Origin of the sequence: Shewanella sp. SM20 (assembly GCF_025654545.1) — a bacterium.
Lineage (GTDB): Bacteria > Pseudomonadota > Gammaproteobacteria > Enterobacterales > Shewanellaceae > Shewanella > Shewanella oncorhynchi.
Window position 1 is genome coordinate 1 of record NZ_JAKKRK010000030.1, and the last position, 57671, is coordinate 57671.

Sequence of the window (57671 nt, forward strand, 5' to 3'; positions counted from 1 at the left end):
AATCTGAGCCATGATCAAACTCTTCAATTAAAGTTTTGTTGCTTCCGTCTTGCGACTTCAGCGGCTCAATGAATTCTGATTTTTTGTTTCTAACTAAAGAAACAAACTGTACATATTACTATGAACACTCATTGTTACATTGATTTAAATTTTTGACTGCCAACCCGAAGGTTAAGCAGTTTCGATTAACTCAACACCTGTGAGTGTCCACACAGATTTCTTGTTTTATCTTGTTAAAGAGCAACTCAACCTCGTAAGAGAACTTGAGTACCACACTGAGCGCCGAACGCTTCCAGTTGGCTAGGGCTGCGTATTCTACGCATTTCCCGTTTCGCGTCAAGGAGTTTTTTTCAACTTCTTGCTACGATTGAATTAAGTGCTTAAAAGCTACTCAATTTAACTTAACTCGTCAGCTGGCTTTCGCTGTCTGCCGTGTCAGTGGATGCGCATTATAGGGAGCAGGAGATTTTGTGCAACCCCTATTTTAAGGAAATTTGCAGTTAATTCTAATTATCTAATCTAGCCACACCATACCCACCACTTACCCCCAAAGTTATCCACACCCTGCTCGTTTTAGACTCAGTTTCAACTTAAAATGAGATTTGATGAGCCTCTATTACTACGAATAAAGCATGGAGATTCCGTTAATTCTCGAGGCCAGAGGTGGGCTCTTGATGCTACTTGTTCTGATAAATGGGCGAACGACAGATTAAAGAAACTCTTTGCCGACTTAATCAGAAATACAGGTCGTATTGCACAAAGCTGAGATTGGCCACTTGTTAGTTATGAGCTTATCTATTAAAGCTAAGTTGATTTGTCAAAGACGTCATGCATATTAAGAGTGGCATGTTTGCTTACCTATATTTAGTGACAGATAATTTAGTGGCAATAATTTAGAAGCAATAATTTAGAAGCAAAAAAATACCCGCCAATGACGGGTATTTTCTTATTCAGCTATGGCGTTAAACGCTGAGCTTATTCTTCAACAGGCGAGACCACGAACAGTAAATCGCCTTGAGACACTTGCTGACCATTGCTGTTCAGGATGCGCTCGATACGATACTTCTTATCTTCAGGGTACAGAATCGCACTCTGACGGTTAAAGCCGGCTAAGGTCACTTGCGAGAACATCTTCATCGCTTCTGTTAGTGCTAGTGTTTGATCGACCGTGACTATGTCACCTTCTTTCACGAAGTCCGCTTCACCCGGTGCAGAAGAGGTATAGAAGATACCTGCGCCTTGGGCTAACACTTTCAGTTCGTTACTTTCGCCAACACGCAGTGACTCAGTGTCTACTTCCACAGTTTCAGCGGCAGCTTCCATTTCTGCGATCAACGCAGGAATATCGAGCTCAGCCATTAAGCGTGGCAGATAGTTAGTGTCGTAAACACCTTCGTTGAAGGTACCATCTTTCAAGATCAGCTTGAGTAACGGAATGTTAGTCGCGATGCCTTTCAGCACTACACTGTCTAAGTATTCGTACAGTTTGGCAATCACATCTTCACGGTTTTCACCGCGCATGATGATTTGCGCAATCAAGCTATCGTAGTATGGCGATACTTCTTTACCTGGCGCAGCAATCGAAATGATTTCCACATCTGGATGATCTGGGAACACACACTCAGTGATCTTGCCAGGATTTGGGATCAGCTGCAGTATGCCATGGCTATCGAGCGCCGCTTTCTCAGCCGTCACACGTACTTCCATCGCATAACCAATTTCTTTCGGTTCTAACGCTGCAATTGAACGGCCAGCGGCAATATCAAACTGCGCACTAACGATATCAATACCTGAAGTCGCTTCCGTGACGGGATGCTCAACCTGCAGACGCGTGTTCATTTCCATGAAGTAGACTTCGTTTGCATCTAAGTTATAGATGAACTCAACGGTACCTGCGCCCATGTAATCGGTCGCGTCGCCTAAGGCACGGGTATAAGCCAGCACTTGTCGCTTCAGCTCATCCGGCAGCATAGTTGAGCCAGATTCTTCGACCACTTTTTGGTTGTTACGTTGAACCGAACAGTCACGCAAACCTAATACTTTCGCGTTGCCGAACTTATCACGCAGCAACTGCACTTCGATGTGACGTAGTGATGTCACATACTTCTCTAAGTACAAGTCACCATTACCGAAGGCGGCGGCCGCTTCAGTTGCGGTTTTTTGGAATAAACCAATCATGTCTTCAGGACGTTTTACAACCTGAATACCTTTACCGCCACCACCTTGTACCGCTTTAAGCAGTACTGGATAGCCGATTTCGCTCGCCACGTTTACGGCTTGTTCAGCATTGGTCAGAATACCGTGCGAACCAGGAACAACAGGTACGTTTTGCGCTTGCGATGTCTTAATTGCGTTCGACTTGTTACCCATAGTCGTCATTGAATGCACGCTAGGACCGACGAAGTTAACACCGTTATTCACACACAATGCAGCAAACTGCGGGCTTTCTGAGAGGAAACCAATACCAGGATGCAATGCATCAACCTGTTCATATTCGGCCACTTTCAGCACTGAGTATGCGTTCAAGTAACTTTCGTCCGAGGTGTTACCACCGAGACAAACTAACTTGTCGGTTTCTTTGAGCATGTCCGCTGGCACTGATGTCATATCAGGATCAGACGCCACTAATACCACATTGATATTATTGTCGTGAGCCTTACGAATAAGTTTTACAGCAGTACAACCACGGGCGTGAACCAATACTTTGTTAATTGGCTTCATTAACTTACGTGGATCGTTCTGCACGATCACTTCTTCTTCAACAGTAGCTTCAACCACTAAGGTCGACAGTGCATTGATGATCACGTCGTTAATTTTTGCCGAAGGCATTGGCATCAGAGGATCGATACCTGCTAACTGAGAGTCTAAATTGTCGCTGAATGGGTTATGGACTAAGCCCGCCATTGCGCCAGGTACTTTTGACAAGTAGTTAGACAGCGTTGCCGTTGATGGTAAGTAAGCTGGCACCACCATTTGACCTGCGAATGGCATGTTGGTACCAGACAGATAGTAAGTTTGCACCAATGGGTGAGTCACAAAACTCGCCTGCGCACCACCGGTACAGTCACCAAAACCAAACATCAGTACTGGCAATTCGTTATCACGAATAAAGCGCGTGATACGATCGTTCACCACAGCCATAGAGAATAGCGCCGCGGCGCCTTCTTTAGTCTGCATACCACCTGAACTGATAAAGCACACAACGGGTAATTTACGCTTAGCACACTCGATCAATAGTGCAGAGAATTTCTCAGCACTGGCCATATCGAATGCACCCGCTTGGAATGCGGTGTTAGACACAGCCACACCCACACGCACTTTTTGACCTTTTTCTTTAAAGTCAGCAATACCTGTGATCAAACCACATGGGCGAATGCCTTTATCTAATGCGTCTTCAATCGATAAACGGAAGCCTGGGAAGTTGAGCAAGTTAGCCGACATTTTGTCGCCGTTGATCTCTTCGAAATGGGTAAAGAACTGCTTCACCACATTTTCCCAAGTCATGTTGCCTTTACGTTTTTCGTCACGCAGCACTTTTTGGATCAATAGATCCTGATAACCCATGGTCAAGCGGTTCCAGAAGTCCTTACGACGACCGATACGCACAGGGTTGATCGCGCCAGTATACTTGCTGGTATCGCTTTCGCTATCGAAATACTCAGGCAGTAAACGCTCGAAGAAGTAAGTCAGTACCACGAATAGACTGTCGTTAAGTTGTGGGAAACCCACACTCTTCCACTGCTCTACTCGCACCAGCAAATCGGCGCGGTTCGATTGACCCATAAAATACTTGAGCCACTTATAGAACTTAGCTTTGTCGTTCGAGGTATCTTGCGTCGACAATGCATGGTCAATTGACTTGTGCAACAGGTTGTTCACTGAGTTACGTGACAAACTCTTCGACATCATGGCTTCTTTCGCGATTGACGCTAAGCTGCCCACAACGTTGTCATACAAGGCATTGAAGATCAGAATGTTATGGCATTGCCAAATAAAGTCTTCACGCAGTTCTTCATTTACCACCACGTCCAGCACAGTCAGCTGATTCAGCTCAGGCCATTTAGCTTGAGTCACAGACTTTGGCAAACTTTCTAAGTGCTGAATCAGCCCTTTAAAGTTGTTAGCCGCATTGCTCTTCCAGCGATGATACAAAGACCAGCTGATGTTAAATAACAGCGCCTTACGTGCTTTTTTATAGTTCTCTTTTGGCTCACCCAAAATCAAACGTGTCAGCATGTTACGCTCGGTAGAGACTTCGTCACGTTTAGCGACAAAGTTAGTCCACAATTTATTCAAATCTTCGTCATAAACTAGCTTGTCAGGGTTAGACAACCAAGCTTGGAACACACGGTCTTGTTCCTGTTGAATACGTGCCAACAGATCACCTTCTGGCACGCTAGCACGTGACAGACGACCATATTGCTCTTGAGAAATAGAATGGATACGGCTACGTAGCGTTAAATAACGCAAATAGCGATAGGCGCTACCGAACAAGTTATGGTGACTGGTCGGGCTCGTTGCCACAGCTAATTCTGCGTTCAGTTCCAAAGCCATCAAGTTTTTAGATGGATTAAGGAAACGAGTTAAACTGCGATCATAATGCTCACGTAAATCTTTAGATTCACGCACAAAATTCATCGCTGCACGCTCAACTGCTTCTACGCTGCTAATAATAGCGCGGCGCAGATTGTGCTGACGCTCGTCACGATCGCTCGGTGAAAAGTCGATGATACCGTCGATACAACCTGAGGTATAAAGCTCTTCTGGTGATACACCCACAGATTTCGCACATTCTTGCCAAGATAAGTTGTACTTACGGGCAATACTTTGCAGACCTTGTGGCTGGATCGTGTTGAAAATACCGTCACGCAACGACAACAGAATGTTCGCCGCCGCTAATGGAATTGCGCCACCAGAATAACCAGCACCAATTACGATACCGACTGTCGGTACGTCAACGTTGGCACTTTCTGCGATGGCTTTAGAAATTGAATGCGCTTGGTTTTGGCTGTTAGCAATTTCGCCAGCATCCGCCCCTGGGGTATCAATTAAATAGATAATAGGCATAGACAATTCGGCGAAATGACGAATTGCTTTACAAGCGGCGTAATGATGCTCAGGCATCCAAGCACCGTTAGCTGTAGTGCGTTCTTGGGCAATAAAGCCAATACGACGAGTGCGTGAACCAAAGTTCAGCTCGACCTCAGCACTGTAAAAAGAGCCCAAGTGAGTTTCCGTAATCAAACGACCTTTAAGATCGGCAATAATACGTTTTGCACCAGGACGACCTTTATCTTGGGTCGGCTGGATCACTTTAGCAACGTAACCGTCGACATCTAAAGATGCCAAGTCTTTTAAGTTTGCTTGAATAGCATCCTCATTTAAAAGACCTTTAATTTCTTCCGATAAACTCTGTTTACTGTGCTTAGGAAACAGAGAAAAATCTTTTGCCAAATGCTCGGCCTGTAAAAAAAGCGGATCGGGCGTTTGGGCTTGAGTCATGTGTTTGGGCTGATTATTGCTGGTCATCAAAAGATCCTCTGCTTAGCCTCTGAAAATTTTTAGCCAATAAATATAACTTTGTTATCCCGTCAAATGCCATTAAACTGCATAGGACGCTTTGTTCCAAATATGAGACAGTGGGAATAACATGCCAGATTTAAACGGTATGATGCTATTTGCAGCCGTAGTTAGAGCGAAGGGATTCTCCCAAGCTGCACGTGAAACCGGCCACCCAAAATCCACCATAAGTCGCAAAATCGCGCAGCTAGAAGAACAACTTGGCGTGCGATTACTACAGCGCGACACCCGTAATTTGAGTTTGACCCAAATCGGGGCACTCTTTTATCAACACTGTGATTCGATTCGCAATGAGGTAGAAGCGGCCAAGGCAGTTATCGAGAATACTCACGATGATGTGTCAGGATCATTACGCATTGCAATCCCAGTGTCATTTAGCCAAGAACTTATCGCTAACCTCTGTAGCGGATTTATGCGTTTATATCCCAATGTTGAATTGGATGTCCAGTTTACCGACAACGATATTGGTTTAGTCGGTGAAGGATATGACATAGCCATCAAATATGGCCCACTTCAATCGTCGGACTTAGTCGCAAGATTACTGTTTGAACGCCAGCCAATTTTAGTGGCAAGCCCTGCATACTTAAAACTCAAAGGCACACCCGCGACCCCAAAGGAACTCAGCCTGCACAGTGGGATTTTATTGGGGACTTCTCGCTCAGCACCAATTTGGCCATTGGGTAAAGGTTCGCGTAAAACCATGGCGAACTTTCAGCGTAAAGTGAGGGTCAACAGCCCGATAATGGTGAAGCAATTAGCCATAGATGATTTTGGCATCGCCATGTTATCCAATTCAGCCTGTAAGACCGAACTTGCTAATGGACAGCTAGTACCAATTTTACAGGAGTGGCCGATTGAACCTTTTAAGGTTTATGGGGTTTATTCGAGCCGACGCCAACTGGCCACCAACATCAGTGTTTTCTTAGACTTCTTTGTAAAACGCTTCAGCAGCCAAGAAAGCCTGCAATCCCTAATGGGTTAACGTTTCCCGTCGCATCAAGGAAGCCTGCTTCAAGAAAGCCCAATAAAAAAGCCTAGATCTGAGTCTAGGCTTTCAGTATCACGATTGATGTCAGCTAAGTAGGCCGCTTCATACGCAATTCTCGCAAGGTTTAGATACGCTATGCTTACGCGACCTAGCATGGGCTAAGGAATAACGCGTTCCCGTTTTAAGATTTCCTTAGTAATGGCTTGACGCAATGGTAAACCTGCGGCGTCGGGAATATCCATATTCATCGCAAAAAACCATACATTATCATCGAGTTCAACCCAACCGACCCACCAGCCAATGCTTGGTTCTGCTCTGACTGCATAACCGGTTTTCGCACGGATAATATAGTCAGAATTCGCTTCAGTCAGCATGGCTTGCTTAACAATACGTAAACTGCGCTCAGAAGCGTGTATCTTGTTGTGATAAAGCTTACGTAGGAAATCGATTTGCTCCGTAGCCGAAATTCGTATGCCACCATCTAACCAAAAGCTATCCAAATTTCCCGAAATATCCTCATTACCATAATCAAACGAGGCGATCATCTTCGACATACGCGCCTCACCAATTTGGCGAGCAAACTCTTGGTAGACAGGCACAACCGAATACTTCATTGCAGTAATAAGGTTATGATCACGATTCCAAGTTGCGATATCTCGACTTTTACCATCCCACTTAAAGACTTGATGTTCATCCTTTACCACGCCAAGCTCTAGCGCGATCAAACTGTTAGGAATTTTAAACGTCGATGCAGGTAAAAAACCTTGATTGGCACGTTTAAGATTATTAGTGAATCCCTGTTGCTTGTTTTCATTCCATAACACCACTACGCCTTTAGTTTGGTGCTGAGTAAAACTGGCATCCCAACTGCGGGTTTCTTGCCACTCCTTAGCTGTAGTAGATGCAAAAGTCGGCGCCACTAAGCTTGACGACACTAAAATAGACGACATCACCAGCACAGCCGATATGGTGAACAAACGCATAAAGTCTCCTTGTAGAAAAACAACCAATCCAATGAACTAAAAAAGTGATTAAGGCTATCACTTAGTGTTTTGGCATGCCCTAGCAAACTGCTGACCAATTGTGGCAAAAAAGAGGCAAACTAGACCCTATTGCACTGTTGCAGATGGATTAATGCCAGCGCCACATGATTTGTGATAGAAGATATTGGCATAAGATGACAAAGATCACTGAGCTTAACTTTATTACCCTCAGCTTGTAGTGCATACTTTTTGGCATAAGAGCCTATCCGCACGAAAAAAATAATCATTATTTCCAATGAATAACGTCTAATCACTACAGGGAAGCCAAACATGTTAAAGCCAGTGTTAACACTCATCCTCACCACCAGCTTAATGACTACAGCCAGTGCCGTGCAGTTATTTGGTGATGTTGAAGTTTCCCGCCTACCAACAGCCGAAAAAACCATAGGCGACGTAGTCACTCGCTATCAAGCACTTGACGATGGTCTGGCTCAGCTGAGCTCAAAGAAAAACGAAGTTGACGCCACCCAATTAGCGGCGCGCCAAGGACACAGATTGTGGCAACAAGCTGTCCGCGATGTGCAGTCAGGGCATTTTGACGACCGACCTTTATACTGGGCTCGCCTTGCCATGCTTAATAGTCTAAAAACCACCAGCGCCAACTTTAAAATGGCCGATTGGCAACAAGACATATTAATGAGTGCGGTTGAAAAGGCCTCACGGGGTTTTAGCGATATTCAATATGGTGATGATGTCCAAATCAAAATCTTCCTCACGGGTTTCGATCCTTTTTTCCTCGACAAAGATATCACCCAGAGTAATCCTTCAGGTCTAGTCGCCCTCGCCTTGGATGGTTTTCGCTTTGAAATTAATGGTAAAACGGCGCAAATAGAAACCGCTATGGTGCCAGTGCGTTTTGCAGATTTTGATCAAGGACTTATCGAGTCGCTATTTAGCCCGATTTATCGCGATCCCAAAACCCAATTTGTGTTCACCGTTAGCATGGGCCGAACTGATTTTGATATTGAACGTTTCCCAGGGCGAAATCGCAGTGCAGCAGCGCCCGATAACCAAAACGTACTCACTGGCGGCACTAAAACCGCACCGGTTGCCCCAAAGCTTAATGGTAAAGATTTTATCGGCCCCGAATTTGTGGAATTTTCACTGCCTGTTTCGGCTATGCAAGTCAAAGATGGTCAATGGAAAGTCAATGATAACCATACTGTCACTACCCTTGCCCGCGGTGAATTTAGTGCGACGTCATTAAACGAACTGCAAAACGAAACCTCAATCGAAGGCTCCGGCGGTGGTTATCTTTCTAATGAAATTTCTTACCGCGCCATAGTCTTACAGCAAAAGTTTAATAGCCATGCCAAGGTCGGCCACATTCACACACCAAGAGTCAAAGGCTATGACGCCGATACTGAGCAAGCCATAGTCGAGCAAGTACGCACTATGGTGATGCAGGCGGCAGCGAGTTTATAGCCAAGTCACACTGGCTGAAACTGGCCGAAACTAGCATTGTCAGATAGCGTTCGCTATGATGCGAACGCTTCTGATGTGAACGCTTAGGCAGGCTTAATCACCGATACGTTTTAAGCACTCAATTTTATCTTTAACCGACGAGATCCAACGCTAACCCTATGCTGAAACCCGCTGACTTACTCAATGCCTTACGCCGTCGCAGCAGTGAAGCACTTGCCCCGCTGACAAAATCGACGTACGCAGCCTTGGGCCAAAGCCAAGATAAGTCGCAGGTGATAACGAGTCCACCAGCACCAAATCCGGCTCAGGCGCATATTTTCACCGGTTCATCACGTCCACTCTCAACACTACAAATTCAAGTACTAGAGCGAATTGAAGCCTGTTATCAAGAGGCCGAGATATCGCTTAAGCGCACTTTTCCACGCCCAGTCACTCAATTTAGTCTAAGGGGTAAGAGCGCGGGTACGGCTCATCTGCAACAGAATCGCTTGCGATTCAATCCTGTATTGCTACGCGAAAACAGCGAGGCATTTCTGACTGAGGTCGTCCCCCACGAAATTTGTCATTTGCTGTGTTTTCAGCTTTTTGGCAAAACCAAGCCCCACGGTAAAGAATGGCAATCTTTGATGTTAACGGTATTTAAGATCAATCCGAGTACCACACATAGCTTTAATACCACTTCAGTTACGAGTCGCGATGTTGAGTATCGCTGCGCCTGTGGACCGATTCGACTGAGTATTCGCCGCCATAACAAGGTGTTGCGTGGTGAAAGTCGTTATATTTGTAAACGCTGTAAGACCCATTTAACTGCGATCTAGCGACTTTCAGCAAACAAAACTCCCACCTAAGTACGACTCAATTTGCATAAACAGCGATATTTCCCTTACCATCACGCCATAAAAGACGAGCCAAAGGCTCGCGTAGTGTTTGTTATTTTGGGATAAATTTTGAACATAGCTTCTTTAACCGTTAATTCACGGCGACTTTTGTTGTGCCTAATCACTTGGGCGGCGACCTTATCTGTGCCCGCAAGTGCCTCAGTGTCACATCCCAGCAGTTTCAGCCAAGCGAAAACCAAGTCACAGGCGCTCTACGCAGGCAGTCGCCAAGGTACTCTGCCCGCAGTCAGCTTTTACTGTGGCTGTGAAATTCAGATCAAAGGCAAATCGTGGAAACCCGATCTCGCCAGCTGTGGTTATCAAGTCCGTAAACAGGAAACACGCGCCAACCGTATCGAGTGGGAACACATAGTCCCCGCCTGGGAATTTGGCCATCAACTCCAATGCTGGCAAAAGGGCGGCCGTAAAAACTGTGCCGATAACAGTAATGAATTTAATAAGATGGAATCGGACATGCATAATTTGGTACCCGCAATTGGTGAGGTCAATGGCGATCGCAGCAACTTCCGATTTAGCCAATGGAACGGTAAGGCCGACCAATATGGCCAATGTGCTATGGTAGTCGACTTTAAGAATCGTCAAGCACAACCTCCCGCGAATACCCGCGGTAAGATAGCCAGAACCTACCTCTATATGCAGCAGACCTATGGTCTTAAAATCGCCTCAAGCCAATTAAAATTGTTTAAGGCATGGGATAAAACCTATCCAGTTGATACTATTGAGTGCAAACGTGATAACGCCATAGCGCAAACCCAAGGTAACCATAACCCCTTTGTGCAGAATGCCTGTAATGCGCCACCACAGCGTCAACAATTAGCCGAATAAGGTCGACAATGAGAGTCCCAAGAATTTATCAACCTCAGCCATTAGCCATCAATCAACAGTTGAACTTAGACGAAGATGGCGCGGCCCATATCGGCAAGGTGCTACGCATGGGCAACGGCGAACATATCAGTCTATTTAATGGCGATGGCCATGATTATCTTGCTGAAATTGTCGATGCAGGTAAGAAGCATGTCACAGTAAAGCTGCTCTCCTGTGAGGCCAATTTATCTGAGTCACCACTCAACTTGCACTTAGGCCAAGTGATTTCCCGTGGCGATAGAATGGAGTTCACCATTCAAAAATCGGTCGAGCTTGGCGTAAATACGATTACGCCGCTGTTTTCAGATCGCTGCGGTGTGAAACTCAACGGTGAACGCCTAGAGAAAAAAATTCAGCAATGGCAGAAGATCGTCGTGAGCGCCTGTGAGCAATCGGGACGCAGCCAAGTGCCCGTGGTTCGCCCAGCGATGGACTTACACGATTGGTGCAGTGAGCCGACCTCAGCGCTTAAACTCAATTTGCATCCACGTGCCGCACACGGTATCAATGGCTTAGATTTGGCGCATACCCGCGTGCGACTATTAATTGGCCCAGAAGGCGGTTTGTCGGCGGAAGAAATCGCCATGACAGAAACCTATCAGTTTACCGATGTGTTGCTTGGCCCCAGAGTGCTACGCACCGAAACCGCCTCGCTCACCGCCATTACGGCACTGCAACTCAGATTTGGTGATTTAGGCTAGACCGTCCACAGCCGTACACAGCGGTGGTATAGCCCCCCATTATCCAATAAATGCTTTTTTGCCTGCAAACGGCGACAAATAAGGAACAGATTAATGATAAAACTCGGCATAGTGATGGACCCCATCAGTGAGATCAACATTAAGAAAGACTCCAGTTTTGCCATGTTAATGGCCGCGCAGGAAAGAGGTTATCAGCTGTTTTATATGGAAATGGCCGATCTTGCCATGGTCAACGGTGTGGCGATGGCCAATATGCGTCCGTTAACTGTTTTCAATGATGCGAGCAAATGGTTTGAACTCGGCGAAGCTACAGACACGCCGATGAGCGAACTCGACGTGATCTTAATGCGTAAGGACCCGCCATTCGATACTGAGTTTATCTACGCAACTTACATGCTTGAACGCGCCGAAGAACAAGGCGTGTTGATCGTTAACAAGCCGCAAAGCTTACGTGATGCTAACGAGAAACTGTTTACCGCATGGTTTAGCGAATTCACGCCAGAAACGATCGTGACCCGTGATGCCAAACGTATCCGCGCTTTCCACCAAGCGAAGGGCGATATTATTCTTAAGCCACTTGATGGTATGGGCGGCACCTCGATTTTCCGCGTGAAGCAGGACGACCCAAACCTTGGGGTCATCATAGAAACCTTGACCAGCTATGGCCAACAATATGCCATGGCGCAAGCCTTTATCCCTGAGATAACCAAAGGTGATAAACGCATTTTAGTGGTCGATGGTGAGCCTGTACCCTACGCCTTGGCGCGTATCCCAATGAAAGGCGAAACCCGTGGTAACTTAGCGGCAGGCGGAAGCGGTGTAGCTCAACCTTTATCCGACAGCGATTGGGCAATTGCCCGCGCCATTGGTCCAGAACTTAAAAAACGTGGACTGATTTTTGTCGGCCTCGATGTCATTGGTGACAAGCTGACTGAGATCAACGTAACCAGTCCAACTTGTATCCGTGAGATCCAAGCAGCATTTGATGTCGACATCACCGGCATGTTAATGGATGCTATTGAAGCACGCATTAACACCAAAGCATAAAAATTTACCAACGAGTTTGTTGATTTAAGGCGCTTTGACATCACAAGCGCCTAGCCACTTTCTAGGGATGTGATATGAGTTTCACCAAAGCGCCATTCTTGTTACTCGGCATAGGTTTATTACTATCGACTCCGACTTGGGCCAACATAGAAACAGGTCCAACGAAAGCACCGTCGCGTCCCAAAAATATTGTCATCATGATAGGTGATGGTATGGGACCGTCTTACACTAGCGCTTACCGTTACTACAAAGATAATCCTGACACAGAGGAAGTCGAACAAACCGTATTCGACCGTTTACTTGTAGGTATGGCGAGCACTTATCCCGCCAGTGTCAGTGGTTATGTTACCGACTCAGCCGCGGCAGCAACAGCGCTCGCCACTGGCGTTAAATCTTACAATGGGGCGATTTCGGTCGATACCCAAAAGCAACCGCTGCCGACCATACTCGAAAAAGCCAAATCCCTTGGCCTTAGCACAGGTGTGGCTGTCACATCCCAGATAAACCACGCCACGCCTGCAGCCTTTTTAGCCCACAACGAGAGCCGTAAAAACTACGACGCTTTAGCACTCAGCTATCTAGAAACCAACGCCGATGTATTCTTAGGCGGTGGTCAAAAATACTTTACCCCTGAACTATTAGCACAATTTAAAGCCAAGGGTTATCAACATATTACTCGTTTTGAAGATCTCGCCAGCATCACCCAACCTAAAGTGCTGGGACTGTTTGCCGAAGTCCAATTACCTTGGGCAATTGATGAAAAAGATGCGAAAAAACTCAGCACTTTAACCCAAAAAGCGCTCAGTTTACTGTCGCAGAATGACCAAGGTTTTGTACTGTTAGTCGAAGGAAGCCTCATCGACTGGGCGGGTCACAATAACGACATAGCTACAGCCATGGGTGAAATGGATGAATTCTCCAATGCCATTGAAGTGGTTGAGCAATTCGTGCGTGAACATCCTGATACCCTGATGGTGATCACCGCCGACCATAACACCGGCGGCCTATCGATTGGCGTCGATGGAAAGTACAACTGGAACCCTGAAATCCTACGCAACATTTCAGCCAGTACCGACACATTAGCCTTGGCCGCCATCAGCGGTGAACAATGGCAGGCCGATCTCGCCCGCGGTTTAGGTTTTGAGCTCAACGAAGAAGAAATCGCAAAATTAACGGTCGCCAGAATGCAGGGATTAGAAACCATCGCGGTTGCAATTCGCCATGTTATTGATAAGCGAACTGATACAGGTTGGACAACCGACGGTCACACAGGCACAGACGTACAAGTGTTTGCCGCAGGTCCCGCATCTGAGCTGTTTAACGGCCATCAAGACAATACTGATATCGCCAATAAGATTTTCAGCTTATTGCCAAAACCGAAGAAACCTAAGAGCTAAGCGTTAATCGATTCCTTTCATTAAAGGCAATCACATAAGGCAACCGCATAATGCAGTTGCCTTTTTTATTGGGTCTTTTATTAGGTCTTAGCGCAGTGATTCGATGCAAACTGGCTCGGGCGTGAATAACGGGTATAATGCCCACACTTAAGTTTATAGGTGCCTGTAACTGTGTTAACTAATCCATCGCAAGTCATTATTCGTAATCAAGACAGCCTAAGCCAACATAAGGTGTTAGTGCTCAATCATGAAGCCGATCTACTGCCAAAAGCCCTGCTCGATGTCGCGGCCTCGGTCGATGCCCTCGCCTTGGATTATCACCATTATTTACACTTAGCGCCGCACGCGAATTCAAAACTGCGTTGCTACTTCGGCCACGAACTGCCACATCAAGACCCAATTAAACCAGAAAAGTACGATACGGTTATCGTTTATTTCCCCAAAGCTAAACCCCTCGCACCCTATCTGTTTAACCTCGCCGCCAGCCATCTTGTGCCTAACGGCCAGCTATTAGTCGTTGGGGAAAACAAAGGCGGGATTAAGTCTTTAGTTAAACTCTTGCCTGAGTATTTTGCGACGGGAATGAAGCTCGATAACGCCCGCCACTGCCTGCTGTTTGGTAGCCATTTAGAGGGCAGCGCCCCGGCAATGAAACTTAGCGACTGGGTCAGTCAGTATCAACTCACAACGCCGCAAGGCGAGATCAGTATCTGTAATTTAGTCGGGGTATTTAGCGAAAAACGGTTAGATCTCGGCACTGAATTATTATTATCACACCTACCAACACTCTCGGGCAGAGTGCTCGATTTTGGTTGCGGCGCAGGCGTGATCACCGCCGCTCTACTAAAAGCACAACCGAGTCTATCCCTAGAATGTGTTGATATTAATGCCATGGCGTTAGCTTCTTGTGAACTCACCCTGGCGGCCAATGGCATGACAGCAAAAGTGTATCCATCCGATGGGCTCGCGCAAACCACAGGAAAATTTAACGGCATTATCTCTAATCCGCCGTTTCATGATGGCCTCGCCAGCACCACCAGCATAGCGCAGAACTTTGTCACCGATAGTGCTAAGCAATTACAACATAATGGTATTTGGCAAATAGTCGCCAATCGCCACCTGCCCTATTCCGATATTATCGCCGCCGAATTTGGCCAATTGAAAGTGGTTGCCGATAACAACAAGTACAAGTTGTATTACTTCCAGCACAAATAGATGTTTGATTAATAACGCGCAGATGCTTTCGCTGAAGCGCGTTATTGGCAACCCAGCCACTCACTCTTATCCCAATCCCTGTTTGTTTTCAGATAAAACCTCACTTTCATCGTGTTACAAAATTCAATATTGTGATCTGCCGCATGCCAGCGATTCTGACAATCTCTCACTTATAGTCACTCAACAGCCGTTCCTAACATAGGGATTCGATTTAAAACATCAAAATAATGGTTAAACCTAAAATCAATATAAGTTGTGGTTTATTCAGTAATTTTTGTTATAAAACCAGAGATAACACTGATTATAAGACTCAATTTTTTATAAAAAACTATTTTAAAATTCACTCATAGACCATTAACAACAAAATGACAACATTTGCTGATTTTGCAGCCAAAAAGGCTTCTTTACCCTAAGTTTCTACTGTTATACTCAAAACAGCTTCTTAACAAGAATAAAACGCAATTACTAGGAATGCCCCTATGCTGGACCCTGAACTCATAGAGCTAAACAGCGATAAGACAAAAGCTGAATTGCGCCTGATCCCTAATGTCCATGGTCCAGTCACCCATGAAGACATAATGCGCCTGTTGTCTTTACCTGAATTCGCCGCCCTGTTTCCGCTAGAGCCAGCCATTACTAAAACCGTCGCTAAAATCAACTCTCTTTGTAATCAAGACGATGGAAAATTTGAGCTCTATACTACTTTGGCCGAACGTCGAGATGGCAGCATAGCTATCGAGATTAGTCCCGATAAAATGCAAGCCAGTCTTAAACTTACCGCAGCATGGGGTGGTAAACAGATAGATTTGCCAGAGATCCTCACTCATCTCAAAAAAAACAACGTCTGCATGGGGCTAAGTAAACTCAAAATTCAAGCTCTACTAAAACAACTCAGTACACTCAAGCCTGGGGAAGTCTGCCAAAGTGAAATAGCCCAAGGCAAAGCCCCTGTTAATGGACTCAATGCGGTATTAGAACGCAAAGTATTCCTTGCGCGGGAGCGCTTGCTTCAGCCACAAGAGCGCGAAGATGGCAGTGTCGATATGCGTAATTTAGGCGCAATGATCGTTGTTAAAGCCAATGATCTCTTGATGGTTAAACATTTAGCCACCGAAGGCACTCCGGGCTACAACATCAAGGGCGAAGTCCTTAAACAAAAACCAGGGAAGGATGCAGTGCTTCAAGCGGGTACAGGCACAGCTTTTCATCCCAAAGATCCCAATAAGCTGATCGCCACAGTGCCGGGGCAACCCGTCGAAACCCGTACAGGTATGAATGTCGATGATGTACTGCAACTTAAAGACGTCGACATCAGCACAGGCCATGTTACCTTCAAGGGCAGTATTTTAATCACAGGTGATGTCCACGAGGGCATGATAGTTAAAAGCTCAGGCGATATTACCGTGATGGGGTTTGTAGACTCCGCCACCCTTGAAGCGGAAGGCGATGTCACTGTGAGTAAAGGCATCATTGGCCGCCAGATTAAAGCCAATGAATACTCTACCAATATCTATTCTCAAGGGCAGATCAGCGCCCAATTTGTGCAATATTCTCAATTAGTTGCCAAAGGAAATATCTTAGTCACTAAACAGTTGCTGCACAGTAATACCAAAACCGCCGGCAGTTTAACGGTCAGCGATCCTAGTGGTCGTCGTGGTGATCTGGTTGGCGGAGTCGCACACGCTGAAAAAGGCATCACGGCGGTTGTCATAGGTGCAACGGCAGGGACTAAAACTGACGTTTACTGCGCAATGGGACAGGCTGAACTCAAGCAAGATCTCAAGCTACTCGATGAGAGCGTTAAAGCTATGGTCGTCGCCAGTTTAGATATCGAGGCTCGCCTCAATAAACTGCCCCCCAAGTCAGAATGGCAAGCTGACGCGGTTATGATTGAGCAAATCAAGATGATGCTTGATGAGAAGAATCGCATCATGGACGAACGTACCCGTGAAGAGCTTGAATTCGATACCTTTAAACAAGAAGTCGAAGGCTACTACGAAAAATACCGCATCGAAGTGCTTAAACACGTATTCCTTAACGTTGAGCTGCATATAGGTCCAGCAAATCACCGTACGGCACGTGAACACGGCACTTGTTGTATTGCCAATGTTAATCAAGAGATTAACTTTGACTATAACGCCAAGGCAAAAGCTGTACCGAGCACATAAGGTTCACTAGGGTTCTTAACTTATTGCCCGCTCAGCCAGTGCTGAGGCGGCTTTCGCTCGGTAGCCAAACCTCTGAACTCGTTCTGGCCTCTATCTATCTTCTCCAAGCGTGGCATACTGCTCACAGATAAACGCACGCAGCAGTATGCCAAGTCACCTTCTTGCTAAATCCTAATCCTTGTTTACTGCCGCCGATTGATCTCAGAGAATACCTCAGAGCCCATTTTAAACTTCCTAAGGATCTGAAATGACTAGCGTTAAGATGTCGAGTATTGAATGGCCAGCGATTGTAAAACTGACTCAAAATGACGAATTACTTTACCTAGAACATCAAAGAGATTGGCTCGAACTGGCCTGTCTCTATCAGCATCACTTCATCGAAACCGATCAATTATTAGACTCCAAAGGGCAGCGATACCTTATCAGTGCCTGTCCACAAAAAATCCATGAAGATCCTGTTGGCGAATTACCTCGATTACTGCGCCAAAAACAGGATTTGCCACTCAATGAATTTATCAAATGGGTTCAAAATCATGCCCAAGCACTAGGACAATGTTGTGTTGCTAAACTGGCTTTCACGACAATTACCCAAGGAATCGAAATTGTTCGTACCCTCGATGAATAAACAGCAAACACATGATAAGCCATAATAAATGGCTATCAATGACTCAGTTAATCAATAAAAAACAATATGACCTTAAAAGCTAATATCCTCATAATCAATTCACAGGCATAATTTGCCGCGGTGCAACAGCGCTAAGCCAGACAGTATAGCGCTTAAGATGCACTCCAAAATAACCGTTTTCTGCGTCGACTCAAGGGATGACGTTTAAGTTGGCACTAAATATACAAATAGATGGAACCGAAATTGGAACTACTTAAGATTGACTGCTTAGGCAAACAACTGCGCTTAGAAGGCTCGCTCGCGGGCTGGCAACAACTCTACTGGGACAACACCTTAGTCTCACAAAAAGAAGCTTCCGTCGATAATGGCGGCCTCAAAGTCCATGTCTTTGAGCTCACCCACCACAGCAGCCCATTGGTGACAGAAAGTGGTGAGCAAGCCATCGCCATGACAGAAGCTAAAATCCAAGTTCGCCTCGAAACCGATCTCGTTTGGCAGCCTTTCCGCCTCGATTACTGCTTGCTGATGGATGACAAGATTATCGACCAAGGGCGACGGACAGAGAAAGATATCGAACGCCAAACACCAGAAACGCCCATCGTTAAGCAGCAAAAAATCAGCATGATAGGACTCGCCTCCCTCGGCTTTAAGCTGTTAAAAAGCGCTAAAGTCATAAAGGTAGTGTTAGCGGGCGCCAGTGTTGCCGCTTACTCTTGGCTATTCTCCTTCCAATTCGCCCTCGCACTTATCGCCTGTTTGGTATTTCACGAATATGGCCATATTCGCGCAATGAAATATTTTGGGATGAAGACCAAAGGGATTTACCTTATTCCCTTTATGGGCGGACTCGCGCTCTCCGATGAGAAAATTAATACACGTTGGCAAGATGTGGTGATTTCTATCATGGGACCGACCTTTGGGCTCTTGATGTCCATCGCTTCCTTGATTGCTTACCACGCAACGGGCAATGTGTTTTTTGCTGGCCTTGCCGCCTTTAATGCGCTGCTTAACCTATTTAATTTATTGCCTATTTTGCCACTCGATGGCGGCCATATTTTAAAGAGCATTAGTTTTTCGATGAACAGCATCATGGGGCTGGTCGCCTGCGCCGCCGGTGCCGCTTTCGGAGTGTATATCAGCTACACCTTAGGCTTAGCGCTATTGGGCTTCTTACTGTTGATCGGCAGCTTAGAAATCATTTTCGAATGGCGCACTCGCCATCAAAGCCACCTGCTGCCGTTAGACAGATACGGGCAAATCTTCTCGGTTATTTGGTACTTGCTCACGGTTGGCGCCTTAGTCGGCATCATCTGGCACTTAGCCGGAACCGGCGATGATATGCTCAGTCTGCCGCTGCAAATATTACGCAGCTAATTCTGCTTAACGGCTAAACGCAGCGCAAAGGCACTAGTGCGAGTGCTTACACTTGCATTTGCCCAACAAAAAACCGCTATTAATAGCGGTTTTTTATTTTTCTGTCGCGCTGTGATGCTTTTACAAAAATGCGCTATTCCTTTGCCAAAGGCGGAGCGATATCGCTGCCGCCAAGGGCTTGATAAAGCGTCGCTTGGGCGGTGAGTTGGTTATAGCGATTCTCGAGTAAAGCCGCCTCGGCGCTGCGACGATTCTCTTGGGCATCAATCCAATTCTGAATACCGATAGCGCCATTGCGGTACTGGCTCTCATAAATGGCTTCAACGGCTGCCGCTGCACTGAATTGCTGTGCCAACTTCTCCCCTTGATAACGATATTGCTGCTTAGCCGAAATCGCGTTATCGACATCTTCAAAGGCGGAATAAAGCGTCTTGCGATAATTCACCACTGCAGTTTGATAATCGATATCGGCAATGTCATTATTGATTTGCATTTGATTCCACTGCAAAAAGGGCAAGACTAGCCCTGCGCCTAAACTGCCAACGGGATTACGTAACAACTCTTTTAACTCAGAGGTCGACTCCCCAACACCGCCGGTTAAACTCAGGCTTGGAAAATAACTCGCATAGGTCGCATCTTTACTCGCCAAGGCGGAGCGCAGTTGATACAAGGAGGCCTTCACATCTGGGCGTCTCACTAATAAATCTGCGGGTACACCCACGCTAACGTCCGGCACTGCTACGTCGGGGAGTTGCTTAATCTCAACCCAAGTCTCCCCTGAGGCTAAACTCTGCGCCGGATCAGCAGCTGGCGCCTGATTGAGTAATATCGCGAGGGCATTTTTAGCCACAGTTAATTGTTGAATAAGCTGGCTATGCGCAGCCTCTTGTCCCGCCATACTGCGCTGCGCTTCGAGCACATTCACTTGCGTCACGGCGCCAGAATCATACTGCCTTTGGGTTAATGCCAGCGTTTGTTGACTGTACTCGATACTCTTTTGGCTTAAATCAATCCGTTGATTTAAATAACCTATCTGCCAATACAAGGATGCAGTGGTCGCCACTAGGCTTTGGGTGGTACTTTCTCTATCTTCGGCACTCGCCAGCGCAGCCCATTGGGCTTGATCGATATTAGCCGACACTTTGCCCCACAAATCCACCTCATAACTCACGGACAAGTTGGCTTGATAGCTCTTAGTCGCATCGCCGCCCTCAAGTGGCTGATTACGGGAAGCACCAAGATTGGCCGATAATTGCGGATACAGATCGTCCCGCGTTAGCCCTGCCTGCAAGCGCGCTTTACGCAGCGTTAAGGTCGCCAGCGTTAAGTCATTGTTGGTGCTCAACACTTGGCTAACCAGCTTATCAAGCTCAGGCTGATGAAACTGCTGCCACCAAGGATCGACCTTTACTTGCTCGTTCACTGTGGTGTTTTGCCACTGTTCAGGAATCGCCAATGCGGGCGGTTCAAAGTCTGAACGCATGAAACTGCCACAGCCACTCAGCAAAGCGATTCCCAAAGCCATGCCCACAGCAATCGCGCAGCTACGAGGCGAAAAGTGTCGATTAAATATTTTTGTATTCATGGTGTTATTACTCTCTGGCTAATGCGTCAACGGGATCTAACTGCGCCGCATTGCGGGCGGGTAAGAAACCAAATAGCACACCAATTAAGGTCGAACAGGCAAAGGCGGCAACGATGGAGGTGGTGGAATAAATCATTTGGAAACTGCCCCCCGTTTGAGCAAACACCACGCCAATTAAGTAGGACAAGGCTATGCCTAAGGTGCCACCGCACAAACACACTAAAATGGCTTCGATAAGGAACTGGCGTAAAATATCACTCTGGCGCGCGCCCACTGCCATACGCACACCGATCTCACGGGTTCGCTCAGTCACAGACACTAACATAATATTCATCACCCCAATTCCGCCAACGACAAGGGAAATCACTGCGATAGCCGAGATCAGTAAGGTCATGGTTGCCGTGGTTTTTTCAATGTTCTGCCTAATGGTATCGGTATTAATGGTGAAGAAATCTTGCGTACCGTGGCGCATTTTAAGCAGCGCGATAATGCCCTGCTCCGCCGCGTTACTCGGCACAGTTTCATCGAGTCGAACTGTAATACCATCCAAATAATTTTTACCCACCATACGGCCAGAAACTGTGGTGTAAGGCACCCATACATTAAGCGCATCGCTGTTACCAAAAGCACTTTCTTTGGGTTGAGTCACACCTATGATACGTACGGGTAAATCTCCAAGGAAAATCACTTGCCCTATCGCCGAGTTATTGTCGGCAGCGCTGTTAGGGAAAAGCTCCTTACGGGTGTTGTCATCAATCACCGCATCTTGGGCGAGCGATGCGACACTGGCATCATCCCAAAATTGGCCCTGCGCTAACTCGTACCCTCTTACACGGAAAAACTCAGGTCCCACACCATTCACCGATGCCGATACCGCTTTATTACCAAAACGAACCGTTGCAGTAGAGCCAATGCTTGGCGTCACGCTATCAACATAGGGCAGATTTTTAAGGGCATTGGCGTCCGTTGCGGTTAAGGTGCGCACCCGCGCCGAGCGTCGATCGCCAAAACCTGAACCGGGGCGAATATCAATCGTGTTGGTTCCCATCGAACTGATACTTTTGAGAATGGCCTGCTGCGAGCCTTCACCTAAGGCCACCACAGAAACCACTGAGGCGATACCGATAATAATCCCGAGCATAGTCAAGAAGGTACGTAACCTGTGGGTCGACATCGCCACCAGCGCCATTTTAAGCGCTTCGACATATCTGTCCCACGAAGCCACCCGCGCACGCGAGCTGTCTTTTGCTGCCACTGCACCGCTCGGCTTTTGTGACGCCATATTTTGTAACGTTGAGCTTTGCGACGTCGAAGTTTGTGACGTCGAGCTTTGTGGCTTAGCCGTTTGTTTATCCTGACTGCGCTCATCGCTGATGATCACGCCGTCTTTGATTTCGATAATGCGGTCGGCATATTGGGCCACGTGCATATCGTGGGTCACGATAATGATGGTATGACCATCGCTGTGCAGCTCCTGCAACAACTGCATCATTTCTTCGCCGCTGTGACTATCCAGCGCACCCGTCGGCTCATCGGCAAGGATCACATCGCCGCCATTCATCAAAGCGCGTGCCACACTGACCCGCTGCTGTTGTCCGCCACTGAGCTGATTGGGTTTATGGTCAAGCCTGTCGCCAAGGCCTAAACGCGTTAACAAATGCTCGGCCCTGTCTTTACGAACCGTGCGTTCTTTACCCGCATACACAGCAGGTACTTCGACGTTGCCTATAGCGGTCAAATCACCCAGTAAATGATAACGCTGAAAGATAAAACCAAAGTGCTCGCGGCGCAGTTGCGCTAACTCATCAACGTCCATAGTCGAGGTATCTTGGCCGTTAATAAAATACGCGCCCTTTGACGGCTTATCTAAACAACCAAGAATGTTCATTAGGGTCGATTTACCCGAGCCAGAAGCACCTACTATCGCCACCATCTCGCCACGGCCAATCGACAAGTTCACATCTTTCAGCACAGTGAGTTGCTGCTCACCCGCCTGAAAAGTGCGATAACAACCTGAAATTTCAAGTAATGCCGTTGTCACTGTTAAAACCTCACGCTAGGTGGGCGACGTAATTTACTGCTGCCATCATCGGAAGACGGCATGCCAAGCACAACCTGATCGCCTTCCTTCAAACCCGCGGTGATTTCAGCATTGATTTTGTTGTTAATCCCCACAGTGACATCCACATATTGCACTTGGTTATCAACTAACACAGGCACTTGATATTGCGGGCCGCTGCGGGCTTTACGCTCGACAGACTTAGCCTCTGGCACCGCGGATTTCTCCCTCGGCTTTATACGCAATATCTGCGCAGGCACTAATAGCGCATCATCGGCCTTAGCTAACACTATAGACACCTGCGCCGTCATGCCGATACGCAAGGTGCGGTCAGGGTTTTCTACATCAAACAGACCATGGTAATAAATGGCGTCTGAGTCGCTAGAGCTCATATTGCTATCGTCGCCATCCATCGAAATCGGCCCAGGCTCAATCGCCCTCAAAACGCCACGGTAGGGATGATTCGGTTTTCCAAGAACCGTGAAATACACGGCTTGACCCGGATGGACATTGACAACATCCGCTTCAGAAATCTGCGCTTTAACTGTCATGGTATCCAGCTGCGCCATTTCAACTATGGTCGGTGTCGTTTGATTGGCGTTAACGGTTTGCCCCACTTCCACCGCGGAATACACCACAGTGCCATCCATCGGCGCGGTAATTTTGGTATAACCTAAATCGATTCTGGCACTGTCGACGTTAATCTCAGCCTGTTGTTTTTGCGCTTCTAATTGCTCAAGCTCGGCTTGATAAACCGTTAGATTAGCATCGGCCACTTCATAATCGGCGCGGGAACTGGCCTTATCGGCAAGCATTTGCTGCTGGCGGCTAAATTCCAACTTGGCTTGGCGGATCTGCGCCTGTTTAGCACGGAACTGAGCATTGATACTCTTGAGTGATGCGAGGGCATCCTTCAAATTATTCTGCTGCGCTAGGCTATCAATCTGAGCAATCAAATCGCCTTTCTTTACTTCATCACCCAGTGCAAGCGGCAAACTTAAGATTTGCCCCGATACCTGCGCACCTACACTCACCAGTTTGGATGCCTGCAACATGCCATTGGCAAGTACTGAGTTTTCGATATCGCCACGGCGCACCGCTTCAGTTACATAGGTAGGTGCCATTTCAGGCTTATGCCACATAAAATAAGCACCGCCACTCAGGAGTATTAAGCCGCTTAACGCGAGCAGCAATTTACGCTTTGAGGATTTTTTCATCGGTATTGTCGTGTCCATCAATGCTAAAGACAGCAAGCATTCATCTTGCTAAGGAACTGAAATTGTTCCAACAGTATATAGAGTTAGCCAAAGACAGTAGACGAAGGAAGTGTCGTTAACAGGTAAAGATTTGCAAATATCTGTGTAGAAATTGACAAGGAAAGCACGATTGAGTGGTGCTTAGACTGCCATGCCGATTTAGTACGATACCAAATCGTTAGGTGGTAAATTGTTGGTGTCTACATTCTATGACTGTGCCACTTGTGGTAGTTCAGCCATTCAAACGAATCTAGATACAGACTTCATTTGATTCTTTTTCAAGAAAAATCAACGTCGTAAGGTGAAGCCCCACGACGTTGATCTTCTCTAAAAGAATGAAAAATACAAATCAAGTTCGTAAATAAAAGAAACCATTAGATTCCCCACCAACCCATTGCGAAAACAATAACGCCAAGTTACTGGCCATCCCCAGTGAATAACCCAATGATTAACCCAATTAATCACTCAATTCGACTAATTCATGCTGGCGAGGATCACCTGCGTGGCATCAAAACAGGCGAAACATGATTCGCCGACAGCCAAACTCTGCATTTGGGTGAGTGGCATCACTGAATAGATAACATCTTTGCCATCAATATCTATGGCTAATTCGGCCTTATCGCCAAGTTCAGTCACGCTCAGCAAACGACCGCTTAGGCAATTTTGCCCATCCACTTCACAGGCATGAGTCGTCGCCAGTACAGCGGGGGCTTTAAACAGTAACAACACAGATTTATCCAGGGCTAACTGCAAGCGTTCGCGGCTCGAATGGGTCACTGAAATCTGAATCTGTTGTCCGCCCGCTAAGGTCACGCTGATTTTGTCATTTAATCCAAATGAATCAATGCTATTGATACGCCCCGTTAACTGATTGCGGGCGCTGGTGTTGAGAGAGAAATGCGCCATCACATCCAATAAACTGTGCATATCGACGGACTCATCGAGCAAGGCGGCCAAGGCCATTTCTTGTACTTGAGAGGTGATGGAATACACCTTAAGCAACCGTTCGCCAAATTCGGTGAGTTTAGCGCCGCCACCGCCTTTGCCGCCCTTTTCGCTACACACTACGGGTTCGGGCATGGCGGTGTTCATCTCATTGATCGCGTCCCACGCCGCTTTATAACTGATCCCCGCAAGCTTGGCGCCCTGGCTGATCGAGCCAGTGTTGGCAACCTGCTCAAGCAGGCTTATCCGCCTAGGATTGGCGAAGGGCTTATCCCCGAGGGAAAGCGTAAGTAATGCGTGTAAATCCATCGTCTATCTAGCACCCAAGTCTGACTTGAGTCCTATTGTCCTTCATCGTCTTGAGGATACCAATAAGATTGCCGAGATATTTCAGCGGATGAATGCCATTAATCCGCAAGAAACCGCACACAGATCACTAATTGATTGCTTAAGGCTTGAATGATCGATGTATAGATTGGTATATAACGATCTCTTTTTATCACGGAGGAACACAATGAAATCCATTTACCTTAAGCAATTACTGCGTTTTACCACGGCTTCATTATTCACAATGGTACTGACATCTAGCCCTATTTTTGCGGCAGACAATGAGCAAGTGACTGTTTTTGCAGCGGCATCGCTCACCAATGCACTTAACGAAATCGGCCAGCAATATGAAAAAGAACACAATACTAAGGTGATATTCTCCTTCGCCTCTTCCTCAACACTGGCAAAACAAGTGGCCAATGGTGCGCCCGCCGATCTGTTTGTCTCGGCGAATCAAAAGTGGATGGATTATCTGGTCGATGCTAAAGCGGTCGATGTTAGCAGCCGAAAAATCTTGTTAAAAAATACCTTAGTCTTGATTGCCGAGAAAAATAGTCCCATCACAGAAGTCGTGCTCAATGTCGATTGGGATATTAAAGCCGCATTAAAAGGCAGTCGTATGGCCGTTGGCGACCCAGATCATGTACCCGCTGGACAATATGCCAAGCAAGCCCTCGAAAACCTCAAGCTGTGGCAAGCTGCTGAGCCCTTACTCGCCCGTGCTAACAATGTCCGTGCCGCCCTCGCGTTGGTTGAACAAGGTGAAGCACCGCTTGGCATAGTGTATTCAACTGATGCGAAAGTCGCCCAAAAGATCAAAATCGTTGGCACCTTTCCAGAAACGAGTTACAGCCCAATTGAATACCCTGTCGCCTTAGTCAAACAAGAATCGACCGCAAGCGCCAAAGCGTTCAATGAGTATCTGCAGGGCCCAAGCGCAAAAGATGTGTTTGAGAAATATGGCTTTGGAGTGAATTAGGGTGCTGAGTGGTTCTTTGTTAAGCGGCTCTCTGCTAAGTGGCTCTCTTTTGAGCGACTATGAAATTGCCGCACTGCTGCTCAGCTTAAAGGTATCATCCGTTGCCGTTATCGCCAGTTTACCCTTGGGTATTTTGTGCGCTTGGTTGCTGGCAAGGGTCGAGTTTCCTGGCAAGGCTATATTTGACAGTGTGCTCCATCTACCACTGGTGTTACCGCCCGTGGTAGTGGGTTACCTCTTGCTGATCAGCATGGGCCGCCAAGGTTTTATCGGCCAGTGGTTATTTAATTGGTTTGGCATCAGTTTTAGCTTTAGTTGGCGCGGTGCGGCCCTCGCGGCGGCGATAGTGTCATTCCCGCTGATGGTCAGAGCCATACGCCAATCCTTTGAAACCGTTGATATTCGACTCGAACAAGCCGCACGCACTTTAGGTAGCAGTCGATGGCGGGTATTTCTCACCATCACACTGCCGCTCACCTCACAAGGGATAGTGTCGGGGATGATTATCGCCTTTGCCCGCAGCCTAGGGGAATTTGGCTCGACCATTACCTTCGTTTCTAATATTCCCGGTGAAACTCGTACAATTCCGCTCGCCATGTACTCTTTTATTGAAACCCCAGGGGCAGAATATCAGGCCATGCGTCTGTGCATTATCTCAATAGTGATCGCACTAGCATCTTTACTCGCCTCCCAATGGCTGAGTAAAAAAGCCCTGCAGAGGACAGCAAGCGTATGTTAAGGATCAATATTGAAAAACGGCTCGGACAACTGCAACTGAAAGTCGATACCCAATTGCCATTGCAAGGCGTGACAGCCGTTTTTGGCCGCTCGGGTGCGGGTAAAACCTCGCTAGTTAACCTGCTCGGCGGGCTTTCGACCCCAGATAGCGGTGAAATCCGCCTCGGTGACAAACTGCTTTATCAACAAGGCAAAGTGAACCTTCCCCCAGAGAAGCGCCAAATTGGCTATGTATTTCAAGAAGCACGACTGTTCCCGCACTATAGCGTGAAGGGCAATCTCAACTATGGTATGCGTAAAGCTAACCCAGTGTTATTCGATAGAATTGTGCAACTACTAGGGATTGAAAAACTCCTCAGTCGTTATCCCAGCACGCTATCGGGCGGTGAAAAACAACGGGTTGCAATTGGCCGTGCCCTGCTGACATCACCTGACATGCTGCTAATGGATGAGCCGCTGGCATCACTCGATTTACCCCGTAAACGCGAGTTACTGCCCTACTTGCAAACCTTATCGCAGGAACTAAAACTGCCGATAGTGTATGTGAGCCACAGCCTAGATGAGATCTTACAACTGGCGGATTATATGCTAGTGCTGCATCAGGGAAAATTGATTGCTCAAGGCGCCTTAAGTGAAGTGTGGAATAGCGAGCAAATGCGGCCTTGGGTGCCATTGCAGGAACTCAGCTCACTCCTCAGTGCAAAGGTCGCCGACAGACATCCCGACTACCCCATGACGCGACTCGTGATGGATGATGGAAACTATTTATGGGTAAGTGGCTATTTGGCTGAAACGGCAAAGAAACTCAAAGTGCGTATTCAGGCAAATCATGTCTCGGTTTGCACTGAGCTCCCCAAAGGCTCAAGTATCCGTAACCTGCTAAAAGGAGAAATTAAAGAGTTATACCCCAGCGATAACGGCGAGCAAATCCAATTAAAAATCGCCCTAGGCCGCGATGAACTTTGGGCCAACATCACCCCTTGGGCCTGCGACGAACTGCAACTCACTCATGGCAAAGCGATTTATGCGCAAATCAAAGGTGTGACTATGACACAAATGGATATCGCCGAATCCCACTAGCTCAACCTAGAGCACCGAGCGAAAACCAAATTTCAGGCACAAAAAAACCGACTCTAGGTCGGTTTTAGTTCCTTCATCTGAAGGATTTGGTACCAGTGGCCAGACTCGAACTGGCACGCTTTTAAGGGCGGGGGATTTTGAATAGAACGCTTGTAATATCACTATTATTTTTCATATAGTTACGATATAAAGTACAGACTTTGCAAATTCTTTGCAAACCCACATCAGACGCAGACTATGAGCAAACAGGTCGAACGACACGATATTTCCGACGAATTATACATCTACCTGCAAGACAATAGCGAACGTTGGTATGCTCGCATTAAAGTCGCGGGTAAGTGGCACGCCAGAGCCACCAAGCAGAAAGAAAAAGAGAAAGCCATTGGCATGGCCTATCGGCTTCAAATGGAATTCCAGTTCATGGCAGACCGTAATCTGCTGGTGAGCTCCAAACGCTTTCGTGATGTGGCTGAAAAAGCCATTAGCGCTATGGAAGAAGCGCTCGATAACGAGACGGCCCCACTTAACTACAAGACCTATATTCAGGTATTACGTAAGTACCATATCCCCTTTTTCGACCGCACTTACATTACCTCGATTGATAGTGAGAAGCTGCGTGAATTTGATAAATGGCGTATTGAACAATTTGATAGAGTCCCAGCCAAATCGACACTGTTAAACCACAATGCCGCTATGCAACTAGTGTTTAAAGAAGCGGTTGACCATAAATGGATGTTAGCGGCTCAAGTGCCCTCTTTATCGACCAAAGGGGCAGAGTCACAGCGTCGAGCACATTTTTCACCCGAGGAATACAACAAAGCATTCGATACCGTATACCAGCTTAAGCAAAACAGCCGTAAGGAGAAAACCCGCCAAATTCGTGAGTTACTGATGGACTATATCGAGTTTGCGGTGAATACAGGTATTCGACCAGGAACGGAAATGGAAAGCCTGACATGGGGTGACATCCACATCGATACCAATGAGCACAATATTATCTTCTATATCACTGTGACCAAGGGGAAAACAGTCAAGCACACTGGCACCCGAGAAGTGGTTTGCCGAGATGAAATCTTCTCCAGCGTTCAAGAGTTACGAGAGCGCTTCCCAAACAGAAAGCCCTCAGACAAACTGTTTCGCTTGGCAGATGGTTCAATCACCAACGAACTCGGTAAAGCCTTTGAAAAAGCCATATCCGAAGCAGGTTTAAAGTCATCCCCCCATGGCGTTAGAACACTTTACTCATTACGCCATACCTACATTACGTGGCAACTGATGTCAGGCAACGTCAGCATGGAAGTGTTGGCTAAACAATGTGGCACTAGCATTGCCATGATTGAACAGCACTACAGCCACGTGACGCCGAAAATGTACAGTAAAGAACTGTCGGGTGTAGACCTAGGCAAAGCCAAGTCCAAAGTAAAAACCAAAAGAACGTTTGGCGTTAAGCAAAATGAAGCGAGATTGACTGAGCTGTTTAAAGAGTGGCAAGCCAGCTACAAACAGCGAGGCTGTATTTAAGCCTTAGACAATGCCTAACCTTTTAGTGATGTTCGACTCGGCAGCAACTCATGTGGCTCACAGTCGAGCACCTCTGCAATCTTGTACAACATATCGAGCGTGATGTTCGCCTCAGCTCGTTCTATTCGGCCGATATAACAGCGGTCAATCTCTGCACGTAACGCCAATTCATCTTGAGATAAGCCTTTGTGCTTTCTCATTTTACGCATCGCATGACCAAATTCAGTCGCTAATGTTTTCATAGTGTCTCCTTCGTCACAAGGCGATCACTATGGGAATTTGCTTACCAACTAACCACGGATTATAATCCGCATTTAACACGTATAATCCTCATCTAAGCCCTTGAGCAAAAATGAGTTCTGCATGTTCTAGCAAAGCCGATTGCTCTACACGTATCACAAGGAAAGGTAATGAACTCCTACAACGTCATTTTTAAAGGTGAGATAGCAGAAGGAAAAGACCGCCACAAGCTGAGTCTGGCATTGGCAAAATTTCTAAAAATACCCGAAGAAAAAGCGCACCTACTGTTCTCGGGTAATCCGATATGCATTAAGAAAGCCTTGAGCGAAAGTGAGGCTAACGCACTAAAAGCCAAGCTGAACGCTGTGGGTATCATTACCTACATCAAGCCCGTGACAACTCAAGCCGCAACGGCAGTCCCTGTAGCCACCGCCCCAGTTACACCACAACAAGTAGCGAAGCCATCGATTGAGACTAAGCCGTCTACGGCCACCAAGCCTACAGTGAAGTCCTATGATGATTTAAGTAAAGGCTGGCAAAAGGTGTTTGCTGAATTTGACCTTAGACAAGCTGACAAGTTGGGCTATTTTGCTTCTGCAAAAAGTCCTGCACATACCTCAAGACCTAAAATGGAGCAATTCAAAGGTAACTATCTTGTTGGTTTCAACATGCTCGCATTTTTCTTTGGCCCCTTGTACTACATGGTAAAGGGCATGTGGAAGAAAGGGATCTACCTTACGGTATTTCTGAGCATATTTAATATTGTTTTCCTAGGCATATTTTCCTTTATCACTGATAAAGATTTAACTCCTTTAACGGGCATCATTAATTCGGTCATATGTGCATCTATTGCTCATTATGACTACTACCGCTATTACAAGCTCGGTGAAACAATATGGCCTTGGATGCCGAAATGGATGGGCAGTACGAAGGGGATCAGCATGGCCGTGGCAGTGTTAATACTTGGGATTGGCGCGTTATTACTAATAGGGATTAGCTCAGATATAAGTCGGGTTAAAAACTCGCCATTACCTTTCTTTAATGAGTACGAGATAGGAGAGGCCTTAGATTCATATTCAGCCTGTGACAACATACAATGGGAAGAAATTGAAAATAATAGAGGGCTTAAATTTGTCCAATATACATGCAACATTTACAGGCCTAGTGCTGAAAGCAACTATGTAGCCGAAATAAAAATGCTTAATGACTTCTACGATAACGAACTAAAACAACCAAACACTTTGAAAGATTATATTGAAAAACAACGTAAATGGGACATTATCCAATGGCCTATCTCCCCCAAGCAGTACAATGTGATTGCGCAATTTTCAATCGTCGATGGCGTATCCAAAGTGCTCTATACAGGGGTTGAAATAATTTACCCTAAAGTGCTCTATACAGGGGCTGAAAAAATTTACCCTAATAAAACATACAACAACGAAGCTTACCAAGACCACCGATGGTTTTTCCAAAGTATCAGAAATGATGTATCTGTGGCACAACCAGCACGTGAAATCATCAAGCCCCGATTAGACGTTGAGGAATTTAGGCAAGAAATAGAAACGGTACGCCGAAACAGAGCTAGTACTTGGTAAATCTTTAGATAATTTAAAGACGGATTACTTTAGCCAAACTCCATTGCTCTGTCATACCCTCGCCATTGGATGGTTTCAAATGATAGGATACCGACATAAAACTCAGGAGCTTAAAATGGCAAACTATAAACGCGAGTTTGGTGAAGACTTTAATTTAGGCTTTAACCTCGCCGACTTCCCTTGGTTGATGGATAAAAGCTGGCACAATGACGTTAGTCCTAGCTTTACCTTTAAAGTAGGTTCTCAGTACCTTGTCCTTTGGGTTGACTATGAAGAGCCTGAAAGCCGCGAACTTGGGCAAGAACGCTATCTTGTAGTGACGGCGATCAATGAAGGCACAGAGAGCGATCCAGAAATCTACACAGGTGAAGATAGCGAAGTGGTATTGGCGACTGAAAGCCCCTCTGAATTAACGGCATATCTAAGGCAATTAGCCTCAGCCCATTAATCATGGGACCACAATCCTGACCGATTTAGCGAAGGCTATTGTAAGCGGCTCAATCGAAAGAAAACATAGGAAAAACAATGATGGATAAATTTGAATTAGGCGCTGAAGGAGTTGGTGATGTTCCTGACTATCTAGCGCAAGAGGGACTGGAATTAGCTGTTCTTTACTTTGAGGAACACGATTTAGACCCCGAAGAATGTTATGCGGCCTACAAGCAAGCTCCGGATTCTGAGCTAGGTCAGGCTTGGTACGCTGCGGAGACTGAAGCAAATAGAGTTATTCAAGGAAATAAGAAGTATGATAACTCAATGATTGCGTTAGTTAACGAGTTGGGATAACACCACTTTTAGTACTCGATGAGGGTTTTGATACCACGCCTATTGTGAAACATTATCGTATGATGACGACCTATGTAGGTGAGAACAAAGACTGGTTCAGCAATCTACACGGGGTAAATAAATCAGCTGATACTTATGAGGCCGAATCCAACGATTTCTGTCTAATCAGCTCAATATGTAACCTATTAATAAACTCTTCAGAACTCACACCCAGCGCATCAATTAGCCCTTCGAGCGAATCAAGGGTAATGTTGCGAACTGAGCGCTCAACTCCTGAAATGTAAGTACGATCAATGCCAGACTTCCTTGCCAATTGTTCTTGGCTTAGTCCAAGCTCGTTGCGCAATTGCCTTAAAGTTAACGCTGTTGCCTGTTTAATACTCATAGCCAGCCCTTCGCAGAGTTAAAGAGAAAGATAATCCCAAATCAATAGCGAAGCCGCAACCGACTATGAGTCACATACCAACTTTTTTACTTGTTCAATGAATAAGTTACAGGCTTCAGAAACGGCAACTCTAAGATGACGTTTTTTATTTCATCACCCTACAAACATCTTTTCAGCAAATCAGCCACACCACTAAATACTGGTACAACTACAGAGTTACCAAATTGCTTATACGCTGCGGTGTCGGCACACACAATTCTGAAGTTAGTATCTGCTTCGCTTCTGTCTTTTTCTGGCTTTTCAAAGCCCATTAAACGCGCACATTCACGAGGAGTTAAACGGCGGGGAGTGCGGTACTGGGAGTCAAATTCCTCTGCATAACGACCGTGCTTTTCATCATACATAGTCTCGCCTTTTTTAATCTGTTCATTAAAAGCATCTTCAGTCGAAGATGGGTGAACTTTCTTCCATTCATTCGCAAACGCTAAAGCAAACTGTTCTCTATCTTGATTTTTGCGAATAGCGAACTCTTTTCTACGCTCAAGATACTCATCCGTTAAGCCATTTTGGTTTATCAGAATTTCTGAACCGTCTTTGTAATAGCGAGCAGATAAAGTGCGAGTTACTGCTTGTTCATTTTTAGGGTCAACTAATCCAAAACCGAAACCATTACCTTTGCTCTGATGCTTGAGAGCATAGTGGTATAGGTAGTTCCATAAGTTTGGCGTAAGCGTGTATTTATCTTGCTCGGCTTTGTTGAGTGGAAGCAGAATGTCAGCTAATGAATAGCGACGCTCTGGCTTAGGGATGTCTTTTAAAGTTAATCTGGATAATTCAGGTTTAGCTGCTAACACATCTTTTCTCACACCGACTAAAACGATACGTTCGCGGTGTTGTGGCGTAAATATTGCGCCATCAATGATTGTCGGCTCAGGCTTACGCATACGTACAATTTTAATGGCTTCTTCAATATCTTTATGCTGATTGCTGATATCAGCAATCCAGTAGCCTGCTTTATCTAAGGCTCTAATGATCGTTGCGAATGTATTTCCTTTGTCGTGGCTTTTAAGGTTTTTTACGTTCTCAAGTACGAAGTATTTTGGCTGTCTTGCTATAAGTATCTGTTCAACATCAAAAAATAGTGTTCCTTGAGTATCACAATCAAAACCGTGGGCGCGACCCAGTGAGTTTTTCTTAGAAACTCCAGCCAGAGAAAACGGTTGACAAGGAAAGCCTGCAAGCAATACATCATGCTCTGGAATGTGCGACAGAATGCTTTGCTTTCTTTCGTCTCCAGTTGCTTTGTCATCACCACTCCTTGTTACCTTTGTGATATCCATAAATGATTTGTTTCTATGCGGGTCGTCTTCCTCACTGTTTAGAAAGTAAGGCAATTCGTTATCATCAACAAAGTGGTTTGCAAGGTACGTTCTGCGAGCATTTGCATCGTATTCACTTGTAAACACGCACTTACCACCGGCTGCTTCAAAGCCTTTTCTTATTCCGCCAATACCTGCGAATAAGTCGATAAATGTGAAATCAGGATTATCCCAGTGTGCTGGTTTACGAGGCAGTAAGTTTTCTCTAAGATGCGCAATCGCTCTTTCATGGAAAGTGATTGGATGGTCTTCAGCTGAAGCTTTCCACTTATTAAGCTTCTCTCTCGTCACAGATGTGAAATCGCCGCCAAGCGACTGAAATCGAATAGCGAGATTTTTCTGATCATAAATCTCGATAAGTAGATTAAGTAGCTTCTCGCTTTCTTTTCTATTAGTTTCAATTCTCAGTTTGTCAGACTGATCACCTATAAGTATTTCGTTATACAACATAATGCTATCTTCTGGGAGCTATGAGTGAATAATATCACACAAAATTCCCAGAGAGTAATTTTATATTGTATGGATATCCAGTACTAAGCTTCTCTTAAATCGAGTTCTCGTAGCGAACGATACAACTGATTAATATCTTTCCACTTCACCCTAAACTGGCTTCGTTTCTTCGGTTTCCATTTACCACTCTCTAACTTCATGTTGATGCCCGGGTCATAATAGATAGCACAGTTATAAAGCGATTTTAGAAAATGTTCTAAAGATGTGCCCTGTCCCAATGTCACTTGGGGACCATACGAATAGTGTGGAAGCTCATTATCCTTATTTGCTGTATAAGTTACGTAGCACGTGTTTGAGTGCTTTCTCTTCCAGTGATCAATGACTTTATCGAAGCTCCAGCCTGCCGCTAATTTTCCATCTTTATCTCTCAGCATTAAGCCGCCATCAGGGTCTGTTATTTTTCCGGACTTGGAATCGTATCCTTCCATTTTCATGGTTAGGTTAGTTTTGCTGTTTTCTTTGTTTACATCGTGACGGCTCGCAAAGTCTAAGCGCTCTTCTTGCTTTCTAGTGGCATAGCAATCTAGAAACGTTTTTAAACCATGTTCAATATAAATACCGGTATTGGGTTCTGGTGTCATTAATGTAACCACTGAACCAGAATGCGACTTTAGCTCCCAATCCATAAAATCAGGATCAGCGCATCCGTTAGGGGTGATATTAAACTGTGCTTCTAGTGTATAACCTCCGCCGTTCTGAGCTTTGTAAGGGATTTTCGTACCGTCAGCTTGTAATCGACATGATTCAATTGGACCGCCTTCATAGATGGCTCGCAATTTGTCTAGCAGTTTCTCTTCGCTAGTTTTTCCAACAGCTACCGATTCATAAAAAACAGAAGCCACTAGTTTTGCTTTGCTATCGACGACTAGCTGTTTTAATTCCAGTGCAAGTTCATCTTCCCATGATGTGCAATATGCCCAAATGGTTGTTTTATTTACACCCAATACTAGATAGCGATGCATCCCCATCCTTTCGGCTCGTTCTTCTAGTGTTGGAGGTTGCATCAAATGGCGAGGTGTTATGTCTAACTTTCGGTTAGTTCCAGCTAAAAAGCCCGACATACGAATTTCAGGATATTTTGGGTATAAGATGATTTGGCTATTTGGCGCTCGATCAGTATTCCCATCTTCGTCCATCCAGTAGAAATCTAATGGTGCCTTAAAAATAGGGCCTTTTTTACTGATGCCATCCGCATAAATCTCACCAGAAGGAATCGAGCGAATCACATCAAATTCCGAACCCAAGTAGATCTGTTGTTTGGTGTTATCATTGTTAGCTAGCGATTTAAAAAATATCCGTGAAGCTCCAAGCTTACGCATCTGTTCTGAAATAGCTTTAAAACTAGTCATCATCCCTCTAGGAGCTCACAGATTGAGCAGTTGAGTTATATCAAAAATAACAAGAACACGCTAAGTTGTTCATTTGTAATGATAGTAACTGCAAACTCTACAAAATCCGCAAGGAAACTGCACTTTAATTATGATTAAAGTGCATTTTTCGAGTGTTTTAGCGCTTAAACGATATGTTTTGCTCATTATCGTGACTAACTCGTGCAAAACTCAGTTTATGCAGGACAACATGCATAAATAGTCACATATCAATCAATCTTAGACGCTCAGTCGAAAAATAAGATGAGAATGCGCTTTAGTATGACTAAAGCTGAACTCAGAAAAAGTATCACTTAACATCTTTAAGTTTGTAGAATCCAAATTGCTAAGATTAAAGCCAGACACTTCTTACTAGATGGCCAAATTCACTATGCCACTACAAGACGACAACAAATGTCGAAGTAGATGCTGATTTAGTAGGCCCTTTCTTACTCCTTTGGCATAGAATAAGAAAGGTCTTAAGTATATGAATATTTTAATATTACAATTCAATTTTAGATCTTTATAGTTTACACTCGTATCGAAATCTGCAAGATATCAAAACAACCATTACGTATCGAAAACATAACAAGGTCATCAGAGCACTCTTGGAGTGAGATACTTAACCTAAGTGAAGGAAAACTATATGCCATTACCGTTTATTATAGGTGCAGCAGCACTTGGCGCAGCTGCTTTTGGAGCAAAAAAAGGGTATGACGGGTATCAAAAGCACTCTGAAGCAGATGAGATCGTTAAAAATGCTGAACAGAAATATAAAGAACATAAGGAAGTGTTTGAGGCGCATGAAGCAGAGACAACAAAAGCATTTACTGAATTAGGTACTCAAGAGCTTGAAGTAGGCAAACAATTTAATGAGTTTAACGAACTAGCTACTGAGCTTTTGGATAAACTTAATAATGCTAGTGATAAACGCTTATCAGTAAATATTCCTGCTCATAAGTTACAAAAAATTGAAAACTACAGTTACACTGCTGTGGGTATACTAGGTACGGCCGCAGGCGCAGGTATTGGTGGTGTTGCTGCGGGGTTTGCTGTTTATGGCGGTGTTATGACATTAGGTGCAGCATCTACTGGTACTGCTATTGCATCATTATCTGGAGTAGCAGCAACTAATGCTACCCTCGCAGCAATTGGTGGCGGTTCACTTGCAACTGGTGGCTTAGGAATGGCTGGAGGCACTGCAATTTTAGGTGGTGCAGTTGCTGCTCCAATTTTAGCGATTGCAGGATGGGCTTACAATAAACATGGTGAAGAGTCTCTAGATAATGCTAGAAAGGTAAGACGTGAAGTAAACGATGCCATAGAAAAGCTAGAAGCTCTATCTAATCAGCACTTAGAAATTCAGACATATGTAACAAAAATAAAAGCAGCTATTGACTCCATTTACATTCAATTTGAAGAGTATTTTGATTCACTTAAAATCGTGAGCCGAATGATTAAAAAAGCACAGAAGTCAGGTGAAGACATAAGTGATAAGCTCAATGATGAATGCATTATTACAGATATAGAAAACGGTTACTCACTAGCTGCCATTATTGTTGATATCATTGAAACTCCAATCTTCAAGGTTCAGAAAGAAAGTGATGAGGTTGTAATTAATGAAAATGGCACTCCTACACTTCAAGCAGATGAAAATGGTTTCAATATCATTAACTCTGATGAAATAGATATTGCGATCAATAAAGCAAATTTTGATGCAAAAAGTTATTAATCTTACAAAGGAGGGGGCTTAATCCCCTCCATTCTGTTATGGAAAACGATATTAATGAATTCAGAAGCGATCAATTACCCTTGGCAAAAAGAACTAGAAAAGACTTTTGTACAAAGCCTGACGACTACATTTGGTTTAGACTTCTTACTTTTTGAAGATAAAACTGGTGGTGAAGTTGATACTATTCATAACGCTAGAAACGGTGTATATGCTACTGATATCGAGAAAAATAAATATAACAATCAGGAAGCATACAATTCAGACCCTTATCACAAGCATGAGAACTATAAGCAAACTGGTCGCAATGATAAAGAGCAACATAAACAAGGAAGGCTAGATGATGGTTACAGAAACCAAGCTATGTCTCAGGATGAGCTAAAAAAAAGGGATCTTGACCATGTCATTAGTGCAAAAGAGATTCACGAAGATGCAGGACGAGTGCTTGCAGGCCTTGATGGTGTTGAGTTAGCAAACCAATCAGGAAATCTGAAATCAACTCATCAGTCAATTAATCGTTCTAAAGGCCAAACTTCTGTATCAGAATACTTAGATAAGTTGCCAGGCTTGATTGAAACGAATGAGAAAAAAATTTTTGCGGATGAGTCTCGTCTTTCTAGCATGCCTAGAAATACACCAGAAGAACAGCATAAAGCTCGTGAACTAGAGTATCAGATCCAAAATAGCAAAGAAAAAGTAGAACAATTGAAGTCTGTTGATCCAGAGAAAATGCGTAAAGCAGATCAAGAGTCAAGAGACCGTTATAATCAACAAATTAACCTAACTTACTACACAAGTAGTAAGTTTTTAAAATCTACAGCTAAAGCTTCCGGCTTAGCTGGTCTTAAGATGGGTACAAGACAGGTTCTGGGACTTGTATTGGCTGAAGTTTGGTTCGAACTTCGTGAAGAGATACCAAAGATTTACCAAAGTTTAAAAATAAAGTTTCAACTTGATGTTTTTCTAGAAAAAATAAGTAATACATTTAGAAATATTTGGGAAAGAGTAAAATTAAGATTTAAAGAATTTCTTAATACTTTTAAAGACGGATTTCTAGCTGGTGTAATGGGAAGCCTAACAACGACCATCTTCAACATCTTTGCTACCACCCAAAAGCAAGCAGTCAAGATTATCCGTGAAATATGGTCTCATCTAGTTAAAGCAATTAAAGTCTTAATCTTTAACCCTGAAAAACTTTCTTTTGTAGAGCTATGTAAATCAGTAGTATCTATTCTATCACTGGCAATATCGACTGTTGTTGGCAGCATTGCATACTCCCAACTAATACCAATCTTATCATTCCCATTTGGTGCTGAGCTTGCTGCATTCGCAGGTGCATTTATCACTGGCATTGTTACATTGGGTTTAAATTATTTTTTACTACATAGTGAAATAGCGCAAAATATTTGGAACTACATTGAATCTATCATGCCACATGCAGGTACAATCAAAAAATATCAGGCAATTAATGATGAGCTTGATAGATACTTACTTGAACTTAGTAAATTAGAGTTCAATCTTGATACGAGTGAAATATTGAGTTTTTCGGAACAACTTCAGGCCTGTAACAACGAAGTTCTAAAGTCTAGTTTAATTTCTGAAGAGGTTAAAAAACGTAAAATTGACCTTCCTTTTGAAATGGGAAACAAGTCTAGCACTAAACAATGGCTAACTTCGTTAACAAAAAAATGAATACATTTCCCTGTTCAAAGTGTGGACTCTGTTGTCAACTTGTTGGAACGGCTCAAGAGACAAAAGATCTCGACCGCGGAGATAGTGTATGTCTTCATTACGATGAAGGTACAAAGTTATGCTCGATCTATGAAAACAGACCTGATATCTGCCGAGTTGACAAACAGTACTCTCTCAATTATTCACAGGAATATGATTGGGATACATTTGTAAGGATCAATATTAAAGCCTGTGAATACATTATAAGTAAGCACTCCTAAACTCAACCATACTGTTGTGGTTTAAAACAATTGGTCAGCTTGATTGAAGCTATACGAGTTTCATTGCCAGTGCTGATTTGAAAATGATTTGCACTTTAATATGTATTAACATGCAAAATTCGTGTGTTTTCGAGCAGATTTCAGCTGTTTTCATAGCGAATAGCTAGATTATGTCGATAGCCTTCACTTATGCACATGAAACTGCATAAAAATTCAGATTTTGACTCATCTCTGACTTCTTACTCGCTTAGGCGAACAGAAGCATGTCAGCGCACAATGAACTCAAGATCGCTGAGATTTATGCGTGAATCAGTCTGTGAGAAACTGATTCACAAGCTTACTTTGGGACAAAAGACGAGTTATTTTTTTACTCTAATCCGTTGGTTTCGGATTAAAATTTATATAGGTTAACGCCGCTCACAAGGGCGCTTTGCCCAGAGCGAAGCGGCGAATAAAGCGTCCCAGCCCGGCGGCTTTTTTCCGGGCGATTGCTGCGCCTTGTTATAGCTTTAGTGTGCCATTTGCGAATGAAAGCAGTTGAATGAGAACAACACCAATAATGACGATTGACCAGCCGATGAAAATATTTCTTCGCGAGCTTGGGTTCCGCTTTGATTTAAAAAAGGATGCTATTCCAACGTGTACTATTGGGAATAGTAGCGCCCCCCCAAACGCTTCCGCCAAGTATTGCGAAAATGCCGCTGGATGATCGAATAGTACTGTAGAAAAAAACACTCCATTATCTTCGTAAAACATGGTGCAGAATGCCACTATATACGAAATCAAAGATAATATAATCGCTAATCGCAGTGACGTTTGCTTCTTTGGGATTTCGGTTGTATCCATCGCTAATTCATTTTCCATTTCTTGAGATCCTTAATCAGTGAAGTGCTATAACGTCTTAGTATTTATGCGCTGTTTGCAGGGCATAAACCGCTTGTTCACTCAATCTTAAATATGGCCGCTGCCACATCCATGTCAATTGGTATAAATGATGCTATAGGAATTTGTTTTTTTACGGTAGCGGTTTTTTATACATATCAAGCGTTAAGTTTACCTCTGCTCTTTCTATACGGCCGATGTAACTACGGTCAATTTCTTCCCTTAACGCTAATTCATCCTGAGATAAGCCTCTGAGCTTTCTCATTTTACGCATAGCATGACCTAATTAAGTCGCTAAAGTTTTCATAGTGTCTCCTTGATCACAAGGCAAACACTATGTGAATTTGCTTATCAACTAACCACGGATTATAGTCCGCATTTGATGCTTATAGTCCTCTTTTAAGCCATTGAGCACACTTGAGTTCTGTATATACAGCAACCAATAGCTCTATTCACATCACAAGGAAAAGTAATGAACTCCTATAACGTCATTTTTAAAGGTGATTTACGTGCAGTTTTGAGCAGTTTTCGTAGCAATCAACGTGAGTCAGCGACTATTCAGCGATTATGCATACAAAACTGCATAACTAATTAGATCTTGAGCATTGTTACGCAAGACGCTTCACGATTTCTCTACAGAGCGAATAGCATCACTTACATATGCAAAATGCCGACTGATGAACTCACAGCTCCCATCAAGGGACGTTACAGTGACTGAATTAGGAATGCTGCGGCCTGAGCTATTGCGGCGCTGGTAGATGGCGAAAGCTCTTTGTCGCCAGTAGATTTCCATCAAGAAGGTTATTGTACGAATATCACTGTTAATGCGTCTGTTTCCTCCGAAGGTCCTATCTGATACTCACCAACTGATCACTAATTGGTTAGCTTAATCATAGCAGAATGAGTACTCGATAACGACTTGATAAACAAATGATAAAAATATTAGTTCGTTCGCTAAGGGCGAGTCATGTCTGCACAAAAGTCACTTTGAAAATAAGACCTTCGCCAGAAAAAATTCTCAATCTGCTATTTGCATAATAAAGTGTCAACAACTAGCATCGTGCTTGTTCAACACTTGGGATAAGGTCGCGGCTACGCGCGGCCTATCCTTATTTGTTAGACCGCAACTCGCATGCTTTACCTCTCTTCATAGTTCGACCATGATTTTCCGAAATCAGCAAGATCACCGGCACTTGAAACGACCGTGAGATAGCTTCCCTTTTCATGCCGTTTAAGCCGGGTTAGCCCCGTGTAGATCAATGCGAGTGCTTGATTGTCAATTTTCTCGCCTATGAAGAGAACAATTGCGCGGGACTCCCAGCCTTTGAAGCTATGTAGGGTTGTCGCTTTAACTCTAGCGTCCCCCATATAAAACCCCATCTTCTTTCGGCGTGACTCCTTCTTATCGGAACAGTATGTATGAACTGCATTAACGCCCTTTGATTCAAGAGCACTTACTACAGCCGCCCCCATCACTTGTGTTCCGGTTAGGAACGTAATATCCGTAATGGCCAAAATGTCTTCTTGGGCTCTTGGAGCCATTCTAAGAATTTCTTCCGTACAGACTTGTACGCTATTTCCAGAAGATGTCTGTACCCACCGTAGCTGGCACGGATAAAGATCAAGCTCCCCCTGAATACCGTTTGGTAGGTCAACCGTGTCGCTTGGTAAATAACGACTGGCAAAAGTTCGTGCAGTTTCCATTGCTGTAGGCGGGAGCCTGTAGCATGTCTGAAGCTCTGCCCATCTACCGCCCGGAAACCCCGCACCAGTCATGGCTTCGTCCGTCCAGGATCGAGCAGTTCCATAGATGTCCTGCGTCGCATCAGCGACAAGCAACATTTCCCCGCCTGCGCTACACACTTTTCTCAATACATTCCACCAAGTGGGAAGGAAATCCTGCCCCTCGTCTACAAGCACGGCATCGTATCGTTGTATAACGTCTTCATCGTCGTTATTTATGCAACTGGCTACGAGCAAAGGAAGTTGCGTGCTGAGAATTTGATTCAGTTGCCCCTCTCCGCCTTTCCAAAGGTCGCGATACTCATCCTCGTGGTCGGACTCTTCACACACCCGTTTACACCAAGCGTGAAAGTTCAGCCAAGTTATTCCTTGCCTCGTCCGCCCATGAGCATTTGGCCACCTCACAGCTACATCCATCAGGTAGTGCAGCAAAGTGATATTGAAGGTTACAACAAGGACTTCCTTGCCCTCGCCAAGCAGTTGCGCGGCTCTGGCCGCAAGGATTAGAGATTTCCCGGAGCCTGCCGGTCCTTTGATTCGCCTGTAACCGGATTGAGTGCGTGAAGTTACATAGCCTCTTTGCGCAGCATCCAACTCGATCGGTTTTCGTTGGGTAGCAGCGTAATCTGGCTCAACAAGCCAGTTCCTCATGTCGTTGGCTTGATCTTCCGTCATGAATCTTGACGAAGACCGACGACTTTCGGGGAATACTAGGTCAATTCTGCTTTCTGAAATTGCTTCTGCACCAGAGATTGGATTGTATTGAGACCATTCCAGCATTCCTCTGTAGGCTAAGCAGGGCTCCAGTAACCTATTTATCTGCTCTTGTCTGGCAAACGGAAATATCACACCCGCAGTAATAGTGGAAAAACCTGCCTTTCCGTTTAACCTCGGGCAGTAAAGGTTATGAATTTCCTGTTTGTATCTGAATATTTTCTCGATAGGGTTTTGGCTTTGGATTGAGAATGACTTATTGCCGTCGCTTGCACATAGTTTGGGAGCCATCCCATCTCTTCTTTCAGTCCAGTACTGCATCGCATCGAGGTTCCAGTCTTTAACTTCGAATACAGCAATTCCAACATTCGGATTTAAAAGAACGAAATCTGGCCTCAATCCATTTAAGTGTGGCTGGATGTATATCTCCCATTCGGGCGCTAATCTCTCGCTGAACAAGTCGAATACGAGCCGTTCGCCTGTGGTCAGTGGCTGGCGGAGCCCTTCTAGCTGATCAATTGGTGGTGATACGAATCGTTCCACGCTCTCGCGAACCTCAATTTTGTGGTCTAACGCTTGCCTAAACAGCGCGAAATAGCAGGCTAAACTTAGCGACGAAGGAGCGCAAGCCTGCTGTTTTGCGTCCTTTGGTTTAGGCATTTGTCATATTTTTATATATTCAACAAACCTTTGCAGTTAGGGTATTTAGAACACCCCCAAAACTTATTGCCAGCATACTGCCCATTTTTAGCAGTTCTTAGAACCATCTTTGATCCACACTTCGGGCAAAAAGGTATTTCAATTTCTTCAAAATCATCCTCTTCAATATTGCTTTCTACTTGCGTGTATTTAAATTGATTATCGTTTGCTGGTTTTGCTGGTTTTGCTGGTTTTGCTGGTTTTGCTGGTTTTGCTGGTTTTGCTGGTTTTGCTGGTTTTGCTGACTTCTGAGGCTCATTTGATTTTTCAGTATTAAGAAAATAATTAAGCAAAACCGCAATAACAAAGGTATGCGGTAATGCTGCCACAAGGCAGTATGGAGCAAAGCACGCCCCGAATATGAAAAGTTGATTAACGATTATTATGACTACCCAAGTTACAAGAAATGCTTGGAAGTTATTGAATGCACTCTTAAGTATGTCTTTTATCATGACCTTACCTTAAAATTGCTAAGCTGTCCCGCGGAGGCCGCGCTTTTTGCGGCCGGAGTGCACTTGAGTAACTGGTTATTATTCTGACTGAGGCATCTCTCCAGACTTTTTGCATCCGTAGTACAAAGATTGAAGTAGGCCAACAAGTGGAAGAATAGCCCATAATGCTAGCCAAGGATTACTGCCAAACCCTCTAATGCGATTTGCCAAAACATGAATCAGGATTATAACAACAATTAATGATGCTATTGCATTAGCACCTTCTGAACCAATAGCCTTAGTCATGCCCATAACAAACGAGCCAATAAAAATAACTAGTAGATTTATTAGCCAAAACTTCATTCTACTGTACTTAGCTCCAAACATATTTCCTCCGAATTTAAATAATCAACGTCTTAGTATTTATGCGCTGCGCTGTTTGCAGGGCATAAATCGCTTGTTGGACTTGGTCGCTGCCACATCCATGTCAATTGGTATAAATGATGCTATAGGAATTTGCATTTTTGCGGTAGTGTATTTTATTGAGTTTGATGGTAATCACTTGATATCGCTTTACCTTTCCCGTTCTTTCACGCTTATTTTTTGCTGATGAATCACTATCTAACGACTCAAAACCCCAAGGAATACACCTCCCCTCGAAGTTGCCGCTGGGCGAATAGACAAATTGCGTGAGTCTTGCCATGGATGGCAAGCTAGCTTTCGCAGATGCAGAGACGCTTCCTTCGGAAGCGATAGCAAATTTGGCAATGAGCACAAGGGGCTTTCAACTCCGTTGGGGTGTCTTGGAGCATCCAAGGAGGATAGGACGAGCAGTCCTCCTTGGTCGGGTGAGGGGGGAAACCCCACGACTTTGACTTTAATTAAAGCATTCAAACTACGGAAAAGATGGGGTATGTCGCTTCTAAGTCGAACCATCAATTTTTATATAGGCAAAGCTTTACTTGGCCTATTCACCTTTTAAACTGCGAAACACACTTTGGGGCATTTCCTCGCTAGCACTTAATGATCGGCATACTTCGCCACTTAGTCGTATATTGAGGCGTCAATAAGTCCCTCCGCATAGACCATTTTTGCTCTATGCCTTGAGCAGCGACAAACAGAGTATCACTACCATAACGTTGGTTAATGTGATCGAGTGTAAGCATTAGTGCTGGCTTTGCGGTGAGAGGATTGAACAAGTCTAATTGGCTATGCTGCTCGCTCGCTAAGTCCATCAAACCTACGCCTATCTTGTAATAGCGTACACCTTCACGAAATAGCTTAGGTGCGGCTTCACAGATAGCCTTAGTCAACTCGACAGTACAGTTAGTTGGACAAGGAAAATGCACCACTGTTTTATAACTAACAGGGCGCTCATCATGAGGAGAGTTACTGGCAAATAACAGCATAGTCTTGCAGACTGAGCCTTGCTTACGTGCTTTAGCAGCCGCAATACCCACATGCTTGCTCAGTGATTGGAGTAACGATTCAAAATCGGTGATGCGTTCACCCATGCTTCTTGTCGAGAATATCTGCTTCTTATCAGCCCTTGCTTCATCCCACACCTTGCATACTTGGCCGTTAAGCTCGCGTACTGTGCGCTCGACTTCGATGCTGAACTGTTTACAGGCTAATCCTGCTGGCATGTTAGCGAGGTCAAACGCAGTACGGATATTCATCAGTTCGAGCTTAGCGCTAAGCCTACGTCCTATCCCCCAAACATCACCCACTGCAAGCTGCTTTAAAATAGCGATTCGGTCTTGGTCATTGTCGATAACACAGACACCTTTATAGCCCTCTATCTTCTTAGCAGCATGGTTAGCTAGTTTCGCCAGCGTCAGGGTTTTAGCAATCCCCACACAAACAGGTAAACGGGCTTCTTTCCATACAGCTCGCCTTATCAATTGTCCTTGGGTATGCAGGCACTTTATTGCAGGATAACAATTCTTAAACGACAGGAAGGTTTCATCGATACTGTAGACATGCTGCTCAGGTGCAAAGCGGCCGATGATGTCCATCATCTTGCTAGACAAATCAGCATACAGTTCATAGTTAGACGAACAAGCAATAACACCACGCTTAGCGCAGAGTGCTTTGACTTGAAAGTAAGGCACAAACTTCTGAATACCCGCTTCTTTGGCTTGTCTATTGGCAGCAACAATCATCCCATCGTTGTTACTGAGTACAATTATAGGCTTACCACGCCAATCAGGCCGGAACACCTGTTCCGCGCTACAGTAGAAGCTATTGGCATCGACTAGCGCAAACATCTACTTTTCACTCAATATGGGACTTTTACGGTGGCAACGGATAGAACGAGTAATAACCCCTTCAATACTAAATTCATCGTATTCGTGAATGATGACAGGCTGGTGTTGCTGATTGGAGGAAAGCAGTAAACGGCGGGGTATATCAATGATTTTGCAAACAAACTCCCTATTTAAACTGGCAACAATCACATCGCCATTACGCACTGTCTCATGGCGGTCAACAATGAGTACATCGCCATCAAAGATGCCGACATCTTGCATCGAATCCCCTTCTGCAAAGGCGAGAAAAGTCGAACTTGGATGGTTAATCAATAACTCATCCAAGCTTAGACCTAGCTGCGTGTATTCAGCAGCTGGTGACTCAAAACCTGTAATGCCTGCACGGGCAGGAATAGGGATAACACGCATAGCAATAAACCACTGTAATTATATACAGCAATTATAGGCGTAGAATGGCAGCTAGCAAGAATTATTCAGCGACCTCAATGTAACACCATTGGTTCTTCTCTTTATCGAAGGTCACGTTAATGTTCATTGGGTCGGTATAGCCTTGTTCAGCTCGGAAGAATGCGATCTCGCTTATCTCTGCTAAGTCATCAATACACTGTGGCTGCATTAATGTGTATAAAAACATGGCTATAAAACCGACACAGAATTATGAACAGCCTAGTATATTCACAAGAATTATTTTCCAGATTTATTTTTAGTCTTTGCTTTTATCAACCACTTATTTGATAAATCACAACGCCCCATATAACTTGATATGCGTATATGCTTTACTATCGAATCTGCTGATGTTTTAGCCCGACATTCTGAGTGATCAACTCCTGTGTCGATCATGTTTTTTAACTCGGCAATTCCATGCTCAGAGTTATAATAATTAATTTTTGTCATGGTTATATAACCAAAACCATGCAGTCTTTGCAGACAATCAATAAGTCTAGATGCTGGAATCTTTAAATTTAGTTTCTCACTCAAAATTGGTACAAGGTTTGATATTTCACTTTTTGAATGCATTTCAATATCCATATATTTCTTCAAGTTACGAAAGTAAAAATAGTCTTTCCCACCTAATTCCGAGAATTTCGCTTTGTTTGCCTCACGTTCTGAAACAACAAAAAAATCGCCTTGTCCAAATGAATATTCCTCGTATAAGAAGAGCGCCACTTTTATCTCAAGTGGTTTTAGGTGAGGATTGGAGATGATATTCATTATAAATCTATATTCATTAGCACGGCGAGCTACATCAGTGATGTTTTGCTTGAGAATACCTAGTTTTGAAAATGCTAATAAATGTTCTCTAGTGCTATAAATATCATTATGTGGAATTGAGGGATTAGATACCTCAGGAAGCAACACTATTGGATTACTTTGCGTGCCAAATCTATTGCCCATTTCCCTTCCTTTTTGTACTACCATCACCACGTCAGCATATTACTACATCGCAGCAGCTCTTATGTAATACATTGATAATTATTAGTTTAATTTTATATCAATCATAGCGCTAATAGTAATCACATTAAAGATTCATTTTAAATGCATTTTTAATGTTGAAAATAATGCACTAAGGGTTTGATGTATCTATTTGTATTTATTGAACTTAACCAATAAATAACTCAAGGGAAATTATATTGTTTCATAAACTAAGTATCCGTAATCATCTTAAATGCTCTCTGTATTATGGCCCATGAGATACATAACCGGAGAGAGCCCATGAAAAACCTGAAACATAAAAAGCATAAAAAACATCAACATAAACATAAACAACTAAAGGCAAACCAAGCCCCAAAAAAACCAGCTACATCCCAAGAGACAATAGTTGATGCAACAATACAATTCTCTATTTCTGCCTTTACTGGACGTGTAAACGAACCCACGAAGCCACTTGCATTTGATGGGAAATTACCACCGATGGCATTAAAAATGGTGTGCACCATTGCCGCAAAAACAGAGTCGGTTCCAGATTTCGCGGTCACCGCCTTATTAACAACGCTGAGCCTTGCTATTGCTAACCGTTTTCGCATTCAACCAGATAAGAACAATACCGCATATATCATTACTCCGAACTTGTCAGGCATGATTATCGCTGAACCCGGAAGCCGTAAATCTGCACCCGTCCGCTTGGTCACGGAACCATTCACTAATCTTGAAAAGTCTCATGCAAAATCGCAAATGAAAAATGCGAAAGATGATGCTAAACAGCTTTCAAAACAGAAGCTTAAAAATCTTGCATACGAAAAGAAGGCAAGGTCTCTTTCTGTTGAGCTCGTAGATTACTCATCGACCTCTGATGAATACAAAGACATCGAAAAGCAGCTTGATGATGCACTGGAAAAGTATCAAGAAATTCCACAAAAGAAGGCACCCAAAATGCTAGTGGTGCAAGACCCTACACTGAAAGGGTTACTGCAAATTGCTGAAGCCCAGTCTGAACCTGTGTTGATTTATAAGGATGAGCTTGCTCCCTTTTTAGAAGAAGTCTATGCCTCAAAAAATAGTGGTTTCAGACGCTATTTGATTGAAGCAATGGATGGAAAAAATAGCTACACCAATGTCACTGCTCACAAATCAATACAAACGGTTAAGCCCCCAATTATTTCATTGATGGGTACAACTCAACCAAGTGTAATTTGCAAACTGGTAGGTAAGATTGCAGCAGAAAAAATAGTCGATGATGGTTATTTAGATCGCTTTCAACTAGTCACATTTCCAAATGCCAATTATGTGTTGGAGCACTCGACCAGCCTTGAGCACGTAGATGAACAATCAATAGGGGCGTTAATGGCACTTGTAAAGTTGCTTTATAAAAGCTCAAAAGCACCTATCAAAGTGACAATAAACGATGATGCTAAAAAACGGTTTGAAAGCTATAAAACGAAACTCAGTAACTTACAAAAGTCAGAGAAAATATCACCACATGTAAAGAATAAACTCTCGAAATACCCCGACATGATGCTGAGTATTGCATTGGTTATTGCTGTGCTTCGTACGTTTGAAAAGGACCCTTCGTCAATTTTTACACTCAAAACACTCAAAAGCACTGACCTTAAAATGGCGAGTAAATGGACGCATTACTACTTTCAACACCTAAAAAAACTGTGGAGTTCCAAAAGCGCTAAGAAGGAAAATGCGCTCAAGATTTTAGAGAACCTCAAATCACTGTTAGATGAAAATAAGTGCTTCACCACTCGTGATATCACCCAACGCAATTGGGCTGGTATAAACAAGGAAAATGATAAAGCAAAAGCGGCGCTTCAAATACTCGTCGATGAAGGGGTTATTAAATCTGTAAATGATACCAAGAAGACCGGACGTCCATCTGAAAAATGGCAGTTAATCGTCAAAATCGTCGATTAATTGAGTTCCTGATGGGGAGGATTACCTCCCCTGCATCTAATACCGTTTACAGAGAGAATTATTATGAAAAACGAATTATCTACACCCGCTATTAATAGTACTATGTTTAATATTTATAAGTACTTAGATAACAGTAACAATGATATTCACATTACAATAGATAACTATTTAGAAGCTGTCATTCAGTATCGTGTTAGCCATAACAAGTTTGTATCTAAGGCTATGCATCAACGTCTAGCCGAGCATACAGCGCTAAACGTGATGGACACTAAAGCGCTCAAATACGCATTGCAACATGCCTCTGTAGGTGCTGTCACTGATAGCATTAAAGGCCTGCATCTTCAGAGCCGTTTGCTTGAATCTCAATTAGCCAACCCACAGGCATGGGCGTGTTATCCCATCATCGATAAGCTGCATATTACAGTGGATGTGGCTGAAGATGAGATTGATGATTTATACAGTCAATCTCCGTCTATCTTTGAAAATAGCCAATTTCAGTGCTCCAAGACAAAGCCCAAGCGCCAGAAAGGCCAATTCTATAGAGATGTACTGACATTCTCATTAAAGACTGATAAGACAGCGCAGATACGCATGTTCTTTGGTGATTACGCTAAAAATCGTAAAACCAAGCACAACAAGCTAAGAATTGAGTTTATTCCTGCGCGGTTTACGCCTAAACAGATTAGTGAGTTTTTCTATCTGCTAAAGCGCTCTAAGTATATTAAGGACTATAAAGCCAAGATGCGAGGCGCAAATGTCACCCAATGTGATATTACCATTGACTTCTTGTGCGTTCCTACGCCACTGGTGATTGTCGATAAGCCAAAGGCAAAGAATTTTGATAATCACAGTGAGCATGAGAATAAGGGGATGCGCTTTGTTCAAACGATGTATATATGCAACCAAAATGACAGCCATATCGTCGCTTATAGCAAGCCAGAAAAGCTGTTAGAGATGAGTTCTAAAAAGGCAAAGGATCGGCTTCCTATGCTCATTAATGAAGATGGTAATCCGTTAGCGGTAACACGTTTCGAAAATGTTTACCGTCCCCAACAGTCTGGTAGCACTCGGTTACTACAAGACCTGCACAAAATGAGTCGCCTGTTTAAGTCTGTCGAAATCTATCGCCCTGACATACTCGGCAACTTAGATGAGGCAGAGCGCAAATTAGCACTTAGAGATGGACTGATGGTGTACTTCAAAAAGAAGCTTGATGAAGCCGCCTTTATGGCGCGAAATGACATGCTTAAGCACCATGCAATGTATATTAATAGCAAAGCGTTTAAGTCGATGCAAGAGAAGGTGCTGCGTAAGTTACGAAAGTGCATCATATCCCCGAAGGCTTAGCCTAGTTAACCGTGTCAAAAACAGTGGCTGAAATTTAGGCTCAAAAGTGATACTATTAACGTGTTTCTAGTATCACTTTTCCCTTCTCGTTCAAACCTCTAAACACAATTCAACTTAATATACTTACTGGAGTTCTCTATGACTACAGCGACCCCTTATGCGCTGTATTTGAGCCGCCTGTCTATTAATAGTCAGCGCTCTATCAGCTCACAAATGCGCAGTATTGCGCGACTCATGCAGTGGCAAGAAGACTGTCTCGATGACAAGCTGTGTCAGATAGACTATCAACAAGCGCTGCAAATACGCGCAATGATGACCCATGCGCAGTGGTCAGCCCGTTCCATCAACCGCGCCATGATAGCGATTAAGAATATTGTCAAAGTGGCGGCCTTGATGAACAAAGCCGATTTATCGCAAGTCGCTAACTTGCAGACCATTAATCAGGTAAAGCACGGTGAGCATCAAGGTACGCCGTTAAGCACAGAGCAAGTGACCGCAGTATTGGATTACTGTAAAACGCAAAAAGGCACCTTCGCTACCCGTAATCTGGTGATATTCAGCCTGTTCTTGGGTACTGGATTGCGCCGCAGTGAGTTATCGGCGTTGATGCTGAGTGACTATGATGCCAACTTGCATACCCTGACCGTAGCAGCAGGTAAAGGTAATAAGAGTCGCACCTTGTTCTTACCTGAATGGGTAGAACTAAATCTGTTGGCATGGCTTAAGTTGCGTCAGCGCCAGCAGGGTTATTTAGTGTGTAAGTCGACACTGACAGGCAAGCTTAAGCTAACCGAGCCAACCACCCCCACGGCTTTATATCGGTTAGTTAAAGACACCTTGTATGAGCTAGGGGTAGATAACGTATCACCCCATGATTTACGCCGCACCTTCATTACTCGCTTGCTTGAGCAAAATGTGGATATCAATACCGTGCGCCAAATGGCAGGACACGCCGATATCAGCACCACTACCATTTACGATAAACGTGACCATGCGTTTATGAAGCAAGCTGCTGCGATGCTGGATTACATTCCGCCGGATAAACCCATTAAACGGGGGCGCGGCAGTCGATGATAAACGTCAAACCCATCGCTAAACACGCTAAGCATTGTTACTACCTTGCGACTCAAATCGCCGAAGACTTATTACTGTCAGCCGTCAATTATGGCTTTGAGTATATGCCGTCCTATGCGATTAACTCGTTAGTGGGTATCAAGCTGCAACATGGCATTAACCATGATATCGACAGCACCCTCGCGCTGTTTCCGCTAAAGGATAATTACCCTCTAATGGCAGAAACGGTGCAGCACAATGCGCGGTTTCTGTGTGAACTGTTTAAGCTAGATGCCGCAATGAAACCCATGATGGTGCTCATCATCGTGCTCAATGCCAATGCGGGACTCAAAGAGTTGCTTAACCTGCTAGCTGACCATGATACGGATATTCTCATCCATTGGTTAGAGCATGAGACGGGGCTTAGCAGTGATGATATCCATGAGCAGCTAGAACCTTTAGCCCGTAATCGCTTTATTGAGGGTGCAGCATTGCTCCTACCGCATTTGTTGAGAATACCTGAGCCGTTTAGGGTATTGCTGGTGACTGAAAAGCTCACTCGCCGTGAAGCCTTGCTCGCGCCGATTATCAAGCACAGCCCCACAGCACAGTTCAAGCTTAAACAATTTGAGCATGTGAATGCTGATTTAGTGTATCGCTATCTAAGGGCTGCCATGGCTCAGCGGCTGAAAGGCGTTAACATTTTGCTCTATGGGGCAGCGGGTACAGGCAAGACCGAGCTATCTCGAACCTTAGCAAAGGCGCTGCGGCGCAGCTTAGTGGAAGTGCAAAGTGTGCAGTTTGAGGATGGTAAAGTGACTGAGGAGTTCTTGAGTAAAGAGCCGACTAGCCAACGCTTAACCTACCTTAATCTACTGCAAAGCTTGCTCGATGGCTCAGATGAAAGCCTGTTATTGGTCGATGAGTGCGAGAGCGTGTTTAAGCATGCCGATGAGCATTACTCCAAAGAAGGCCTAATGCGCTTACTGGAAACCAATCCTGTACCTGCCATTTGGATTACCAACCATGTATCGCAACTTGAACCAAGCTACATACGCCGCTTTAAGTTAGTGATGGAAATTCCTGTACCCGATGAAGCCTTTAGCTTTGCCATGAGTAAAACCATGCTCAAATCACTTAAGGTATCGGATGCATTTCGCTTGGTGTTAGCCAGCAAATCTAATGCCGCCCCTGCTTATATTGCGAACGCCGCCCATGTGGCAAGTACCTTAGCCTTAACAGGGGATGAGGCTGAAATCGTGGTATTGGACGTTATTGATGCCACCCTTGAAGCCTGCGGGGAAGAGCCGCCAGCGGCTAAATATCAAGGCCAGCTCAGCTTTGACCCGAGTTGCTTAAACCTTAACGCCATCGACGGACAAGATACGCAGTCCATTATCAGTGATATCGATACCGCGATAGCCAACAGCCTCCCTGTCAGGGTGTTACTCAATGGTCCCCCAGGTACAGGTAAAACAGGCTGGGTACATCACTTAGCTGAAACCCACGGCTTGGATATCATGCACATCAAGTGCTCAGATGTACTGAGTAAGTATGTCGGTGAGAGCGAGCAGAACATTGCAGCGCTGTTTAGAGAAGCGCACAGAACAAAGAAGCTAATGCTCTTTGATGAAGTCGATAGCTTGCTCAGTCAGCGTGAGAGCGCTCAAGCGCAGTATGAAGTGCAGCTCATCAACGAACTGCTGTCACAGCTTGAATGCAACACCATGCCCGTGTTTGCAGCGACTAACGCACTCAGCGCAATCGATGGCGCAGTGATGCGCCGCTTTGACTTTAAGCTGACCTGTGACTATCTGACTGAAAGCCAGCGCCAGACCTTGTATAAGCAAGTATTGGGTATCACTAAGTTAACCCAAACCGAAGTAGACCAACTTCACGCACTACAACAATTAACGCCCGGCGACTTCGCTATCGTAGCAAGGCGCATGTTATTTCAACCTAACCACAACCACAGAGCCACTGCGATAGCTCTGTTAACCCAAGAAAACAACCGTAAACAAGCCACGCGCCGCATTGGCTTTATCAACTAAACCCAACAATACAACCCACTAAACCACGAAAAGGAACACCTCATGACAACATTATTGAGTTCGCTCAAGGTTATCGCTCGCCCTGAAATCGCCGTTAAGCCGCCTATCATCGGCAAAAGAACCCGCTTGGTTGACAAGCTTAAGCAGCAATTGGACATGGCCGAATGCTTTATCCAAGGCAGCGAGTTTGAAGCCTACCGCGAGAAAAGTGTCAAAGACCCAGAGACGGGAGAGCGTAAGAAGGTGCGCCGCCGTATCACAGTGCGCCCATGGTACTACGACAGTGAAGGTCACTATTACTTCGAAGTCCGTATCGGGATTAAGCCTATCGAACTGGTAAAGGATAAACCCGCTATTGATGTCGGTGATAAAGCCAAGCTACCTGACACTATCAAGCTGATTATTGATGCAGTGGAGAAAGGTGAACTAGATGAGTTCATCCTCAAGGCATCTAAGTTCCCGACCAAGAAAGCTAAAGCCAACACAGACGCAAAGAGTGAAGCGAAGAGCGATACCTCAGCCAAAACCACCAAGTAATGCACACACTATCAGGAGCAGAAGGAAACCCCTTCTCTCCTGAGTCTTTAGTATCAATAGGGATAGACCATGGCGATTATCCGTGAAATCAATGTCAAATATCAGTTCAAAGAAACCCAGTGCGCCTTGGCCGAGCAAGCCATCACACGACCTGAAGATACCGCGCAGGTATTTGACTACCTAAAGCATGAAACCAAAGAAATGTTTATCGTGGCTAATCTGACAACCCAGCACACCATTAACTGTGTTGAAGTGGTGGCGACAGGTTCCGTGAACGGTATCAGTATGCGACCCGTCGAAGTGTTACGCACGGCCGTTATTCTGAATATGCCCAGCGTTATCCTTGTTCATAACCACCCTTCAGGCGATCCAACACCAAGCACTAGCGATATTCAATTCACCCGTAAAGTCATTGAGTGCGCCAAAGTGCTGGATATCAATGTCCTCGACCATGTGATTATTGGCCTTAACCGCTTTACTAGCCTTCGCGAAACCCACAGCGATTTGTTCTAACACCAACTAAGGACACAAGATGAATACCATTAATAAAGAGTTGGCCTTGCCTGTCTCTGACAGACTGCTATTGGCATTAACCCCGTTTATCAGTAACCAAGTCCACAATGCCGTGACGATTAACTTTCGTGATCCGGATTACAGCCCACAACGGGGTGGCTTTCATCCTGTGGAGATAAGGCTAGAGAAACACACCGAGCAATGGCAGTTATGCTACATCACCGACTTTTGCTATGTCGGCCAAATGGGGCAATGGGAGTTGGTTAAAGAACTGGACTTTGACTTTAGCTGCGGCGTATTTCAAAGCATTAGTGGCCTACTCGTCATTGAAGCGGCAGTAGAGTTTTACCCGATATGGGAGCAAAACTTCCTGTGCTATTGGCAGGAGTTAGCCGTTTTTAATGTCAGTGTGTCGGCAGATTAACCCTCAAAACACTCAAAACCACCGCAAAAGTCACCTATTAAACACGCTAAAGTCGACTACACTGATGCTCAAGCAGGAAATGTCTTCCTTGCTTGCGCTATGGACTGTCTTAAAGAATAAGGAGCAAACCCATGTCAGGATGGTATGAATTAAGTAAAAGCAGTAATGAGCAATTTAAGTTTGTATTAAAGGCGGGGAATGGAGAGGTCATTCTCACCAGCGAGCTTTACACAGGTAAGAGTGGTGCGTTGAATGGTATTGAATCCGTGCAAACCAACTCCCCAATCGAAGCTCGATATGCTAAAGAAGTGGCTAAAAACGATAAGCCGTATTTCAACCTCAAAGCAGCCAATCACCAAATCATTGGTACTAGCCAAATGTATTCGAGCACGGCTGCGAGGGATAATGGGATCAAGTCAGTAATGGAGAATGGGAAAACGACGACGATTAAAGATATGACCTAAATAGGGGTATGCAGAGTGGTGAAAACGAAAAGTAGGGGCAAATGTCTGAAAGCAAAACTGGTGGTAAGTATCTAACATGACTGAATTTTAGGTACAAAAAAACCGACGCTAAGGTCGGCTTTGAAGTGGTACCAGTGGCCAGACTCGAACTGGCACGCTTATTAGGCGGTTGATTTTGAATCAACTGTGTCTACCGATTTCACCACACTGGCACTATCTTCAATCTCAAAAACTTTGCAAATCTTTGCAAGGATTTTGCACGTTAATTCTTTTGAATTAACTTTTTACATCAACAGCTTAGTGAAATTAAAGCTGTAAACACTGTGACTTTTGAATCCACTGTGTCTACCGATTTCACCACACTGGCATAATCTTCAATCTCAAAAACTTTGCAAATCTTTGCAAGGATTTTGCGCGTTAATTCATTTGAATTAACTTTTTACATCAACAGCTTAGTGAAATTTAAGCTGTAAACACTGTGACTTTTGAATCCCCTGTGTCTACCGATTTCACCACACTGGCATATCAAATATGTACTTAGAAGCAATCAAAACAACTGGCTGTCTCTAAGTGCTGGGAATTATACCTTTGCTTATGACAATGGCAAGTCTTTTGCCGCGACTTTAATACAAATTGCATTTAACCGCTCAAAAATCATGCTCTTGGGGTTATTCTGCGCCATGGGATAATAAAAAAGCGGTATATTCTTTATCACTTTTTTGAATATGGTTTACCAACCAAGCTTTCAAGAAAGCCATTAATTCGTCGGCAACATCTTCACCTCTAACAACTCGCTTTTGAAAATCAAGTACTTGCCCAACTAACTTGCCGTGCTTTTCCTTATGACTATCAGTTTGAGGGTAACCAAAACGCGCAAAGAGTTCCTCTTCATAGGCAAAGTGATTGGCCGTGTAATCCACTAACCCTTGCACGATACGTTTGATGGCTTCGAGTCCATACTCTTCATTTAATGTGCGGTGTAATTCATTGATCAATGAGACTAAGCGCTGATGTTGACGATTGATCTCAGGCATTCCTATGTCTAACTCAGGCCCCCATTTCACAAAGAGTTTATTTTGCGCCTGACTCGAATTAAAAAATGCCGCATTCACATGGAACCGATGCAGCAAGGAGCCGATTTCCTGCGACATGTTATACACTTTCAAACTCGATAAGTTAGTGTTGTTGGTGTGGGAGGCATTACTCAGGGCTAGCTCAGCCATCACACTGATATTTTTGTTAATTTCCTCTGCTACTGTATGTTGTTGTCCCGATGCAGTGGCAATTTGATGGGACATATCGGTAATGGTCTCCACCTGAGCGACAATCTGCCCGAGTGCACTGTGAGCTTGATCAACCATATCAGCCGTTTCGTCGGCAATCGCCACGTTTTTCAACATGACTTCAACACCATGTTGTGCGCCTTT

At 44.6% G+C, this 57671-nt stretch carries 48 protein-coding genes, 1 tRNA gene and 1 pseudogene (1 of these 50 running past the window's edge); 29 read left to right on the forward strand and 21 right to left on the reverse strand.

Annotated features, from left to right (window positions below):
* Window positions 1-975: 975 nt before the first annotated feature.
* Window positions 976-5529, reverse strand: a complete 4554-nt coding sequence (locus tag L5M18_RS13535; protein WP_263197310.1) for a biotin carboxylase N-terminal domain-containing protein — start codon at window positions 5527-5529, stop codon at window positions 976-978.
* A gap of 121 nt (window positions 5530-5650) precedes the next feature.
* On the opposite strand from L5M18_RS13535, the gene L5M18_RS13540 reads away from it, so the two are divergent.
* On the forward strand, window positions 5651-6562 hold the full coding sequence (locus tag L5M18_RS13540; protein WP_105251501.1) for a LysR family transcriptional regulator: 912 nt from the start codon (window positions 5651-5653) through the stop codon (window positions 6560-6562).
* 164 nt (window positions 6563-6726) lie between these two features.
* Here the strand turns inward: L5M18_RS13540 and blaOXA are convergent, their stop codons facing one another.
* Complete coding sequence (gene blaOXA, locus L5M18_RS13545; protein ID WP_105251500.1) at window positions 6727-7551, reverse strand: class D beta-lactamase; 825 nt, start codon at window positions 7549-7551, stop codon at window positions 6727-6729.
* Window positions 7552-7881: 330 nt separating this feature from the next.
* Here blaOXA and L5M18_RS13550 point away from each other — a divergent pair, with 330 nt between their 5' ends.
* The 10 genes from L5M18_RS13550 to L5M18_RS13595 all read left to right on the forward strand — a co-directional run bounded on the left by L5M18_RS13550 (window position 7882) and on the right by L5M18_RS13595 (window position 19326).
* Window positions 7882-9036: a hypothetical protein gene (locus tag L5M18_RS13550; protein WP_263197313.1), complete on the forward strand. Its 1155-nt coding sequence runs from the start codon at window positions 7882-7884 to the stop codon at window positions 9034-9036.
* A 158-nt stretch (window positions 9037-9194) separates the two neighbouring features.
* The gene (locus L5M18_RS13555) at window positions 9195-9854 is read left to right on the forward strand and encodes a SprT family zinc-dependent metalloprotease (RefSeq protein WP_263197314.1); all 660 of its coding nucleotides are present in this window, start codon (window positions 9195-9197) and stop codon (window positions 9852-9854) included.
* 129 nt (window positions 9855-9983) lie between these two features.
* Window positions 9984-10760 carry an endonuclease EndA gene (gene endA / locus L5M18_RS13560; RefSeq protein ID WP_173913177.1) on the forward strand — a complete coding sequence of 259 codons (777 nt, stop codon included), beginning with the start codon at window positions 9984-9986 and terminating at the stop codon, window positions 10758-10760.
* An 8-nt stretch (window positions 10761-10768) separates the two neighbouring features.
* Window positions 10769-11500 carry a 16S rRNA (uracil(1498)-N(3))-methyltransferase gene (rsmE, locus tag L5M18_RS13565; protein ID WP_006082999.1) on the forward strand — a complete coding sequence of 244 codons (732 nt, stop codon included), beginning with the start codon at window positions 10769-10771 and terminating at the stop codon, window positions 11498-11500.
* A gap of 93 nt (window positions 11501-11593) precedes the next feature.
* Window positions 11594-12547, forward strand: coding sequence for a glutathione synthase (gene gshB, locus L5M18_RS13570; RefSeq protein ID WP_168826802.1), 954 nt, complete (start codon window positions 11594-11596; stop codon window positions 12545-12547).
* A gap of 74 nt (window positions 12548-12621) precedes the next feature.
* The gene (locus L5M18_RS13575) at window positions 12622-13944 is read left to right on the forward strand and encodes an alkaline phosphatase (protein ID WP_028759459.1); all 1323 of its coding nucleotides are present in this window, start codon (window positions 12622-12624) and stop codon (window positions 13942-13944) included.
* A gap of 171 nt (window positions 13945-14115) precedes the next feature.
* Window positions 14116-15159 (forward strand): methyltransferase, encoded by a 1044-nt coding sequence (locus tag L5M18_RS13580; RefSeq protein WP_263197317.1) that lies wholly within the window; start codon window positions 14116-14118, stop codon window positions 15157-15159.
* 479 nt (window positions 15160-15638) lie between these two features.
* Entirely contained in the window at window positions 15639-17327 is a 1689-nt protein-coding gene (locus L5M18_RS13585) for a DUF342 domain-containing protein (RefSeq protein ID WP_263197320.1), read from the forward strand.
* A gap of 247 nt (window positions 17328-17574) precedes the next feature.
* Window positions 17575-17952, forward strand: coding sequence for a DUF4144 domain-containing protein (locus tag L5M18_RS13590; RefSeq protein ID WP_263197322.1), 378 nt, complete (start codon window positions 17575-17577; stop codon window positions 17950-17952).
* A gap of 231 nt (window positions 17953-18183) precedes the next feature.
* Window positions 18184-19326, forward strand: a complete 1143-nt coding sequence (locus tag L5M18_RS13595; RefSeq protein WP_173913176.1) for a site-2 protease family protein — start codon at window positions 18184-18186, stop codon at window positions 19324-19326.
* A gap of 133 nt (window positions 19327-19459) precedes the next feature.
* Here L5M18_RS13595 and L5M18_RS13600 read toward each other — a convergent pair whose 3' ends face one another.
* The 4 genes from L5M18_RS13600 to L5M18_RS13615 all read right to left on the reverse strand — a co-directional run bounded on the left by L5M18_RS13600 (window position 19460) and on the right by L5M18_RS13615 (window position 25480).
* Window positions 19460-20911, reverse strand: coding sequence for an efflux transporter outer membrane subunit (locus L5M18_RS13600; protein WP_263197323.1), 1452 nt, complete (start codon window positions 20909-20911; stop codon window positions 19460-19462).
* 7 nt (window positions 20912-20918) lie between these two features.
* The gene (locus L5M18_RS13605; protein ID WP_263197325.1) at window positions 20919-22952 is read right to left on the reverse strand and encodes a MacB family efflux pump subunit; all 2034 of its coding nucleotides are present in this window, start codon (window positions 22950-22952) and stop codon (window positions 20919-20921) included.
* A 2-nt stretch (window positions 22953-22954) separates the two neighbouring features.
* Window positions 22955-24187 carry an efflux RND transporter periplasmic adaptor subunit gene (locus tag L5M18_RS13610; protein WP_212601354.1) on the reverse strand — a complete coding sequence of 411 codons (1233 nt, stop codon included), beginning with the start codon at window positions 24185-24187 and terminating at the stop codon, window positions 22955-22957.
* A 513-nt stretch (window positions 24188-24700) separates the two neighbouring features.
* On the reverse strand, window positions 24701-25480 hold the full coding sequence (locus L5M18_RS13615; RefSeq protein WP_263197327.1) for a TOBE domain-containing protein: 780 nt from the start codon (window positions 25478-25480) through the stop codon (window positions 24701-24703).
* A 205-nt stretch (window positions 25481-25685) separates the two neighbouring features.
* On the opposite strand from L5M18_RS13615, the gene modA reads away from it, so the two are divergent.
* From modA to L5M18_RS13635, 4 genes are all read left to right on the forward strand, one after another.
* Window positions 25686-26477, forward strand: a complete 792-nt coding sequence (gene modA, locus L5M18_RS13620; RefSeq protein ID WP_263197328.1) for a molybdate ABC transporter substrate-binding protein — start codon at window positions 25686-25688, stop codon at window positions 26475-26477.
* Between the two features lies 1 nt (window position 26478).
* Window positions 26479-27216 carry a molybdate ABC transporter permease subunit gene (modB, locus tag L5M18_RS13625; protein ID WP_263197329.1) on the forward strand — a complete coding sequence of 246 codons (738 nt, stop codon included), beginning with the start codon at window positions 26479-26481 and terminating at the stop codon, window positions 27214-27216.
* Window positions 27210-28295, forward strand: coding sequence for a molybdenum ABC transporter ATP-binding protein ModC (gene modC / locus L5M18_RS13630; protein WP_113941538.1), 1086 nt, complete (start codon window positions 27210-27212; stop codon window positions 28293-28295). Before modB ends, modC begins: the two co-directional genes overlap by 7 nt.
* A 237-nt stretch (window positions 28296-28532) precedes the next feature.
* Window positions 28533-29816 (forward strand): tyrosine-type recombinase/integrase, encoded by a 1284-nt coding sequence (locus L5M18_RS13635; protein WP_263197332.1) that lies wholly within the window; start codon window positions 28533-28535, stop codon window positions 29814-29816.
* 14 nt (window positions 29817-29830) lie between these two features.
* On the opposite strand, the gene L5M18_RS13640 is transcribed toward L5M18_RS13635, so the two are convergent.
* Window positions 29831-30058 (reverse strand): helix-turn-helix domain-containing protein, encoded by a 228-nt coding sequence (locus L5M18_RS13640; protein WP_263197333.1) that lies wholly within the window; start codon window positions 30056-30058, stop codon window positions 29831-29833.
* A gap of 168 nt (window positions 30059-30226) precedes the next feature.
* Between L5M18_RS13640 and L5M18_RS13645 the strand changes: the two genes are divergently transcribed.
* From L5M18_RS13645 to L5M18_RS13655, 3 genes are all read left to right on the forward strand, one after another.
* On the forward strand, window positions 30227-31651 hold the full coding sequence (locus L5M18_RS13645) for a DUF2628 domain-containing protein (protein ID WP_263197336.1): 1425 nt from the start codon (window positions 30227-30229) through the stop codon (window positions 31649-31651).
* 115 nt (window positions 31652-31766) lie between these two features.
* Window positions 31767-32099 (forward strand): hypothetical protein, encoded by a 333-nt coding sequence (locus L5M18_RS13650; protein WP_263197338.1) that lies wholly within the window; start codon window positions 31767-31769, stop codon window positions 32097-32099.
* 77 nt (window positions 32100-32176) lie between these two features.
* Entirely contained in the window at window positions 32177-32437 is a 261-nt protein-coding gene (locus tag L5M18_RS13655; protein WP_263197341.1) for a hypothetical protein, read from the forward strand.
* 133 nt (window positions 32438-32570) lie between these two features.
* On the opposite strand, the gene L5M18_RS13660 is transcribed toward L5M18_RS13655, so the two are convergent.
* From L5M18_RS13660 to L5M18_RS13670, 3 genes are all read right to left on the reverse strand, one after another.
* Window positions 32571-32822, reverse strand: a complete 252-nt coding sequence (locus L5M18_RS13660) for a helix-turn-helix domain-containing protein (protein ID WP_131525888.1) — start codon at window positions 32820-32822, stop codon at window positions 32571-32573.
* Between the two features lie 158 nt (window positions 32823-32980).
* Window positions 32981-34651, reverse strand: coding sequence for a DNA (cytosine-5-)-methyltransferase (gene dcm, locus L5M18_RS13665; RefSeq protein ID WP_212601434.1), 1671 nt, complete (start codon window positions 34649-34651; stop codon window positions 32981-32983).
* Between the two features lie 83 nt (window positions 34652-34734).
* Window positions 34735-36063 carry an MvaI/BcnI family restriction endonuclease gene (locus tag L5M18_RS13670; RefSeq protein WP_263197344.1) on the reverse strand — a complete coding sequence of 443 codons (1329 nt, stop codon included), beginning with the start codon at window positions 36061-36063 and terminating at the stop codon, window positions 34735-34737.
* A gap of 661 nt (window positions 36064-36724) precedes the next feature.
* Here L5M18_RS13670 and L5M18_RS13675 point away from each other — a divergent pair.
* The 3 genes from L5M18_RS13675 to L5M18_RS23490 are packed head-to-tail and all read left to right on the forward strand — an operon-like array spanning window position 36725 to window position 39759.
* Window positions 36725-37810: a hypothetical protein gene (locus L5M18_RS13675; protein WP_263197346.1), complete on the forward strand. Its 1086-nt coding sequence runs from the start codon at window positions 36725-36727 to the stop codon at window positions 37808-37810.
* Between the two features lie 54 nt (window positions 37811-37864).
* Complete coding sequence (locus L5M18_RS13680; RefSeq protein ID WP_263197348.1) at window positions 37865-39499, forward strand: hypothetical protein; 1635 nt, start codon at window positions 37865-37867, stop codon at window positions 39497-39499.
* Window positions 39496-39759 (forward strand): YkgJ family cysteine cluster protein, encoded by a 264-nt coding sequence (locus L5M18_RS23490; protein WP_411569274.1) that lies wholly within the window; start codon window positions 39496-39498, stop codon window positions 39757-39759. Before L5M18_RS13680 ends, L5M18_RS23490 begins: the two co-directional genes overlap by 4 nt.
* Window positions 39760-40260: 501 nt before the next feature.
* Here the strand turns inward: L5M18_RS23490 and L5M18_RS13685 are convergent.
* The 9 genes from L5M18_RS13685 to L5M18_RS13725 all read right to left on the reverse strand — a co-directional run bounded on the left by L5M18_RS13685 (window position 40261) and on the right by L5M18_RS13725 (window position 47893).
* Complete coding sequence (locus L5M18_RS13685; RefSeq protein WP_263197351.1) at window positions 40261-40623, reverse strand: hypothetical protein; 363 nt, start codon at window positions 40621-40623, stop codon at window positions 40261-40263.
* Window positions 40624-40774: 151 nt separating this feature from the next.
* Entirely contained in the window at window positions 40775-40915 is a 141-nt protein-coding gene (locus tag L5M18_RS13690; protein WP_263197353.1) for a helix-turn-helix domain-containing protein, read from the reverse strand.
* 863 nt (window positions 40916-41778) lie between these two features.
* Entirely contained in the window at window positions 41779-43641 is a 1863-nt protein-coding gene (locus L5M18_RS13695) for a nuclease-related domain-containing DEAD/DEAH box helicase (protein ID WP_263197354.1), read from the reverse strand.
* Window positions 43642-43769: 128 nt separating this feature from the next.
* Window positions 43770-44249 (reverse strand): topoisomerase DNA-binding C4 zinc finger domain-containing protein, encoded by a 480-nt coding sequence (locus L5M18_RS13700; protein ID WP_263197356.1) that lies wholly within the window; start codon window positions 44247-44249, stop codon window positions 43770-43772.
* 78 nt (window positions 44250-44327) lie between these two features.
* On the reverse strand, window positions 44328-44615 hold the full coding sequence (locus L5M18_RS13705) for a DUF805 domain-containing protein (RefSeq protein ID WP_263197357.1): 288 nt from the start codon (window positions 44613-44615) through the stop codon (window positions 44328-44330).
* 626 nt (window positions 44616-45241) lie between these two features.
* Window positions 45242-46498 carry a Y-family DNA polymerase gene (locus L5M18_RS13710; protein WP_263197358.1) on the reverse strand — a complete coding sequence of 419 codons (1257 nt, stop codon included), beginning with the start codon at window positions 46496-46498 and terminating at the stop codon, window positions 45242-45244.
* Window positions 46499-46906 carry a LexA family protein gene (locus L5M18_RS13715; protein ID WP_263197360.1) on the reverse strand — a complete coding sequence of 136 codons (408 nt, stop codon included), beginning with the start codon at window positions 46904-46906 and terminating at the stop codon, window positions 46499-46501. It lies immediately after the preceding gene.
* Window positions 46907-46967: 61 nt separating this feature from the next.
* Window positions 46968-47132 (reverse strand): hypothetical protein, encoded by a 165-nt coding sequence (locus L5M18_RS13720; protein ID WP_263197362.1) that lies wholly within the window; start codon window positions 47130-47132, stop codon window positions 46968-46970.
* Window positions 47133-47182: 50 nt separating this feature from the next.
* Window positions 47183-47893, reverse strand: a complete 711-nt coding sequence (locus tag L5M18_RS13725; protein WP_263197363.1) for a hypothetical protein — start codon at window positions 47891-47893, stop codon at window positions 47183-47185.
* Window positions 47894-48211: 318 nt separating this feature from the next.
* Between L5M18_RS13725 and L5M18_RS13730 the strand changes: the two genes are divergently transcribed.
* From L5M18_RS13730 to L5M18_RS13765, 8 genes and pseudogenes are all read left to right on the forward strand, one after another.
* Window positions 48212-49855, forward strand: coding sequence for a YfjI family protein (locus L5M18_RS13730; RefSeq protein ID WP_263197365.1), 1644 nt, complete (start codon window positions 48212-48214; stop codon window positions 49853-49855).
* A gap of 63 nt (window positions 49856-49918) precedes the next feature.
* Complete coding sequence (locus L5M18_RS13735) at window positions 49919-51202, forward strand: hypothetical protein (protein ID WP_263197367.1); 1284 nt, start codon at window positions 49919-49921, stop codon at window positions 51200-51202.
* A gap of 138 nt (window positions 51203-51340) precedes the next feature.
* Complete coding sequence (locus L5M18_RS13740; protein WP_263197371.1) at window positions 51341-52276, forward strand: tyrosine-type recombinase/integrase; 936 nt, start codon at window positions 51341-51343, stop codon at window positions 52274-52276.
* Window positions 52273-54306 (forward strand): AAA family ATPase, encoded by a 2034-nt coding sequence (locus tag L5M18_RS13745; protein WP_263197372.1) that lies wholly within the window; start codon window positions 52273-52275, stop codon window positions 54304-54306. Before L5M18_RS13740 ends, L5M18_RS13745 begins: the two co-directional genes overlap by 4 nt.
* Before the next feature lie 12 nt (window positions 54307-54318).
* Window positions 54319-54843 (forward strand): annotated as a pseudogene (locus L5M18_RS13750) (DUF6641 family protein); the annotation flags it as partial.
* A gap of 69 nt (window positions 54844-54912) precedes the next feature.
* The gene (locus tag L5M18_RS13755) at window positions 54913-55356 is read left to right on the forward strand and encodes a JAB domain-containing protein (protein WP_115335485.1); all 444 of its coding nucleotides are present in this window, start codon (window positions 54913-54915) and stop codon (window positions 55354-55356) included.
* Window positions 55357-55375: 19 nt separating this feature from the next.
* A complete protein-coding gene (locus L5M18_RS13760; protein WP_263197378.1) occupies window positions 55376-55780 on the forward strand; it encodes a DUF2787 domain-containing protein in 405 nt (134 codons plus the stop codon).
* Between the two features lie 131 nt (window positions 55781-55911).
* Window positions 55912-56244: a YegP family protein gene (locus L5M18_RS13765; RefSeq protein ID WP_263197379.1), complete on the forward strand. Its 333-nt coding sequence runs from the start codon at window positions 55912-55914 to the stop codon at window positions 56242-56244.
* Between the two features lie 126 nt (window positions 56245-56370).
* Here the strand turns inward: L5M18_RS13765 and L5M18_RS13770 are convergent.
* Both L5M18_RS13770 and L5M18_RS13775 read right to left on the reverse strand, forming a co-directional pair.
* A tRNA-Leu gene (locus L5M18_RS13770) sits at window positions 56371-56456 on the reverse strand.
* Window positions 56457-56912: 456 nt separating this feature from the next.
* Window positions 56913-57671: the end of a bacteriohemerythrin gene (locus L5M18_RS13775; protein ID WP_263197381.1), read on the reverse strand. The gene runs 831 nt beyond the window's last position; only the last 759 of its 1590 coding nucleotides appear in the window; its start codon lies beyond the right edge, outside the window; its stop codon occupies window positions 56913-56915.

Excerpts from the sequence above, each read along its gene's own strand:
- L5M18_RS13705 (WP_263197357.1), bottom strand. The coding sequence starts at position 44,615 with ATGTTTGGAGCTAAGTACAGTAGAATGAAGTTTTGGCTAATAAATCTA.
- L5M18_RS13675 (WP_263197346.1), top strand. The coding sequence starts at position 36,725 with ATGCCATTACCGTTTATTATAGGTGCAGCAGCACTTGGCGCAGCTGCT.
- L5M18_RS13550 (WP_263197313.1), top strand. The coding sequence starts at position 7,882 with ATGTTAAAGCCAGTGTTAACACTCATCCTCACCACCAGCTTAATGACT.
- L5M18_RS13715 (WP_263197360.1), bottom strand. The coding sequence starts at position 46,906 with ATGCGTGTTATCCCTATTCCTGCCCGTGCAGGCATTACAGGTTTTGAG.
- L5M18_RS13595 (WP_173913176.1), top strand. The coding sequence starts at position 18,184 with ATGGAACCGAAATTGGAACTACTTAAGATTGACTGCTTAGGCAAACAA.
- L5M18_RS13720 (WP_263197362.1), bottom strand. The coding sequence starts at position 47,132 with ATGTTTTTATACACATTAATGCAGCCACAGTGTATTGATGACTTAGCA.
- modC (WP_113941538.1), top strand. The coding sequence starts at position 27,210 with ATGTTAAGGATCAATATTGAAAAACGGCTCGGACAACTGCAACTGAAA.
- L5M18_RS13700 (WP_263197356.1), bottom strand. The coding sequence starts at position 44,249 with ATGATAAAAGACATACTTAAGAGTGCATTCAATAACTTCCAAGCATTT.
- L5M18_RS13660 (WP_131525888.1), bottom strand. The coding sequence starts at position 32,822 with ATGAGTATTAAACAGGCAACAGCGTTAACTTTAAGGCAATTGCGCAAC.
- L5M18_RS13610 (WP_212601354.1), bottom strand. The coding sequence starts at position 24,187 with ATGAAAAAATCCTCAAAGCGTAAATTGCTGCTCGCGTTAAGCGGCTTA.
- L5M18_RS13600 (WP_263197323.1), bottom strand. The coding sequence starts at position 20,911 with ATGAATACAAAAATATTTAATCGACACTTTTCGCCTCGTAGCTGCGCG.
- L5M18_RS13575 (WP_028759459.1), top strand. The coding sequence starts at position 12,622 with ATGAGTTTCACCAAAGCGCCATTCTTGTTACTCGGCATAGGTTTATTA.
- modA (WP_263197328.1), top strand. The coding sequence starts at position 25,686 with ATGAAATCCATTTACCTTAAGCAATTACTGCGTTTTACCACGGCTTCA.
- L5M18_RS13650 (WP_263197338.1), top strand. The coding sequence starts at position 31,767 with ATGGCAAACTATAAACGCGAGTTTGGTGAAGACTTTAATTTAGGCTTT.
- L5M18_RS13585 (WP_263197320.1), top strand. The coding sequence starts at position 15,639 with ATGCTGGACCCTGAACTCATAGAGCTAAACAGCGATAAGACAAAAGCT.
- L5M18_RS13710 (WP_263197358.1), bottom strand. The coding sequence starts at position 46,498 with ATGTTTGCGCTAGTCGATGCCAATAGCTTCTACTGTAGCGCGGAACAG.
- L5M18_RS13670 (WP_263197344.1), bottom strand. The coding sequence starts at position 36,063 with ATGATGACTAGTTTTAAAGCTATTTCAGAACAGATGCGTAAGCTTGGA.
- L5M18_RS13765 (WP_263197379.1), top strand. The coding sequence starts at position 55,912 with ATGTCAGGATGGTATGAATTAAGTAAAAGCAGTAATGAGCAATTTAAG.
- L5M18_RS13730 (WP_263197365.1), top strand. The coding sequence starts at position 48,212 with ATGAAAAACCTGAAACATAAAAAGCATAAAAAACATCAACATAAACAT.
- L5M18_RS13755 (WP_115335485.1), top strand. The coding sequence starts at position 54,913 with ATGGCGATTATCCGTGAAATCAATGTCAAATATCAGTTCAAAGAAACC.
- gshB (WP_168826802.1), top strand. The coding sequence starts at position 11,594 with ATGATAAAACTCGGCATAGTGATGGACCCCATCAGTGAGATCAACATT.
- L5M18_RS13640 (WP_263197333.1), bottom strand. The coding sequence starts at position 30,058 with ATGAAAACATTAGCGACTGAATTTGGTCATGCGATGCGTAAAATGAGA.
- L5M18_RS13540 (WP_105251501.1), top strand. The coding sequence starts at position 5,651 with ATGCCAGATTTAAACGGTATGATGCTATTTGCAGCCGTAGTTAGAGCG.
- L5M18_RS13725 (WP_263197363.1), bottom strand. The coding sequence starts at position 47,893 with ATGGGCAATAGATTTGGCACGCAAAGTAATCCAATAGTGTTGCTTCCT.
- L5M18_RS13685 (WP_263197351.1), bottom strand. The coding sequence starts at position 40,623 with ATGGAAAATGAATTAGCGATGGATACAACCGAAATCCCAAAGAAGCAA.
- L5M18_RS13645 (WP_263197336.1), top strand. The coding sequence starts at position 30,227 with ATGAACTCCTACAACGTCATTTTTAAAGGTGAGATAGCAGAAGGAAAA.
- L5M18_RS13535 (WP_263197310.1), bottom strand. The coding sequence starts at position 5,529 with ATGACCAGCAATAATCAGCCCAAACACATGACTCAAGCCCAAACGCCC.
- blaOXA (WP_105251500.1), bottom strand. The coding sequence starts at position 7,551 with ATGCGTTTGTTCACCATATCGGCTGTGCTGGTGATGTCGTCTATTTTA.
- L5M18_RS13690 (WP_263197353.1), bottom strand. The coding sequence starts at position 40,915 with ATGCGTAAAATGAGAAAGCTCAGAGGCTTATCTCAGGATGAATTAGCG.
- L5M18_RS13655 (WP_263197341.1), top strand. The coding sequence starts at position 32,177 with ATGATGGATAAATTTGAATTAGGCGCTGAAGGAGTTGGTGATGTTCCT.
- L5M18_RS23490 (WP_411569274.1), top strand. The coding sequence starts at position 39,496 with ATGAATACATTTCCCTGTTCAAAGTGTGGACTCTGTTGTCAACTTGTT.
- L5M18_RS13745 (WP_263197372.1), top strand. The coding sequence starts at position 52,273 with ATGATAAACGTCAAACCCATCGCTAAACACGCTAAGCATTGTTACTAC.
- L5M18_RS13680 (WP_263197348.1), top strand. The coding sequence starts at position 37,865 with ATGAATTCAGAAGCGATCAATTACCCTTGGCAAAAAGAACTAGAAAAG.
- L5M18_RS13760 (WP_263197378.1), top strand. The coding sequence starts at position 55,376 with ATGAATACCATTAATAAAGAGTTGGCCTTGCCTGTCTCTGACAGACTG.
- L5M18_RS13590 (WP_263197322.1), top strand. The coding sequence starts at position 17,575 with ATGACTAGCGTTAAGATGTCGAGTATTGAATGGCCAGCGATTGTAAAA.
- L5M18_RS13555 (WP_263197314.1), top strand. The coding sequence starts at position 9,195 with ATGCTGAAACCCGCTGACTTACTCAATGCCTTACGCCGTCGCAGCAGT.
- L5M18_RS13635 (WP_263197332.1), top strand. The coding sequence starts at position 28,533 with ATGAGCAAACAGGTCGAACGACACGATATTTCCGACGAATTATACATC.
- dcm (WP_212601434.1), bottom strand. The coding sequence starts at position 34,651 with ATGTTGTATAACGAAATACTTATAGGTGATCAGTCTGACAAACTGAGA.
- L5M18_RS13615 (WP_263197327.1), bottom strand. The coding sequence starts at position 25,480 with ATGGATTTACACGCATTACTTACGCTTTCCCTCGGGGATAAGCCCTTC.
- rsmE (WP_006082999.1), top strand. The coding sequence starts at position 10,769 with ATGAGAGTCCCAAGAATTTATCAACCTCAGCCATTAGCCATCAATCAA.
- L5M18_RS13740 (WP_263197371.1), top strand. The coding sequence starts at position 51,341 with ATGACTACAGCGACCCCTTATGCGCTGTATTTGAGCCGCCTGTCTATT.
- L5M18_RS13735 (WP_263197367.1), top strand. The coding sequence starts at position 49,919 with ATGAAAAACGAATTATCTACACCCGCTATTAATAGTACTATGTTTAAT.